Annotated in this window: 53 protein-coding genes, 5 tRNA genes and 2 pseudogenes (2 of these 60 running past the window's edge); 44 read left to right on the top strand and 16 right to left on the bottom strand. The window is 70.1% G+C overall.

Going from position 1 to position 56,049, the window contains the following annotated elements:
- The 7 genes from AB0D34_RS20595 to AB0D34_RS20565 form a co-directional block, all read left to right on the top strand.
- A protein-coding gene (locus tag AB0D34_RS20595; RefSeq protein WP_362663325.1) for a DUF4241 domain-containing protein crosses the window boundary here: on the top strand, positions 1-32 show its 3' portion. Its footprint begins 646 nt before the window's first position; 32 of the gene's 678 nt are visible here — the last part of the coding sequence; the start codon falls outside the window, past its left edge; its stop codon occupies positions 30-32.
- Positions 33-82: 50 nt separating this feature from the next.
- Positions 83-817: an HAD family hydrolase gene (locus AB0D34_RS20590; RefSeq protein WP_362663323.1), complete on the top strand. Its 735-nt coding sequence runs from the start codon at positions 83-85 to the stop codon at positions 815-817.
- A gap of 90 nt (positions 818-907) precedes the next feature.
- Positions 908-979: transfer RNA gene (locus AB0D34_RS20585), tRNA-Gln, on the top strand.
- Positions 980-1,019: 40 nt separating this feature from the next.
- A tRNA-Glu gene (locus tag AB0D34_RS20580) sits at positions 1,020-1,092 on the top strand.
- A gap of 62 nt (positions 1,093-1,154) precedes the next feature.
- Positions 1,155-1,227 (top strand) — tRNA-Glu (locus AB0D34_RS20575).
- Positions 1,228-1,248: 21 nt separating this feature from the next.
- Positions 1,249-1,320 (top strand) — tRNA-Gln (locus AB0D34_RS20570).
- 39 nt (positions 1,321-1,359) lie between these two features.
- Positions 1,360-1,432, top strand: a tRNA-Glu gene (locus tag AB0D34_RS20565).
- Between the two features lie 66 nt (positions 1,433-1,498).
- Here the strand turns inward: AB0D34_RS20565 and AB0D34_RS20560 are convergent.
- Positions 1,499-2,074, bottom strand: a pseudogene (locus tag AB0D34_RS20560) (MerR family transcriptional regulator).
- A 7-nt stretch (positions 2,075-2,081) separates the two neighbouring features.
- On the opposite strand from AB0D34_RS20560, the pseudogene AB0D34_RS20555 reads away from it, so the two are divergent.
- Positions 2,082-2,422: pseudogene (locus tag AB0D34_RS20555) on the top strand (DUF4188 domain-containing protein); the annotation flags it as partial.
- Between the two features lie 137 nt (positions 2,423-2,559).
- Here AB0D34_RS20555 and ndgR read toward each other — a convergent pair.
- Complete coding sequence (gene ndgR / locus AB0D34_RS20550; protein ID WP_007384919.1) at positions 2,560-3,276, bottom strand: IclR family transcriptional regulator NdgR; 717 nt, start codon at positions 3,274-3,276, stop codon at positions 2,560-2,562.
- Positions 3,277-3,470: 194 nt separating this feature from the next.
- On the opposite strand from ndgR, the gene leuC reads away from it, so the two are divergent.
- From leuC to AB0D34_RS20530, 4 genes are all read left to right on the top strand, one after another.
- A complete protein-coding gene (gene leuC / locus AB0D34_RS20545) occupies positions 3,471-4,895 on the top strand; it encodes a 3-isopropylmalate dehydratase large subunit (protein ID WP_362663321.1) in 1,425 nt (474 codons plus the stop codon).
- Between the two features lie 5 nt (positions 4,896-4,900).
- Positions 4,901-5,494 carry a 3-isopropylmalate dehydratase small subunit gene (gene leuD, locus AB0D34_RS20540; RefSeq protein WP_362663319.1) on the top strand — a complete coding sequence of 198 codons (594 nt, stop codon included), beginning with the start codon at positions 4,901-4,903 and terminating at the stop codon, positions 5,492-5,494.
- Positions 5,495-5,759: 265 nt separating this feature from the next.
- The gene (locus tag AB0D34_RS20535) at positions 5,760-5,990 is read left to right on the top strand and encodes a hypothetical protein (protein ID WP_362663318.1); all 231 of its coding nucleotides are present in this window, start codon (positions 5,760-5,762) and stop codon (positions 5,988-5,990) included.
- A 137-nt stretch (positions 5,991-6,127) separates the two neighbouring features.
- Positions 6,128-6,775 carry an HU family DNA-binding protein gene (locus AB0D34_RS20530; RefSeq protein WP_362663316.1) on the top strand — a complete coding sequence of 216 codons (648 nt, stop codon included), beginning with the start codon at positions 6,128-6,130 and terminating at the stop codon, positions 6,773-6,775.
- A gap of 70 nt (positions 6,776-6,845) precedes the next feature.
- Here AB0D34_RS20530 and AB0D34_RS20525 read toward each other — a convergent pair whose 3' ends face one another.
- Both AB0D34_RS20525 and cofC read right to left on the bottom strand, forming a co-directional pair.
- Positions 6,846-7,037 carry a hypothetical protein gene (locus AB0D34_RS20525; protein ID WP_362663314.1) on the bottom strand — a complete coding sequence of 64 codons (192 nt, stop codon included), beginning with the start codon at positions 7,035-7,037 and terminating at the stop codon, positions 6,846-6,848.
- Positions 7,038-7,083: 46 nt separating this feature from the next.
- The gene (cofC, locus tag AB0D34_RS20520) at positions 7,084-7,719 is read right to left on the bottom strand and encodes a 2-phospho-L-lactate guanylyltransferase (RefSeq protein ID WP_362663312.1); all 636 of its coding nucleotides are present in this window, start codon (positions 7,717-7,719) and stop codon (positions 7,084-7,086) included.
- A gap of 156 nt (positions 7,720-7,875) precedes the next feature.
- Between cofC and AB0D34_RS20515 the strand changes: the two genes are divergently transcribed.
- The 3 genes from AB0D34_RS20515 to AB0D34_RS20505 are packed head-to-tail and all read left to right on the top strand — an operon-like array spanning position 7,876 to position 10,860.
- Entirely contained in the window at positions 7,876-8,640 is a 765-nt protein-coding gene (locus AB0D34_RS20515) for a lysophospholipid acyltransferase family protein (protein ID WP_362663310.1), read from the top strand.
- Positions 8,637-9,647, top strand: coding sequence for an NAD(P)H-dependent glycerol-3-phosphate dehydrogenase (locus AB0D34_RS20510; RefSeq protein WP_362663308.1), 1,011 nt, complete (start codon positions 8,637-8,639; stop codon positions 9,645-9,647). The genes AB0D34_RS20515 and AB0D34_RS20510 overlap by 4 nt, the downstream gene beginning before the upstream one ends.
- Positions 9,648-9,705: 58 nt before the next feature.
- The gene (locus tag AB0D34_RS20505) at positions 9,706-10,860 is read left to right on the top strand and encodes a D-alanine--D-alanine ligase family protein (protein ID WP_362663306.1); all 1,155 of its coding nucleotides are present in this window, start codon (positions 9,706-9,708) and stop codon (positions 10,858-10,860) included.
- Between the two features lie 10 nt (positions 10,861-10,870).
- Here AB0D34_RS20505 and AB0D34_RS20500 read toward each other — a convergent pair whose 3' ends face one another.
- On the bottom strand, positions 10,871-11,362 hold the full coding sequence (locus tag AB0D34_RS20500) for a DUF3515 domain-containing protein (protein ID WP_362663304.1): 492 nt from the start codon (positions 11,360-11,362) through the stop codon (positions 10,871-10,873).
- A 20-nt stretch (positions 11,363-11,382) separates the two neighbouring features.
- Positions 11,383-11,616 (bottom strand): Lrp/AsnC ligand binding domain-containing protein, encoded by a 234-nt coding sequence (locus AB0D34_RS20495; RefSeq protein WP_003997603.1) that lies wholly within the window; start codon positions 11,614-11,616, stop codon positions 11,383-11,385.
- A 206-nt stretch (positions 11,617-11,822) separates the two neighbouring features.
- Here AB0D34_RS20495 and AB0D34_RS20490 point away from each other — a divergent pair, with 206 nt between their 5' ends.
- Both AB0D34_RS20490 and thiD read left to right on the top strand, forming a co-directional pair.
- Complete coding sequence (locus tag AB0D34_RS20490) at positions 11,823-12,791, top strand: thiamine-phosphate kinase (protein ID WP_362663302.1); 969 nt, start codon at positions 11,823-11,825, stop codon at positions 12,789-12,791.
- On the top strand, positions 12,788-13,591 hold the full coding sequence (gene thiD / locus AB0D34_RS20485; RefSeq protein ID WP_362663300.1) for a bifunctional hydroxymethylpyrimidine kinase/phosphomethylpyrimidine kinase: 804 nt from the start codon (positions 12,788-12,790) through the stop codon (positions 13,589-13,591). Before AB0D34_RS20490 ends, thiD begins: the two co-directional genes overlap by 4 nt.
- Before the next feature lie 118 nt (positions 13,592-13,709).
- On the opposite strand, the gene rpmB is transcribed toward thiD, so the two are convergent.
- Positions 13,710-13,895, bottom strand: a complete 186-nt coding sequence (gene rpmB, locus AB0D34_RS20480; protein WP_003993230.1) for a 50S ribosomal protein L28 — start codon at positions 13,893-13,895, stop codon at positions 13,710-13,712.
- Between the two features lie 256 nt (positions 13,896-14,151).
- Here rpmB and AB0D34_RS20475 point away from each other — a divergent pair, with 256 nt between their 5' ends.
- Positions 14,152-15,846 (top strand): DAK2 domain-containing protein, encoded by a 1,695-nt coding sequence (locus AB0D34_RS20475; protein WP_362663516.1) that lies wholly within the window; start codon positions 14,152-14,154, stop codon positions 15,844-15,846.
- Between the two features lie 27 nt (positions 15,847-15,873).
- Here AB0D34_RS20475 and AB0D34_RS20470 read toward each other — a convergent pair whose 3' ends face one another.
- On the bottom strand, positions 15,874-18,885 hold the full coding sequence (locus AB0D34_RS20470; protein WP_362663298.1) for a tetratricopeptide repeat protein: 3,012 nt from the start codon (positions 18,883-18,885) through the stop codon (positions 15,874-15,876).
- Positions 18,885-20,720, bottom strand: a complete 1,836-nt coding sequence (locus AB0D34_RS20465; RefSeq protein WP_362663296.1) for an HSP90 family protein — start codon at positions 20,718-20,720, stop codon at positions 18,885-18,887. Before AB0D34_RS20465 ends, AB0D34_RS20470 begins: the two co-directional genes overlap by 1 nt.
- A 169-nt stretch (positions 20,721-20,889) precedes the next feature.
- Here AB0D34_RS20465 and recG point away from each other — a divergent pair, with 169 nt between their 5' ends.
- The 8 genes from recG to mutM all read left to right on the top strand — a co-directional run bounded on the left by recG (position 20,890) and on the right by mutM (position 28,153).
- Positions 20,890-23,115 (top strand): ATP-dependent DNA helicase RecG, encoded by a 2,226-nt coding sequence (recG, locus tag AB0D34_RS20460; RefSeq protein WP_362663294.1) that lies wholly within the window; start codon positions 20,890-20,892, stop codon positions 23,113-23,115.
- Positions 23,116-23,165: 50 nt separating this feature from the next.
- A complete protein-coding gene (gene rsmD / locus AB0D34_RS20455) occupies positions 23,166-23,768 on the top strand; it encodes a 16S rRNA (guanine(966)-N(2))-methyltransferase RsmD (RefSeq protein WP_362663292.1) in 603 nt (200 codons plus the stop codon).
- 26 nt (positions 23,769-23,794) lie between these two features.
- A complete protein-coding gene (coaD, locus tag AB0D34_RS20450; RefSeq protein WP_057616492.1) occupies positions 23,795-24,274 on the top strand; it encodes a pantetheine-phosphate adenylyltransferase in 480 nt (159 codons plus the stop codon).
- A 57-nt stretch (positions 24,275-24,331) separates the two neighbouring features.
- Positions 24,332-25,390, top strand: coding sequence for an ATP synthase F0 subunit B (locus tag AB0D34_RS20445; RefSeq protein WP_362663290.1), 1,059 nt, complete (start codon positions 24,332-24,334; stop codon positions 25,388-25,390).
- A 132-nt stretch (positions 25,391-25,522) separates the two neighbouring features.
- On the top strand, positions 25,523-26,176 hold the full coding sequence (locus tag AB0D34_RS20440; RefSeq protein ID WP_362663288.1) for a YceD family protein: 654 nt from the start codon (positions 25,523-25,525) through the stop codon (positions 26,174-26,176).
- 2 nt (positions 26,177-26,178) lie between these two features.
- On the top strand, positions 26,179-26,352 hold the full coding sequence (gene rpmF / locus AB0D34_RS20435; RefSeq protein ID WP_006139588.1) for a 50S ribosomal protein L32: 174 nt from the start codon (positions 26,179-26,181) through the stop codon (positions 26,350-26,352).
- A gap of 19 nt (positions 26,353-26,371) precedes the next feature.
- Positions 26,372-27,181: a ribonuclease III gene (gene rnc / locus AB0D34_RS20430; RefSeq protein ID WP_362663514.1), complete on the top strand. Its 810-nt coding sequence runs from the start codon at positions 26,372-26,374 to the stop codon at positions 27,179-27,181.
- A 111-nt stretch (positions 27,182-27,292) separates the two neighbouring features.
- Positions 27,293-28,153, top strand: a complete 861-nt coding sequence (mutM, locus tag AB0D34_RS20425) for a bifunctional DNA-formamidopyrimidine glycosylase/DNA-(apurinic or apyrimidinic site) lyase (RefSeq protein ID WP_362663286.1) — start codon at positions 27,293-27,295, stop codon at positions 28,151-28,153.
- Here the strand turns inward: mutM and AB0D34_RS20420 are convergent.
- Together AB0D34_RS20420 and AB0D34_RS20415 are read right to left on the bottom strand one after the other, a co-directional pair.
- The gene (locus AB0D34_RS20420) at positions 28,126-28,527 is read right to left on the bottom strand and encodes a helix-turn-helix domain-containing protein (protein WP_362663284.1); all 402 of its coding nucleotides are present in this window, start codon (positions 28,525-28,527) and stop codon (positions 28,126-28,128) included. The two genes, mutM and AB0D34_RS20420, sit on opposite strands and share 28 nt — an antisense overlap.
- 81 nt (positions 28,528-28,608) lie before the next feature.
- Complete coding sequence (locus AB0D34_RS20415) at positions 28,609-29,691, bottom strand: CAP domain-containing protein (protein WP_362663282.1); 1,083 nt, start codon at positions 29,689-29,691, stop codon at positions 28,609-28,611.
- A gap of 174 nt (positions 29,692-29,865) precedes the next feature.
- On the opposite strand from AB0D34_RS20415, the gene AB0D34_RS20410 reads away from it, so the two are divergent.
- From AB0D34_RS20410 to AB0D34_RS20395, 4 genes are all read left to right on the top strand, one after another.
- Positions 29,866-30,147: an acylphosphatase gene (locus AB0D34_RS20410; RefSeq protein WP_362663280.1), complete on the top strand. Its 282-nt coding sequence runs from the start codon at positions 29,866-29,868 to the stop codon at positions 30,145-30,147.
- Positions 30,148-30,529: 382 nt separating this feature from the next.
- Positions 30,530-30,733, top strand: coding sequence for a hypothetical protein (locus tag AB0D34_RS20405; protein WP_016432419.1), 204 nt, complete (start codon positions 30,530-30,532; stop codon positions 30,731-30,733).
- A 223-nt stretch (positions 30,734-30,956) separates the two neighbouring features.
- Complete coding sequence (gene smc / locus AB0D34_RS20400) at positions 30,957-34,532, top strand: chromosome segregation protein SMC (RefSeq protein WP_362663278.1); 3,576 nt, start codon at positions 30,957-30,959, stop codon at positions 34,530-34,532.
- A gap of 157 nt (positions 34,533-34,689) precedes the next feature.
- Entirely contained in the window at positions 34,690-36,108 is a 1,419-nt protein-coding gene (locus AB0D34_RS20395; protein WP_362663276.1) for a sugar porter family MFS transporter, read from the top strand.
- Positions 36,109-36,228: 120 nt separating this feature from the next.
- Here the strand turns inward: AB0D34_RS20395 and AB0D34_RS20390 are convergent, their stop codons facing one another.
- From AB0D34_RS20390 to AB0D34_RS20380, 3 genes are read right to left on the bottom strand one after another with little or no spacing between them, the layout of a single operon-like run.
- Positions 36,229-36,606, bottom strand: a complete 378-nt coding sequence (locus AB0D34_RS20390; protein ID WP_362663274.1) for a hypothetical protein — start codon at positions 36,604-36,606, stop codon at positions 36,229-36,231.
- A gap of 53 nt (positions 36,607-36,659) precedes the next feature.
- Positions 36,660-37,631, bottom strand: a complete 972-nt coding sequence (locus AB0D34_RS20385; RefSeq protein WP_362663272.1) for an LLM class flavin-dependent oxidoreductase — start codon at positions 37,629-37,631, stop codon at positions 36,660-36,662.
- 54 nt (positions 37,632-37,685) lie between these two features.
- Positions 37,686-39,101, bottom strand: a complete 1,416-nt coding sequence (locus tag AB0D34_RS20380) for a cytosine permease (protein ID WP_362663270.1) — start codon at positions 39,099-39,101, stop codon at positions 37,686-37,688.
- A gap of 62 nt (positions 39,102-39,163) precedes the next feature.
- Here AB0D34_RS20380 and ftsY point away from each other — a divergent pair, with 62 nt between their 5' ends.
- Complete coding sequence (ftsY, locus tag AB0D34_RS20375; protein WP_362663268.1) at positions 39,164-40,357, top strand: signal recognition particle-docking protein FtsY; 1,194 nt, start codon at positions 39,164-39,166, stop codon at positions 40,355-40,357.
- A gap of 67 nt (positions 40,358-40,424) precedes the next feature.
- Here the strand turns inward: ftsY and AB0D34_RS20370 are convergent, their stop codons facing one another.
- Positions 40,425-41,081, bottom strand: coding sequence for a bifunctional DNA primase/polymerase (locus AB0D34_RS20370; RefSeq protein WP_362663266.1), 657 nt, complete (start codon positions 41,079-41,081; stop codon positions 40,425-40,427).
- A gap of 433 nt (positions 41,082-41,514) precedes the next feature.
- Here AB0D34_RS20370 and AB0D34_RS20365 point away from each other — a divergent pair, with 433 nt between their 5' ends.
- The 5 genes from AB0D34_RS20365 to ffh all read left to right on the top strand — a co-directional run bounded on the left by AB0D34_RS20365 (position 41,515) and on the right by ffh (position 49,106).
- Positions 41,515-43,017 (top strand): hypothetical protein, encoded by a 1,503-nt coding sequence (locus tag AB0D34_RS20365; protein WP_362663264.1) that lies wholly within the window; start codon positions 41,515-41,517, stop codon positions 43,015-43,017.
- A 313-nt stretch (positions 43,018-43,330) separates the two neighbouring features.
- On the top strand, positions 43,331-44,665 hold the full coding sequence (locus AB0D34_RS20360) for an ammonium transporter (RefSeq protein WP_362663262.1): 1,335 nt from the start codon (positions 43,331-43,333) through the stop codon (positions 44,663-44,665).
- Complete coding sequence (locus AB0D34_RS20355; protein ID WP_055725071.1) at positions 44,662-45,000, top strand: P-II family nitrogen regulator; 339 nt, start codon at positions 44,662-44,664, stop codon at positions 44,998-45,000. Before AB0D34_RS20360 ends, AB0D34_RS20355 begins: the two co-directional genes overlap by 4 nt.
- A 26-nt stretch (positions 45,001-45,026) precedes the next feature.
- Positions 45,027-47,474, top strand: a complete 2,448-nt coding sequence (locus AB0D34_RS20350) for a [protein-PII] uridylyltransferase (protein ID WP_362663260.1) — start codon at positions 45,027-45,029, stop codon at positions 47,472-47,474.
- An 84-nt stretch (positions 47,475-47,558) separates the two neighbouring features.
- Positions 47,559-49,106, top strand: coding sequence for a signal recognition particle protein (gene ffh / locus AB0D34_RS20345; RefSeq protein ID WP_362663258.1), 1,548 nt, complete (start codon positions 47,559-47,561; stop codon positions 49,104-49,106).
- A 26-nt stretch (positions 49,107-49,132) separates the two neighbouring features.
- Here ffh and AB0D34_RS20340 read toward each other — a convergent pair whose 3' ends face one another.
- Complete coding sequence (locus AB0D34_RS20340) at positions 49,133-49,990, bottom strand: SAM-dependent methyltransferase (protein ID WP_362663256.1); 858 nt, start codon at positions 49,988-49,990, stop codon at positions 49,133-49,135.
- Positions 49,991-50,189: 199 nt separating this feature from the next.
- Here AB0D34_RS20340 and proS point away from each other — a divergent pair, with 199 nt between their 5' ends.
- The 8 genes from proS to lepB form a co-directional block, all read left to right on the top strand.
- A complete protein-coding gene (gene proS / locus AB0D34_RS20335; RefSeq protein ID WP_362663254.1) occupies positions 50,190-51,605 on the top strand; it encodes a proline--tRNA ligase in 1,416 nt (471 codons plus the stop codon).
- 261 nt (positions 51,606-51,866) lie between these two features.
- Positions 51,867-52,466: a hypothetical protein gene (locus tag AB0D34_RS20330; protein ID WP_362663252.1), complete on the top strand. Its 600-nt coding sequence runs from the start codon at positions 51,867-51,869 to the stop codon at positions 52,464-52,466.
- A 296-nt stretch (positions 52,467-52,762) separates the two neighbouring features.
- Positions 52,763-53,191 carry a 30S ribosomal protein S16 gene (gene rpsP, locus AB0D34_RS20325; RefSeq protein WP_362663250.1) on the top strand — a complete coding sequence of 143 codons (429 nt, stop codon included), beginning with the start codon at positions 52,763-52,765 and terminating at the stop codon, positions 53,189-53,191.
- 2 nt (positions 53,192-53,193) lie between these two features.
- On the top strand, positions 53,194-53,433 hold the full coding sequence (locus tag AB0D34_RS20320) for an RNA-binding protein (RefSeq protein WP_003973401.1): 240 nt from the start codon (positions 53,194-53,196) through the stop codon (positions 53,431-53,433).
- Between the two features lie 81 nt (positions 53,434-53,514).
- A complete protein-coding gene (rimM, locus tag AB0D34_RS20315) occupies positions 53,515-54,060 on the top strand; it encodes a ribosome maturation factor RimM (RefSeq protein ID WP_362663248.1) in 546 nt (181 codons plus the stop codon).
- The gene (trmD, locus tag AB0D34_RS20310) at positions 54,057-54,890 is read left to right on the top strand and encodes a tRNA (guanosine(37)-N1)-methyltransferase TrmD (protein ID WP_362663246.1); all 834 of its coding nucleotides are present in this window, start codon (positions 54,057-54,059) and stop codon (positions 54,888-54,890) included. Before rimM ends, trmD begins: the two co-directional genes overlap by 4 nt.
- A gap of 133 nt (positions 54,891-55,023) precedes the next feature.
- Positions 55,024-55,374 (top strand): 50S ribosomal protein L19, encoded by a 351-nt coding sequence (gene rplS / locus AB0D34_RS20305; protein WP_356594058.1) that lies wholly within the window; start codon positions 55,024-55,026, stop codon positions 55,372-55,374.
- A 45-nt stretch (positions 55,375-55,419) separates the two neighbouring features.
- Positions 55,420-56,049, top strand: partial view of a signal peptidase I gene (gene lepB, locus AB0D34_RS20300; protein ID WP_362663244.1) — the 5' portion only. It continues 66 nt past the right edge of the window; 630 of the gene's 696 nt are visible here — the first part of the coding sequence; the start codon lies at positions 55,420-55,422; the stop codon falls past the right edge of the window.

The raw sequence follows: 56,049 nt of genomic DNA, 5'->3' as shown, positions 1-56,049 counted from the left end.
CGGACTTCTTCGTCGCGCCCGATCCGTCCTGAGAGGCGCCAAGCGCCGGACGCGGGCCCGGACGCCGGGTTACCGTCGGATCATGAGCATTCGGGCCGTGGTCTGGGACGTCGACGACACCCTCTTCGACTACACGAGGGCCGACCGCATCGGAATGCGTCTGCATCTGACGGCCGAGGGGCTGCTGGAGGCGTACGAGAGCGTCGAGCAGGCCATCGCGCGGTGGCGGGCGGTCACCGATGCCCAGTGGGCGCGGTTCTCTGCGGGCGAGGTCGACTTCCAGGGGCAGCGGCGGGACCGGGTACGGGTGTTCCTGGGCGAGGAGTTGACCGACGCGGAGGCCGACGCCTGGTTCCAGCGGTACATCGCGCACTACGAGACCGCCTGGGCGCTCTTCCCCGATGTACTGCCCGCCCTGGACGCCCTCTCCGCCAGCCACCGGCACGCGGTCCTGTCCAACTCCAGCATCCACGTCCAGGACCACAAGCTGCGCGTCCTCGGTGTGCACCACCGCTTCGAGGCCATCCTGTGCGCGGCCGAGCTGGGTGTCTCCAAGCCCGAGGCCGGCGCCTTCCTCGCGGCCTGCGAGGCTCTGGAGCTGGCCCCGCACCAGGTGGCGTACGTCGGGGACCACCCGGAGATCGACGGCCGGGGCGCCGCCGAGGCCGGGCTGCTGTCGGTCTGGATCGATCGCAAGGGCGGTGTGCACGCCGATACCGCCGCGCCCTCCGGGCCGCACCGCATCGCCTCGCTCGCCGAACTCCCCGCGGTCCTCGGCGCGGATACCCGTTTTGGAGCCCCGTCCACCTTCGGGTAATGTTCTTCCTGCGCCGCCGGGGAGCGGGCCGAAAGGTCCAAACCGGAGGAGCGAACTAGAACAAGATCCCCTCCGGGGCTTGCGTTCCAGTGGCCTATGGTGTAATTGGCAGCACGACTGATTCTGGTTCAGTTAGTCTTGGTTCGAGTCCAGGTAGGCCAGCTCGCAGAGCTCATCTGCAGGCGGAGATCAACTCCGCGAAGCCCCCGTTGTGTAGCGGCCTAGCACGCTGCCCTCTCAAGGCAGTAGCGCCGGTTCGAATCCGGTCGGGGGTACAGATCCTTCCCGGAGGGTCAGTCAGGGTCGCACCCGCTGACCCTCACGCAGGATCGCTAGGGCCCCCGTTGTGTAGCGGCCTAGCACGCCGCCCTCTCAAGGCGGTAGCGCCGGTTCGAATCCGGTCGGGGGTACGGAACTGGTCTAAACCACATTGGTCTATGGTGTAATTGGCAGCACGACTGATTCTGGTTCAGTTAGTCTTGGTTCGAGTCCAGGTAGACCAGCTCGGACCTGCGGCGGTACTAAACGCATGCAGGCTCCACGCCCCCGTTGTGTAGCGGCCTAGCACGCCGCCCTCTCAAGGCGGTAGCGCCGGTTCGAATCCGGTCGGGGGTACAAAACGAAGGCTCTTCGCTATGGCGGAGGGCCTTCGCTGCGTTCCGGGGCCAGCGGTGTCCCGGCTCATTCGAAACCGTATCTGCGGGTCGACTCCTCCTCCTGGGCCAGTCGGTGCAGTGCCCGGAGCAGCGGTTCCACGAACGAGCACCACGCCCAGCACCACGACCTCGGCCTTCTCGGCCTCCGACACATCTGACTCCATGAACGCCATGTCCAGCTCTGCCACTTGGCGCATCAACCGGCGTAGGGCACGAGCATGTCGGGACTCCAGTCGCAGCCGAGCCGGCGCAGCGCGGCCGGCGCCACCACCAGGGAGCGGAACGAGGGGGAGACGCCTGTCATGGCCTGTCCGCGTCCGGCTCCGGCATCTGCGGCAGCGCTCAGACCGTGGCGCCCAGCCGCATCGCACGGGGCAGCGAGTCGTCGTCGACGTGCCCCAGCACCTCCCTGACCGTGGCCACCGGCACCTTGCCGAGCTGGATCATCGCCCGCACCAGTCGCAGCCGGCGCAGATGCTCCTCGTCGTACTCGGCCGTCGTGGCGTCGATCTGCCGACCGGGCGGCAACAGCCCTTCGCGCAGGTAGTACTTGATCGTCGCGGTGGACACCCCGCTGCGTTCTGAGTTCGGCCAGCCGCATCTCGCCGGAGCGAGGGCTGCTGTCGCATGTGCTGCTGACGGCCTCGCCGCGGACGTACTACGTCGTCCAGTACTGGGAGTCGAAGGAGAAGCTCTACGCCTACGCGCACTCGCCGGAGACGTTCCACCACAGGGCGTGGGCGATCATCAACCGCAGGGAGAAGGCGGGGAAGGTGCGTCAGCACGTGGGGTTGTGGCACGAGGTGTATGTGGTGCCGGAGGGGTCGTACGAGTCGATCTACGCCGACATGCCGGCGTTCGGGTTGGCGCGGCGCATGGTCAGGTGCCGGTCGCTGCGCGCGGGCGGTACGCGAAGGAGAGGTTCGCTCATCGGGCCGGGAGCATGTGACCCACTGCCGGGGGCGGGTGCACGCCTGTGGTGGGTTGCTCGCGCGGTTCCCCGCGCCCCCAGGTGGGGCATCAGCCCGTCGGTCCAGGACCTGCCGCGGCGTTGAGGCCGGTCCCAGTTCCGACAGGGTGGGTTTCTCAGCCCGTACGCCGCAGCGCCTCGGAGAGGCGGGCCGCCGCGTCGATGACCGCCTGGGCGTGCATACGGCCCGGGTGGCGGGTCAGGCGCTCGATGGGGCCGGAGACCGAGACGGCGGCCACCACGCGGTTGGAGGGGCCGCGGACGGGTGCGGAGACGGACGCGACGCCCGGCTCGCGCTCGCCGATGGACTGGGCCCAGCCGCGGCGCCGTACGCCCGACAGGGCCGTCGCCGTGAAGCGGGCGCCCTGCAGGCCCCGGTGCAGGCGCTCCGGCTCCTCCCAGGCCATCAGGATCTGGGCCGAGGAGCCCGCCTTCATCGTGAGCGTCGAGCCGACCGGGACCGTGTCCCTGAGGCCGGACAGGCGCTCAGCCGCGGCGACGCAGATGCGCATGTCGCCCTGGCGGCGGTAGAGCTGCGCGCTCTCGCCGGTGATGTCACGCAGGTGCGTGAGCACCGGGCCGGCCGTCGCGAGGAGACGGTCCTCGCCGGCGGCCGCGGCCAGCTCGGCGAGGCGCGGGCCCAGAATGAAACGGCCCTGCATGTCGCGTGCCACCATGCGGTGGTGTTCCAGAGCCACGGCCAGCCGGTGGGCCGTGGGTCGTGCCAGTCCGGTGGCCGCGACCAGTCCTGCGAGGGTGGCGGGTCCGGACTCCAGAGCGCTCAGAACAAGGGCTGCCTTGTCCAGAACGCCGACGCCGCTACTGTTGTCCATGAAACGATACTCACGTCTCACTCTGTGAAACGCAAGTTCCTTTTTTCGTGAGACGCGCAACCCTTGTAGGCACAGTGGCCCGCGAATCAGAACGGGCATGGCGGCGAGTGCCCGGGAACAGGGGCCATGGGAGTCGCCTCCACAAGATCTTCTAGTTGAGGTCGGCGCACCTTTGGCCGACCGGAGGGAAAGCGATGGGTAGGACACTCGCGGAGAAGGTCTGGGACGACCACGTCGTCCGGCGCGCCGAGGGCGAGCCCGACCTCCTCTTCATCGATCTGCACCTGCTGCACGAGGTGACCAGCCCGCAGGCCTTCGACGGTCTGCGCAAGAGCGGTCGCCCGGTGCGCAGGCTCGACCTGACCATCGCCACCGAGGACCACAACACCCCCACCCTCGACATCGACAAGCCCATCGCGGACCCGGTCTCCCGCGTCCAGCTGGAGACGCTGCGCAAGAACGCCGCCGAGTTCGGGGTGCGCCTGCACTCGCTGGGCGACGTCGAGCAGGGTGTCGTCCACGTCGTGGGCCCGCAGCTGGGTCTGACCCAGCCCGGTATGACGGTCGTCTGCGGCGACTCCCACACCTCCACGCACGGCGCCTTCGGCGGTCTGGCGTTCGGCATCGGCACCTCCCAGGTGGAGCACGTGCTGGCCACCCAGACGCTGCCGCTGGTGCGCCCGAAGACCATGGCCATCACGGTCGACGGCGAGCTGCCCGAGGGCGTCACCGCCAAGGACCTGATCCTGGCGATCATCGCCCGGATCGGCACCGGCGGCGGCCAGGGCTACGTCCTGGAGTACCGCGGCTCCGCCATCGAGAAGCTCTCGATGGAGGCCCGGATGACCATCTGCAACATGTCGATCGAGGCCGGCGCCCGCGCGGGCATGATCGCCCCCGACGAGACCACCTTCGACTACCTCGAGGGCCGGGTGCACGCCCCCAAGGGCGAGGACTGGGACGCGGCCGTCGCGTACTGGAAGACGCTGAAGTCGGACGAGGACGCGGAGTTCGACGCCGAGGTCGTCATCAAGGCCGAGGAACTGTCGCCGTTCGTCACCTGGGGCACCAACCCCGGCCAGGGCGCGCCGCTTTCGGCGGACGTCCCCGATCCCGCTTCGTACGAAGACGCTTCGGAGCGCCTCGCCGCCGAAAAGGCCCTGGAATACATGGGGTTGGAGGCCGGCCAGCCGCTGCGCTCCATCAAGGTGGACACCGTCTTCGTAGGTTCGTGCACCAACGGCCGTATCGAGGACCTGCGCGCCGCCGCCGAGCTCGTCAAGGGCCGCAAAGTCGCCGACGGCGTACGGATGCTGGTCGTTCCCGGCTCCGCGCGCGTGGGCCTGCAGGCCGTCTCCGAGGGCCTGGACGTCGTCTTCAAGGAGGCCGGCGCCGAGTGGCGGCACGCGGGCTGCTCGATGTGTCTGGGCATGAACCCCGACCAGCTGGCCCCCGGTGAGCGCTCCGCGTCCACCTCCAACCGCAACTTCGAGGGCCGGCAGGGCAAGGGCGGTCGTACGCACCTGGTGTCGCCGCAGGTCGCGGCCGCGACCGCCGTGCTCGGCCACCTGGCTTCGCCCGCCGACCTGTCCGACGCCCCTGTCGCCGCTGGAGTCTGAGAGTCATGGAAGCATTCACCACGCACACCGGCCGGGCCGTCCCGCTGCGCCGCTCGAACGTCGACACCGACCAGATCATCCCTGCTCACTGGCTCAAGAAGGTGACCAGGGACGGGTTCGAGGACGGACTGTTCGAGGCCTGGCGCAAGGACGAGAAATTCATCCTCAACCAGCCCGAGCGCAAGGGCGCCACGGTGCTGGTCGCCGGCCCCGACTTCGGCACTGGCTCCTCCCGTGAGCACGCGGTGTGGGCGCTGCAGAACTACGGCTTCAAGACCGTGATCTCCTCCCGCTTCGCCGACATCTTCCGCGGTAACTCGCTCAAGAACGGCCTGCTCACGGTCGTTCTGGACCAGAAGATCGTGGACGCGCTCCAGGAGCTGAGCGAGAAGGACCCCGAGGCCGAGATCACGGTCGACCTTCAGGCCCGCGAAGTGCGCGCCGAGGGCATCACCGCGAGCTTCGAGCTGGACGAGAACTCCCGCTGGCGGCTGCTGAACGGCCTGGACGACATCTCCATCACCCTCCAGAACGAGGCCGACATCGCCGCGTACGAGGCCAAGCGGCCCTCGTACAAGCCGCGGACGCTCGAGGTCTGACCCGGAGCCGTCCAACAGGTCGAATTCCGGCCACCGCGACACCCCCGCCGTACCCCCGATCAGCCCGATCGGGGGTACGGCCGTGTCTGGGCCCGGCCCGCCTCGCACCGTGCGACACGCCCGCTCAACTTCCCACGTTACGGCGGGTGTTGTCGGGGTACGCGTCCCTTGTAGCCGTGGCTTCCGCATGTGCCCGGAAGGCCGTTTGAGGCGGCAGTTGCACCCCTAGCAGGCGACAACTCGCCCCAGATGGCACAATCTGTGCATGGAACACGACGGCCAACTCGAGCTCTACGCGGCAGTCGCGGACCAACTCAAGGAAGCGCACACAAGAGTGCGCGCACTGCAAGTCCCGGAGGGCGTACGGATGGCGCTGACCCGGAAGCTGCTGGTCATTACGGCCGCGGCCAAGCACGACGTCGTCGAAGCGACAAGGCGTCTGGAGCGGTTCACCGCTGACCTCGACGCGGGTCGAATCCCGGAAGAGGAACGCTGAACAAGTCCAGAGCAGCCGAGTTCGTTGCGGCACAAGGGTGATAAGCCCGTTTCGTGTTTGATTTGCGGTATATATCTGCCTAACGTGCGAAAAAGCTTGAACATTTTCGTTCGGGCGATGTCTCCGAAGGGGAAGACGTGAACAAGGCGCAGCTCGTAGAAGCGATTGCCGACAAGGTGGGCGGCCGCCAGCAGGCCGCCGACGCGGTCGACGCGGTCCTGGACGCCATCGTCCGCGCGACGGTGGCGGGCGACAGGGTCTCGGTCACCGGCTTCGGTTCGTTCGAGAAGGTCGACCGTCCGGCCCGTTACGCCCGCAACCCCCAGACGGGCGAGCGGGTTCGGGTCAAGAAGACCTCTGTTCCGCGCTTCCGTGCGGGCCAGGGCTTCAAGGACCTGGTGAGCGGCACGAAGAAGCTCCCGCGCGGCGGCGAGGTCGCCGTCAAGAAGGCGCCCAAGGGCAGCCTGACGGGCGGGGCTTCCGCGACGGTCAAGAAGGCTGCCGCGAAGAAGGCCACCACCAAGACCGCGGCCGCGAAGAAGACCACCGCGAAGAAGACGACGGCCAAGAAGACCACGGCCACCGCGAAGAAGACCACGGCGAAGAAGGCGCCCGCCAAGAAGACGACGGCGACCGCCAAGACCACCGCCGCGAAGAAGACCACCGCCAAGAAGGCGACGGCCAAGAAGGCCCCGGCGAAGAAGGCGACCGCCAAGAAGGCGCCCGCCAAGAAGTCGGCGGCTCGCACCACCACCGCCAAGAAGGCCACCGCCCGCAAGAGGTAAGGGCACAGGGGCACTCACGCGCTGGGCCGGACTCCGTGTCGGAGTCCGGCCCGCGGCGTGTCAATGGGGGTCAGAAGGTCTGCAGGGTGACGAGGGTGATCTTGTCGCCGTCCTGCTCGATGCGGACGCGCTGACCCGGGCGCAGCAGACGGAGACCGCCTGCGTCGAAGGCCGGGGCGTCGAAGGGGACGGGCGTGCCGTCGTCCAGGAGGACCTGGCCGCTGCGGGTTTCGGGGTCGTATGTGTACGCGGTGGCCTGCATGGCGGTCAGCGTAGTGTCTGCGGGTCCGTTGTGGCTGGTCGCGACCCTAGGGAAGGCCCAGCAACCCTGCCGACACCGTTGCCGTGTGCTGTCCCACCCCCAGGGTGAGCGCGGTGCGCAGGTCGTCACCCGTGTCCACGTCCTGGCGTACGGAATCCACATGCGTGAGGCGGAGTTCTTCGGCGCCCGACATCCGATGGCGGGCGCGGGAATCCGGGCCGAAGGCGGGGCGCAATTCCTCGCTCCCTGCCGCGGCCAACAGCGTGGTCCCGGTCCCCGCCGCATCCGCAAGGAAAGCACGAGGGAATTCCGCCGCCGCATCGAGGACCCGGGCCAATTCCAGGGGGCGTAGAGCCGGGAGATCGGCGTTCAGGGCTGCCAACGGGCTTTCGGGGTGCAAAGACCGTACGACGGACGCCGCGTGCGCCAGGGCCGCGTTCAGGCCGCCTCCGGGCTCGTCGGGGACGATGCGGGCGCCCAGGGCCGCCAGCTCGCGGCCGGCCAGGGCGTCGTCCGTGACGACCGCCACACCCTCGACCGCCGGGCAGGCCAGCGCGGCCGTCACGGTGTCCTGGGCGAAGGCGAGGGCCAGACCCGGGCGCACCCCGTCGTCCGCGGTGTCCGAGAGCCTGCTCTTGGCACGCGACAGGGGTTTCAGCGGGATGACCAACGTCCACTGCACGAGTGTTCCGTCCTTCTCTTGTCGCGGCCATTGTCACTCAGTCGTCATGCGGCCCATCTGGCGGTGTCGGCGGCGGGGCGTACGGTGTTCTCGACAGACCGTCGGCCTGGGGCGACACTTGTGCGGCCCCCATGGCCCAAAGAGGAAGGTGCTCGCGTGCCCCGCCGCAGAATCGGCTTCTGGTACCGCTTGGCAGCGGTGATCGCCAAACCGCCGCTCGTGGTTCTGATCAAGCGGGACTGGCGCGGATCGGAGCACATTCCGGCCGACGGCGGATTTATCACCGCGGTCAACCACAATTCGCACATTGATCCCTTCGCGTACGCGCACTTCCAGTACAACACCGGCCGCGTTCCGCGATTCCTCGCGAAGAGCACTCTTTTCAACAAGGGATTCATCGGCGCCATGATGCGCGGCACCGGCCAGATTCCCGTCTATCGCGAGACCACGGACGCGCTCAGCGCCTTCCGGGCCGCGATCGAGGCCGTGGAACGCGGCGAATGCGTCGCCTTCTACCCGGAGGGCACCATCACCCGGGATCCCGAGCAGTGGCCCATGATCGGCAAGACCGGTGCCGCGCGCGTGGCCCTGCAGACCAAGTGCCCGGTGATCCCGGTCGCGCAGTGGGGTGCCAACGAACTGCTGCCGCCGTACGCCAAGAAGCTCAACGTCCTTCCGCGCAAGACCTCGCACGTCCTCGCGGGCCCGCCCGTGGACCTGTCGCGCTTCTACGACAAGGAGATGACCCAGGACCTCCTGAAGGAGGCCACAGAGGTCATCATGGCCGCCGTCACCGAGCAGCTGGAGAAGATCCGCGGCGAGAAGGCACCCGCGACGGCGTACGACCCGCGCCGCGAGCGGATCGAACAGCGACGCCGGACCGAGGTCGAGACCGGCCACGAGGGGGAGAAGACCAAGTGAGCAAGTCCGTCAAGGCGGCCGTCTTCGGCACCGGTTCATGGGGTACCGCCTTCGGCATGGTGCTCGCCGACGCGGGGTGCGAGGTCACCCTGTGGGCGCGGCGGCCCGAACTCGCGGAAGCGGTCAACTCCACGCGTACGAACCCCGACTACCTCCCCGGCGTCGAGCTCCCGGAGAACCTGAGGGCGACGGCGGACGCCGCCGAGGCCGCGCGCGACGCCGAGTTGACCGTCCTCGCGATCCCCTCGCAGACCCTGCGCGCCAACCTCGCCGAGTGGACCCCGCTGCTCGCGCCCGACACCGTCCTCGTCTCCCTGATGAAGGGCGTCGAACTCGGCTCGGCCATGCGGATGAGCGAGGTGATCGAGGACGTCGCCAAGGTGGGACAGGACCGCATCGCGGTGGTCACCGGACCCAACCTGGCACGGGAGATCGCCGCCCGGATGCCGGCCGCCGCCGTGGTCGCCTGCACCGACGAGACGGTGGCGCGGCGGCTCCAGGCCTCCTGCCACACGCCGTACTTCCGCCCGTACACCAATACGGACGTGGTGGGTTGCGAACTGGGCGGAGCCGTGAAGAACGTCATCGGGCTCGCCGTCGGCATCGCGGACGGCATGGGCCTCGGCGACAACGCCAAGGGCTCGCTCATCACCCGCGGACTGGCGGAGACGACCCGCCTGGGCCTCGCGATGGGCGCGGACCCCCTCACCTTCTCCGGACTCGCCGGTCTCGGCGACCTGGTGGCGACCTGCTCCTCGCCGCTCTCGCGCAACCACACCTTCGGCACCAACCTCGGCAAGGGCATGACCCTGCAGGAGACCATCGCGGTCACCAAGCAGACCGCCGAGGGCGTCAAGTCCTGTGAGTCCGTGCTGGATCTGGCCCGCAGGCACGGCGTCGACATGCCGATCACCGAGACCGTCGTCGGCATCGTGCACGAGGGCAAGTCGCCGGTGGTCGCCGTCAAGGAGCTGATGTCGCGCAGCGCGAAGCCCGAGCGACGCTGAGCAACCCGCCCGAGGGGCGCTGTATCAGGGCACTACCACCGGGTACTCTCAACGCGATATGAGCACCGAGAACCTCCCCCAGAGCCCTGAGCAGCCGCCTCGCAAGCCGCGCGTGGCCGTCGTGTTCGGCGGGCGCAGCTCCGAACACGGGATCTCCGTGGTCACCGCCGGCGCCGTACTGCGGGCCATCGACCGGACCAAGTACGACGTCCTGCCGATCGGCATCACCCAGGACGGCCGCTGGGCGCTCACCGCCGACGAACCCGAGCGCATGGCGATCACCGAGCGCCGTACGCCGAACGTCGAGGAACTGGCCGAGTCGAGCGAGGGCGGCGTGGTGCTCCCCGTCGACCCCGCGAACCGCGAAGTGGTCTACAGCGAGCCTGGATCGGTGCCCAAGGCGCTCGGTGAGGTCGACGTCGTCTTCCCCGTCCTGCACGGCCCCTACGGCGAGGACGGCACCCTCCAGGGCCTTCTGGAGCTCTCCGGTGTCCCGTACGTCGGCTCGGGTGTGCTCGCCTCGGCCGTCGGCCAGGACAAGGAGTACATGAAGCGGGTGTTCACCTCCTTCGGGCTCAAGGTCGGCCCGTACGTGGTGATCCGGCCGCGTGAGTGGGAGCGGGACGAGTCCGCCGCCCGCAAGAAGATCGTCGACTTCGCCGGCGAGCACGGCTGGCCGCTCTTCGTGAAGCCCGCGCGCGCGGGTTCGTCGATCGGCATCACCAAGGTCGACGACCTCGCAGGCCTCGACGAGGCGATCGCCGAGGCGCAGAGCCACGACCCGAAGATCCTGGTCGAGGCCGCGCTGCGGGGCCGCGAGATCGAGTGCGGGGTCCTGGAGTTCGAGGACGGCCCGCGCGCGAGCGTCCCCTCCGAGATCCCGCCGCCGGACACGCACGCGTACTACGACTTCGAGGCCAAGTACATCGACTCGACACCGGGGATCGTGCCGGCGCCGTTGAGTTCGGAGGAGACCGCCGAGGTGCAGCGTCTCGCGGTGGACGCCTTCGAGGCGGCGTCCTGCGAGGGCCTGGTCCGCGCGGACTTCTTCCTCACGGAAGAGGGCTTTGTGATCAACGAGATCAACACCATGCCCGGCATGACCCCGATCTCGATGTATCCCCAGATGTGGCAGGCGAGCGGGGTCAGCTATCCGGAGCTGGTCGCCCGGTTGATCGAGGCGGCGCTGCGCAGGTCGACGGGCCTTCGCTAGCGGGTCCCGGCTAGTCGGCGATCCCCTCGGGGATCGCCTTCTTTATGGCGGACGCCAGATCCACCAGCGGCGCCATACCGTCACCGGTGCGCTCCTCGGGGATGGACACCTCGACGTACGCCTTCCTGAGCGTCGTCGTGAACCGGAACGAGCCGTCGTCCTGCTTCTCCAGCAGCCAGCCCACTCCGTTCACCTCGACGCCGTCGGCCTCCGGGTCGTCCATCTTCGAGGGCCGCTCGACACCGCACCGCAGTATGATCGCCGGGTCACCCCAGCCCGCGGTCAGCGCGGACGCGGGCTCGGGATCTCGACGGTCCTGGTCGTCGACCTCGGACGGCAGTACCCGGTCCAGTTCTCGGCACAGCTTCGTGCCGCCCGCCCCCGGCGAGGGAACCGCCGCCGACGCGCTGTCGTCTGCGGAGGAGCAGCCCGCGACCGTGATCAGCAGGGCGAGTGCGGGCGGCCCGACGACGATGCGGCGCCGGTGGCGGAAGAAGTTCACCGGCCAAGGTTAGACGGGGGCTACAGATGGACCACCGGGCAGGTCAGGGTGCGGGTGATGCCGTCCACCTGCTGGACCTTCGCGACCACCATCCGGCCCAGGTCGTCTACGGTGTCGGCTTGTGCGCGGACGATCACGTCATACGGTCCTGTCACGTCCTCGGCCTGGATGACTCCAGGGATCTTGCTGATCGTCTCGGCGACGGTCGACGCCTTGCCGACCTCCGTCTGGATCAGGATGTACGCCTGTACCACGGAACCTCCAGGGCGGCCACGAGGATCATGTGGGGAAAAGGAACGCCACGGTATCGCGTCGCCGCTCGCCGCGGGGAGACCCAAGGGGGCGCGGACGCCCGCGCCGGGGTGCGGGCACGGAAGAAGTTGACGGTCCCCTCGACCGTATCGAGGACACTGATGACGCGCGACCGGGCACGGCACGGTACAGAAGGGGCGTAAGGGCAATGAAGGGCACTGTTGGTGAGCTCGGGGAGTTCGGGCTCATCAGGGAGCTCACCTCCCGTCTCACCACCACCCCGGCGGTCCGGGTGGGCCCCGGCGACGACGCCGCGGTGGTCGCCGCGCCCGACCGCAGGGTCGTGGCGAGCACCGACATCCTTCTGGAGGGCCGGCACTTCCGCCGTGACTGGTCCACGGCCTACGACGTGGGCCGCAAGGCCGCCGCGCAGAACCTCGCGGACATCGCCGCCATGGGCGCCGTACCGACCGCCCTGCTGCTCGGCCTGGTCGTACCCGCCGAACTCCCCGTGACCTGGCCCTCGGAGCTCATGGACGGCCTGCGCGACGAGTGCCAGGTCGCGGGCGCCTCGGTGGTCGGCGGGGACGTCGTACGCGGGGACACGATCATGGTCTCCATCACCGCGCTCGGCGATCTACGGGGCCAGGAGCCGGTGACCCGGGCCGGCGCGCAGCCCGGCGACCTCGTCGCGGTGACCGGCTGGCTGGGCTGGTCCGCGGCCGGCTACGCGGTGCTCTCCCGCGGCTTCCGCTCACCCCGGGCGTTCGTGGAGGCCCACCGGCGCCCCGAACCGCCGTACCACGCGGGCCCGGCCGCAGCCGCGCTCGGCGCGACCGCCATGTGCGATGTGAGCGACGGTCTGATCGCCGACCTCGGGCACATCGCCGAGGCCAGCAAGGTGCGGATCGACATCCGCTCCGGCGCGATCGACATCCCCTCCCAGATGAACGACATCGGGCAGGCCGTCGGTGTCGACCCCCTGCAGTGGGTGCTGACCGGGGGTGAGGACCACGCGATCGTGGCGACGTTCGCGCCGGAGGTGAAGCTCCCGGCCCGCTGGAAGGTGATCGGCGAAGTCCTCAACCCGTCGGCGCTGCCCCGGGTCACCGTCGACGGGGAGCCCTGGACCAGCAAGGGCGGCTGGGACCACTTCGGTGAGGACATCGAGTCGTGAAGCCCCTGGTGCTCACGGTGGCGGGGTCCGATTCGGGCGGAGGTGCCGGAATCCAGGCCGACTTGAAGACCATGCTCGCGCTCGGCGTGCACGGCATGAGTGTTGTCACGGCGGTCACCGCGCAGAACTCCCTCGGCGTGCAGGGGGCTTGGGAGCTGCCGGTGGAGGCGGTGCGGGCCCAGTACCGCAGTGTCGTGGACGACATCGGCGTCCAGGCCGTGAAGACCGGGATGCTCGCCTCGCCCGAACTCGTCGAGGCGGTGGCCGAGTTGATCGGTGCCACGGACGCACCCGCCGTGATCGACCCGGTCGGTGTCTCCAAGCACGGGGACTCCTTGCTGGCCTCGGAGGCGCTGGACTCCGTACGCCGGCGGCTGCTTCCGGCGGCCACCGTCGCGACGCCGAACCTCGACGAGGTGGCTCAACTCACCGGCGTACGGGTCGAGTCGGAGGAGCAGCTGCGCGAGGCCGCCGCGGCCGTCCTGTCGTACGGCCCGAAGTGGGTGCTCATCAAGGGCGGCCATCTCACCGGCGACGCCGTGGACCTGCTCACCGACGGCTCCGAGGAGCACTGGCTGCGCGCGCCCCGCTACGACAACCGGCACACCCACGGCACGGGCTGCACCCTCGCGTCCGCGATCGCGTCGCAGCTCGCGAAGGGACAGAGCGTGCCGGAAGCGGTGACGGCCGCCAAGGAGTACGTCACCGGTGCGATCGCCGCCGGGTTCGCGCTCGGCGGCGGGATCGGGCCCGTGGACCACGGCTGGGCTCTCGGGCGACCGGGTGGCCCGGCAGCTTGATGTCGGTCGCCGACTTCTCGGTCGCCGAGACCTTGGTCGGGTACGGCGAAAAGCCGGCCCACCTTGCGGTGGACCGGCTCTGCAGCGAACCAGCAGTGGCGCGCGCTTCAGCTGTGCGTCAGCGCGAGACCTTGCCGGCCTTGATGCACGAGGTGCAGGCGTTCACGCGCTTCGGCGTCCCGCCGACCACGGTACGGACGCGCTGGATGTTCGGGTTCCAGCGACGGGACGTACGGCGGTGCGAGTGCGAGATGTTGTTGCCGAAGCCCGGCCCCTTGCCGCAGACGTCGCAGTTGGCAGCCACGGGTCACTCCAAAGACTTCAGATGCACTTACGGTTGGATCCCGGCGGGCCGGGATCGAGATCGTAGGATCAGAGATCTGAGTGGCGCTGCCAGGGGAATGGCCCGATCTGCATCGGGCAACCGGAGCAGCATACAACGACTGCGCCAGTAGAACGAAACTACCATGGCTGATCAGCCCCCCGCTCCCGGCCCTCTTCCGGTGGACACCCGCCCGGGGTCTACGCTGCGTCCAGTCCAGCAGCCCGAGGAGGCGCAGGTGGCGCAGGTGCCGCAGACATTCTTCGATGCTGTCGCGGTGCGCACCTGGAGCGGCCTCGCGCTGCGGGCACTGGGGCGGGCGCGCGAGGAGATCGACGCGATCAACGTCTACCCCGTCGCCGACGGGGACACCGGCACGAACCTGTACCTGACGGCGGAGTCGGCGGCCGCGGCCGTGGACGCCGTGTTCGAGGCCCATGACGCCCACGGCTCGGGGAAACCGACGCTCGCCGACGCCACGCGCGCGATGGCGCACGGCGCCCTCATAGGCGCCCGCGGCAACTCGGGCACCATCCTCGCCCAGCTGCTGCGCGGCATGGCCCAGGTGCTCGCCGCCGACGGTGAGACGGTTCACACGGACGGCGAGGGACTCCGGCTCGCCCTGCGGCACGCGGCGGACTCCGCCCGCCAGGCCGTCGCCCACCCCGTCGAGGGCACGGTCCTCACGGTCGCCACGGCCGCCGCCGACGCGGCCGGGGGAGCGGAGGGCGACTGCGGGACGGTCGCCCGGGCCGCCTACGGCGGCGCCCTCGCCGCCCTCGCCGCGACGCCCGGCCAGCTGGCCGTCCTGGAACGGGCGGGGGTGGTCGACGCCGGCGGACGGGGCCTGGTGGCGGTGCTGGGGGCACTGGTGGAGACGTTCACGGGGGAGACGGTCGCCGCGGTCTCCGGTGCGTACGCGCGCGTGGAGGGCGGTTCACCCTCGGCGGTGGACGACAGTGCCCCCCTCGCCGACTCGGAGGAGTGCGCCGACGTCCTGGCGGCGGGGGGCCCCGCCTTCGAGGTGATCTACCTCCTGGAGGCCGACGACGCGGCCGTGGCGCGGTTGCGGGAGCGGCTCGACGGGCTCGGGGACTCGCTCGTGGTGGTAGGCGGCGACGGGCTGTGGAACGTGCATGTGCACGTCGACGACGCGGGCGCCGCCGTGGAGGCGGGCGTCGAGGCCGGACGGCCGTACCGGATCCGGATCACCCACTTCGGCATCGGCGACGTGCACACCACCGGCGCCGAACGGCCGCCCCGCGAGCGCGCCCAGCGGGCCGTCGTCGCCGTCGTGCCCGGTGAGGGCCTGGCCGGGCTGTACACCGAGGCCGGGGCGACCACCGTGCTCGCCCGTCCCGGGGAGCCGCCCGCGAGCGGGGAGCTCGTGGAGGCCGTACGACGCGCCCACGCGCGCGAGGTCGTGCTGCTGCCCAACGACGCCGACCTGCGCCACACCGCGGCCGCAGCGGCCGAGCAGGCCCGCGCCGAGGGCATCCGGGTCGCGCTGATCCCGACCCGCTCCGCGGTCCAGGGCATCGCCGCGCTCGCCGTGCACGAGCCGGAGCGCCGGTTCGACGAGGACGTCGTCCAGATGACCTCGGCGGCCGGCGCGACCCGTTACGCCGAGGTCGCCGTGGCGGAACGCCAGTCCTGGACCATGGCCGGCATCTGCCAGGCCGGGGACGTCCTCGGCCTCATCGACGGGGACGTGGCCGTGATCGGCTCGGACGTCACCGCCACCGCCGAGGGTGTCCTCGACCGCATGCTCTCGGCCGGCGGCGAACTCGTCACCCTCGTCCTCGGCGACGAGGCCCCCGAGGCCGTCGCCGAGCACCTGGAGGCGCGGGTGCGGGAGTCCTACCTCGCCGTGGACACGGTGGTGTACCGGGGCGGACGGCAGGGGGCCCTCCTGCTCATCGGGGTCGAGTAGGGCCCGGGGCGGGGGACCGGCGGGGAATCAGCCCTCCTGCTCCTCCATGAGCCCGAGTATCTGCTCGGCCTCGGCACGACGGGCCTGTGCCGTTTCGTCGTCGACGTCGCGACGGGTCTGTGGCGTCCTGTCGTCGACGTCGCGACGGGCCTGTGCCGTCCCACCGTCGACGTCGCGACGGAACCGTGTCGTCCCGTCGCCGGCACCGTAGGCGTCGAGCACCGCACGCGCGTGTGCCGCCGCCTCCGCCGGACGGCTCAGGTCGGCCGCCAGCCACCCCGCCGCGAGCTCGGCGCCGGTCCGGGCGTCGAGGGCGCCGTCGCCGAGCGAGGCGAACACCGCGATCGCCTCGGCGACCTCGGCCAGCGCCTCCTCCAGCACGGCCCGGATCGAGTCGTCCTCCGCGTCCTCGGGCACGGAACGGGCCAGCAGATCGCCGAACTGCCGGTGGGTGTGCCCGAGTTCGGAGACGAGCCGCTGCCGTGCCTCCTCGTCCGCCTGTACGTCCCCCAGCGCGGCCTCGCACTCCCGGACCGCGTCCGCCATCAACTCCCGTGCCGCGCCCGCCCCGTCGTCCTCAAAGCGCAGCGCGAGCCACGCGCGGGCGCGCAGGGAGCGGATGAGGCCGTGGACATTGCCGAGTTCGCGCCACAGGCCGCCCGCGCGTGCGTACGCCCGGTCCGCCTCGGCGGGCAGGCCGGCCGCCCCGAGGGACTCGGCGGCGAGGTGGGCGAGGGTCGCGTGGTCGTGCTGCTCGGGCCAGTGCCGGGCGATCTCGGCGGCCTGCAGACGCCGTTCGGCCGCCTCCCGGTGCTCGCCCAGCTCGCTCAGACAGTCGCCGAGCCACCACAGCGCCTGTACGACCGCCCCGTCGCTGTGCGTCTCGGCGCTCAGGTCGGGCAGCGCCGACTCCAGCACCTCCGCGGCCTCGGCCCACCGGCCAAGGCGCAGCAGGAACCCGCCCAACTGCTGCCTTGCCAGGGCGCCCAGCGTCGGGCCGTCCCCGGCCTCGTCGGCCCAGTGCGCGGCCTCCAGGGCATGCTCGGCGGCCTCCTCGGCGAGTCCTGTGCCGCCGACGACCTCGGCGAGCTGGAGGTGCAGCTGGGCCCGCCCGGCCGCCTCCAGGTGCGGTCCGCCGTGCTCCAGGGCCGCCCGCAGCGCCCGCTCGGTCCCGGCCGGGTCGCCCAGATGGTGCCTGAGTCCGGCGAGCCGGGCCTCGTACTCCACCGCGAACCACGGCAGCCCTGCCGCCACGAACCCCTCCGCGCCCCGCATGAACAGCTCCGCGGCCCCCGCCAGGTCCCCGGTCCGCGCGGCCAGCTCCGCCAGCATCGTCTGGGCCTCGGCGACCCGCGCGGCGAGCCGTACGTCGTCCCCGGTCCGCCCCTCCACGAGCGCGAGCACCTCCCGCACGGCCGACTCGGCAGCGGACAGGCACGCCTCGTCCCCGCTCTCGTGCACCCGCCGCATCAGGATCCGCGCCCGGGACATCAGCACCGACGCCGTCTGCGGCACCCCCGTGCCGTCCACGGCGTAGAGCGCGAGGATCTCGTCGTACGGCCCGGCGACCGCCGCCAGTGCCTCGTCCACTTCCCCTGTCAGCGCGCGTACGTACGCCGCACGTGTACGTGCCGCCAGCGCCTCTCCGGGGTCGCCTGCCTCCGTGTACAACTCCGCGGCCTGCTCGAACAGTTCGATGCCCGCGGGGCCCAGGTCCATCGCCGCGTGGTCGGCGATCTCCGCCCGGTCGCGCGGGTCCAGCCGCACGCCCTGCGCGGCCCGTCCGACCGCCGCCCACGCCTCCACGGCGTTCGGCTGCAGGGTGTCGGACAGACGCCGGGCCTCGGCGATCAGCGCCGGCAGATCGGGCTCCTGAGCGCTCGCGGGGACCGTCACCGGGGGAGTGGCGATCGTCCGGGTCGCCCGCACCCCCAGCGGCAGCCGTTCCACCAGCGGCCGCTGCGCCATACGCGCGCGTGCCCGTTCGCTGACATGGGCCGTGCCGTTGCGCTCGTCGAAGCGGGCGGCCAGCGTGAGCGCCGCCTCGCGCGCGTGGACGGCGAGTTCGCCCGCGGTCCAGGACCGGCCCGCGGGCCCCGGCACCGCCCGCTCGCCCAGGCCCACCTCGGTCAGCCGGTCCATGAGCAGAGCGACCACGGACATGAAGTCCAGCTTGCTGCGCGGATGACCGTCGTCCGTGAAGTACGCGGGACGCTCCGCGAGCAGCTCCAGGCCGCGGGCCTCGTTGCCACTGAGCGCGCAGAACTCGACATGGTCCGCGTAGGCGCCGCGCATGCTCTCCATGGACCGCACGAGTCTGAAGCCCCGCAGATGGTTGGCGCGCGCCTCGTCGAGCCGCCCCAGCCGCAGCAAGGGCGTCAGAGAAGACGCCAGGGCCGCGTGCGGCTCATGGGCACAGGTGAACTCGCCCGCCAGAACCGGCGTCCACAGCTCGAGCGCCTCCTCGTCCCGGCCGTTCTGCGACTGCCACCAGCCCTGTTCGTGCAGCTCGCACGCATGGCAGTCGGCCATGGCGTCCCGGTCGGCGGCCAGCCACGCGGTGTACGCCCGCTCAGCCCGCGCCAGGTCCCCGACGTGTGCGGCGACGCTGTACTCGGCACTGCGCACGGCCCGTTCCGAGTGCCCTGCCAGCCGGTAGCGGTGCTCCATCTCGCCGAGCCATTTCTCCATGGCGGCGAGCGGGACGTGCGGCTGGTCGAGCATGCCGGTCGTCATCCACTTGAAGACCCAGTGCAGCGAGTGCGTCTCGTACTCGTCGAAGTCCTCGGGGTGCTCGTCCCAGATGCGCAGCAGCCGCGCGAAGGGGACGAACATCTTGGCCTTCTCGGAGCTGTAGTTGTAGACCTTCAGCTGGTGTCCGAGAGCCTCGATCACCGCGAGCGGGATGTTCAGCTTCTCCGCCTCGGCGAGCAGTTGCTCCGCGCGCGCGTTGCGGGCGGGCCCCTCCGGTTCCTCGGAGTTCTCCGCCATCGCCCGGCGCAGCGCGTCGAAGGCCGCGCTCCCGTCGGCTGCGCTCATCAGGGGGCCTCCTCGCCGTTCGTGGCCCACTCCAGGAGGCCTATGAAGGCCCGGTTCAGCAGCGCGGAGTCCGCGGGCCTGAGCGGGCGCTGGGCCATCAGCAGCGCCTGCCCGTACAGGGACTCGGTGGCGGTGCCGATCAGTTCCGGATCGCCGAGCGAACCGATCCGCCGTATCAGCGGGTTGAGATGGTTCAGCACGAGACGCACGCGTGGGGCGCTCCCGCGCAGCGAGCCGAGGATGCCAGCCCACAGGTCGTCCGCCTGCCCCTCGGCCTCGGCCCGCGCCTGCTCGTGCCGGGCGTCCCGGTCGTCCAGGTGCAGCGCGGGCACCGACAGCGGCCGGAAGGAACGCAGGACGACGTCACAGCCCAGCGGATCGAGCCTGGCCCGCGCGGCCGCCAGGAAGCCGGACAGGGCGAGTTCCTCGGCCGGATCGACCAGGTCCATGTGGGCCGTCACGGTGTCCGCGTCCAGCTCGGCGACCACCGTCCCAGGACGCACCGAGGGCAGCGCCTCGACCAGGTCGCTGTCGTACGTGTAACCGCCGTTGACCACCCCGACGCCCTGCGCGGAGGCGATGGGCGCGACCTGCCGGTACTCCTCGACGGTCCGCGTGAAGTGCACCACCGCGTGCCGCTGGGCGAACTCCTCCAGGGACAGCCGTCCGTCGGTCGTCTCGAAGGGCAGCCACGGCAGCATCGTGCGCAGCATGTCCTTGTCGTGCCGGGCGAGCGACTTCACGCCCAGGTGGTGCACGGACAGGAAGGCCGCGAGCCGCTCCGGATCACCGGCGGCCAGAACCGTCAGCCAGGCCCGGATCCGCTCCCCGAGCGCCTCCCGTACGGCGGCCAGCGTCTCGTCCTCGTACAGGGACTCGCGCGAGGCCGTGGGCCGCAGGCTGTCCGTGTCGAGTACACAGCGCACGAAGAACGCCCAGTCCGGCAGCAGCTGTTCGGCCCGCTCGGTCAGCAGCATGCCCTTGAGGTGCACGCGATGGGTCGCCCGCTGGGCGGGACTGACCGCCGAGGGAAGGACGTACGCCACGCCCCGGATGCCGGCCAGCGGCACGTTCAGTTCGATCGAGTCCAGCGGAGTGAAGCCGAACAGCTCGTGACAGTGCCGGGCCAGGGCCACCCTGCGGGTGGCGGGGGAGGGGTACGGCCGGTCCCAGGGCGCGGGCAGATCGGTGACCGCCTCGTCGCCGACCCGGACGTCGTACGGCAGCAGGGCGCCGAAGTCCCGCGCCAGCTGGAGGACCCGCTCCGGCGCGAGCCACTCGCCGGCACCCGCCCGCGCGACCAGGTGCACGGTGGTCCCCGGCTCCGGACGGGCGTCGTGGGGCAGCGTCCGCACCCGGTACGAACCGTCGTCGCTCGCCGTCCACTCCACGGGCGGCGCGTCCGGCGTACGGGCGCTGCGGCTGACGACCCGGATCCGCTCGGCCACCACGAAGCACGCGAGCAGACCGATGCCGAACTGCCCGAGGAAGTCGGAGCGCACCTCCTGAAGTCCCTCGGCACGCTTGGAGCTGCGTCCGATGGTGGCCAGCAGGTTGTGCACATCAGCCTCGGTGAGCCCGACCCCGGAGTCCTCGACCCTGAGGGCACCCTGCTCGGCGTACAACCGCACTCTGGCCGGGGCGTCGGGCTGCTCGGCCCGCCGGGCCGTGATCGCGTCCACCGCGTTCTGAAGGAGCTCGCGCAGATAGACCTTGGGGCTGGAGTAGAGGTGATGGGACAGCAGGTCCACCAGACCGCGCAGGTCGACCTGGAATGTATGAGGCTGCTGAGGTACCTGGGGTGTCTGAGATGACTGTGAGGTCTGGGAATCCATCGTCGCAGCGCCGGTGGGGGGAACGTTCGCGCGGCGCGGGGTCGGGCGGTCCCGGGTGGGGCGGTGACCGCGGGCGGATGGCCGGAGCGCGCCATCGTATGCCCCCAACCAGCCGTCTGACCAGGGGTTTCCCGGTATGTATACGGCAATGTCAGTGGCGTGGTGTGCAATGGATCTCGTGCCCGCACTGGAAGAACCGTTGAAGAAGGTGCTCGGCCCCGCCACCGCGAAGGTGATGGCCGAGCACCTCGGCCTGCACTCCGTCGGCGACCTCCTGCACCACTACCCGCGCAGATACGAGGAGCGGGGGCAGCTGACCCACCTCGCCGACCTGCCCATGGACGAGCACGTCACCGTGGTCGCCCAGGTCGCCGACGCCCGTCTGCACACCTTCGCCTCCGCCAAGGCGCCGCGCGGCAAGGGGCAGCGCCTGGAGGTCACCATCACGGACGGCAGCGGCCGCCTCCAACTGGTCTTCTTCGGCAACGGCGTCCACAAACCCCACAAGGAACTCCTGCCGGGCACCCGCGCGCTGTTCGCCGGCAAGGTCTCCCTCTTCAACCGCCGCCTCCAACTCGCGCACCCGGCCTACGAGTTGCTGCGCGGCGCCGACGACGAGGCAGCGGAGACGGTGGAGAGCTGGGCAGGTGCCCTGATCCCCATCTACCCCGCCACCGCCAAACTGGAGTCCTGGAAGATCGGCAAGGCCATCCAGACGGTCCTGCCGAGCGCCCAGGAGGCGGTCGACCCTCTCCCGGAGTCCCTCCGTGAGGGCCGGGGCCTCGTCACCCTCCCCGAGGCCCTCCTCAAGATCCACCGCCCGCACACCAAGGCCGACATCGCCGACGCCCACGCCCGGCTCAAGTGGGACGAGGCCTTCGTCCTCCAGGTGGCCCTGGCCCGCCGCCGTCACGCGGACGCCCAACTCCCCGCGGTCCCACGCAAACCCGCCCCCGACGGCCTCCTCACGGCCTTCGACGACCGCCTGCCCTTCACCCTCACGGAGGGCCAGCGGAAGGTCTCGCAGGAGATCTTCGACGACCTGGCGACGGACCACCCGATGCACCGGCTGCTCCAGGGCGAGGTGGGCAGCGGCAAGACGATGGTGGCCTTGCGCGCCATGCTCGCCGTCGTCGACGCGGGTGGCCAGGCCGCCATGCTCGCCCCCACCGAAGTGCTCGCCCAGCAGCACCACCGCTCGATCGTGGAGATGATGGGCGAGCTGGCCGAGGGCGGGATGCTCGGCGGATCCGAGCACGCCACCAAGGTCGTCCTGCTCACCGGTTCGATGGGGACGGCCGCGCGACGGCAGGCGATGCTGGACCTGGTCACCGGCGAGGCCGGGATCGTGATCGGCACCCACGCGCTGATCGAGGACAAGGTGCAGTTCCACGACCTGGGCCTGGTCGTGGTCGACGAACAGCACCGCTTCGGGGTCGAGCAGCGCGATGCCCTGCGCGGCAAGGGCAAGCAACCGCCCCACCTCCTGGTCATGACGGCCACCCCCATCCCTCGCACGGTCGCCATGACGGTCTTCGGCGACCTGGAGACCTCCGTCCTCGACCAGCTCCCGGCCGGCCGCTCCCCGATCGCCAGCCATGTGGTGCCCGCCGCCGACAAGCCCCACTTCCTCAGCCGCGCCTGGGAGCGGGTCCGCGAGGAGGTGGAGAACGGCCATCAGGCCTACGTCGTCTGCCCCCGCATCGGCGACGACATCGACGAACCCGCCGACCCCAAGAAGTCCGCCAAGAAGAAGTCCGCCGAGGACGAGGCCGAGAAGCGCCCGCCGCTCGCCGTCCTGGACATCGCCGACCAGCTCACCAAGGGCCCCCTGAGCGGCCTCCGCGTCGAGGTCCTGCACGGCAGGATGCACCCCGACGACAAGGACGCGGTCATGCGCCGCTTCGCCGCCGGCGACACCCACGTCCTGGTCGCCACCACGGTCATCGAGGTCGGCGTCAACGTCCCGAACGCCACCGCGATGGTCATCATGGACGCCGACCGCTTCGGCGTCTCCCAGCTCCACCAGCTGCGCGGCCGGGTCGGCCGGGGCTCGGCGGCGGGCCTGTGCCTCCTGGTCACGGAGATGCCGGAGGCCAGCGCGGCCCGCCAGCGCCTCAACGCGGTCGCGTCGACGCTGGACGGCTTCGAGCTGTCCCGCATCGACCTGGAACAGCGCCGAGAAGGAGACGTCCTCGGCCAGGCCCAGTCCGGCGCCCGGACCAGCCTGAGGGTCCTCGCGGTCATCGAGGACGAGGAGATCATCGCGGAGGCGAGGGAGGAGGCGACGGCGGTGGTGGAAGCCGACCCGGAGCTGACGGGTCTTCCCGGCCTGCGCACGGCTCTGGACGCGCTTTTGGACGAGGAGAGGGAGCAGTACCTGGAAAAGGGCTGAGAAACTGAACTCCTAGCTATCCCGAAACCATCCCTGAACAAGGACCGAAGATGACCCGCGTGATCGCCGGCAAGGCCGGCGGACGCCGACTCGCCGTCCCCCCGGGAAACGGCACCCGCCCCACCTCCGACCGCGCCAGAGAAGGCCTGCTCTCCACCTGGGAGTCCCTCCTGGGCGGCTCCCTGGAGGGGGAGAGGGTCCTCGACCTGTACGCGGGCTCAGGCGCGGTGGGCCTGGAAGCCCTGTCCCGCGGCGCCGACCACACCCTCCTGGTCGAGGCCGACGCCCGCGCGGCCCGCACGATCCGGGAGAACGTCAAGAACCTCGGTCTGCCCGGCGCCGAGGTGCGGGCGGGCAAAGCCGAACAGATCATTCAACAACCGGCGCCGACACAGCCGTACGACATCGTCTTCCTCGACCCGCCCTACCGAGTCACAGATCACGATCTTCGGGAGATTCTCCTCACACTCCGCGCCGAACACTGGCTCGCACCGGATGCCCTGGTCACCGTGGAGCGCAGCACCAGAGGCGGAGAATTCCGCTGGCCGCCCGGTTTCGAGCCGGTCAAGGCCCGTCGCTACGGCGAGGGAACGTTTTGGTACGGTCGCGCCGCCATGGGCGACAACGCCTCTACGTGCGAAGACGCACGATGACCGGACCGGAGAGCGAGGGATCTCAAGTGCGCCGCGCCGTCTGTCCCGGGTCGTTCGACCCGATCACCAACGGACACCTCGACATCATCTCCCGCGCCTCCAGACTGTACGACGAGGTCTACGTCGCGGTGATGATCAACAAGTCCAAGAAGGGCCTCTTCGAGATCGACGAGCGGATCGACCTGATCCGCGAGGTCACCGCCGAGTACGGCAACGTGATCGTGGAGGCCTTCCACGGCCTCCTCGTCGACTACTGCAAGGAACGCGACATCCCGGCCATCGTCAAGGGCCTGCGCGCGGTCAGCGACTTCGACTACGAGCTGCAGATGGCCCAGATGAACAACGGCCTGAGCGGTGTCGAGACCCTCTTCGTCCCGACCAACCCCACCTACAGCTTCCTGTCCTCCTCGCTCGTCAAGGAGGTCGCGACCTGGGGCGGAGACGTCTCCCACCTGGTCCCGCCGCTGGTCCTGGAGGCACTCAACAAGCGCCTGCGCAAGGACTGATGGGGCTACAGTCGTCCCGTCCGTCTCCAACACAGCTGTAGAGAGTGGCGAGCACAGGTGGACGTGCAGAAGAAGCTCGACGAGATCGTGTCCACGGTCTCCGGCGCTCGGTCGATGCCCATGTCGGCCTCGGTGATGGTCAACCGCGCCGAACTGCTCGCGATGCTGGAAGAGGTGCGCCAGGCCCTTCCCGGCTCCCTCGCGCAGGCCCAGGAGCTGATCGGGGGCCGCGAGCAGATGGTCGAACAGGCCCGCCAGGAGGCCGAGCGGATCATCTCCACGGCGCACGCCGAGCGGGGCTCCCTGATCTCCGACACCGAGGTCGCCCGCCGCTCCCAGGCCGAGGCCGACCGCATCCTGAACGAGGCCCGCCAGGAGGCCGAGGAGGTCCGTGCCGAGGCCGACGACTACGTCGACTCCAAGCTCGCCAACTTCGAGGTCGTCCTCACCAAGACCCTCGGCTCGGTCGGCCGCGGCCGCGAGAAGCTCCTCGGCACCGGCCCGGGCCTCGACGAGAACGGCTACGAGGACGAGGACGCCCCCGAGCGCAGCCACGACCCCGAGACCCTGCGCAAGGACGCCGACTCCTACGTCGACGCCAAACTCGGCGCCTTCGAGGCGGTCCTCGCCAAGACCCTGGAGGCCGTCGGCCGCGGCCGCCAGAAGCTGCACGGCCGTATCGCCACGGACGACCTCGGCGCCCTCGCCGACGACACCTCCACCGTCCAGCACTCCAGCGACGCCGACTACCTGGCCGACCTCACCGCCCTCGCGGAGCAGGACGCCCGTGCCCACGCCCGGCCCCAGGCCGAGCAGCCGGACTACGCCCAGCAGCCGACGTACGGCTACCAGCAGCAGACCGACGCCTACGCCGGTTACCAGCAGCAGCCCGATCCGTACGCCCAGCAGGACCCGTACGGCTACCAGCAGGCCGATCCCTACGCCTACCAGGGCTACGACCAGCAGCAGGCCGCGTACGACCCGAACCAGGCCCAGCAGCCCCAACAGCCCCAGCAGGCCCAGCAGAGTTACGCCCTCGACGAGACCAGCCTCTTCGACACCGGCATGATCACGCCGGAGCAGTTGAGGGCGTACGAGCAGGGTCGCGGCCAGTAACGAACCACCGGATTGGGCCCTGAGGGAAAGGTCCAGTATCCTGGCTCTTCGGTCGCGTGTACGTCCGCGATCAACGCTGCCCGGGAACACCGAAGGGCAGCGTCCCTCTGAGCTCGAAGATCGAAAGCAGGAATGGTTCTGAACGCCCGCCTCGACCACCGCAACCCTCTCGTGTTCGACACACACGAGCTGGGACGGCGTCCTGGTGCGCTGCAGCGCCTGACCCGTGAGATCGACGCTCCCAAGGATCTCGGGATCCAGGGAGTGATCGGAGTGCCGGAAGGCGCCCCGGTCGAGCTCGACCTCCGTCTTGAGTCGGTCATGGAAGGGGTGCTTGTCACAGGCACCGCCCGTGCACAGGCCAAGGGGGAGTGCGTAAGGTGTCTGGAGCCGCTTGAGCTGGAGCTCGAAGCGGACTTCCAGGAGATGTTCTCGTACCCCGACGCCGACGACCGTGGCCGCGTAAAAGCGGAACCGGCCGACGACGCCGAGGACGATGAGGACATGCTCTTCATCGAGGACGGCTTGTTCGACCTCGAACCCGTGCTGCGCGATGCGGTGGTGCTCGCACTGCCGATGCAGCCGGTGTGCCAGGACGACTGTCCCGGCCTGTGCTCCGAGTGCGGAGCCCGGCTGGCGGACGACCCGGACCACCACCATGACGCCGTCGACATCCGTTGGGCGGCACTGCAGGGACTCGCCGGTTCACTCGAAGACGGCGAGAAGGACGAGATGAGTGGCGAAGCGCCTCGATCGGCGCCCGCCAACGAGAAGCAGGAGAAGTAGCCGTGGCTGTTCCGAAGCGGAAGATGTCGCGCAGCAACACGCGCCACCGCCGGTCGCAGTGGAAGGCTGCGGTCCCCACCCTGGTTGCGTGCGAGCGCTGCCACGAGCCCAAGCTGCAGCACATCGCGTGCCCCGCTTGTGGCACCTACAACAAGCGCCAGGTCCTCGAGGTCTGAGCGGCTGGTGAGAGGCACTGTGTCCACGCCGAAGAAGAACTCGGGCGACAACCAGGCCTCGTCCCACACGCTGTTGGAAGGGCGGCTCGGGTACAAGCTCGAGTCCGCCCTTCTGGTGCGTGCGCTGACCCACCGTTCCTACGCATACGAGAACGGCGGTCTGCCGACCAACGAGCGGCTGGAGTTCCTCGGGGACTCCGTGCTCGGCCTCGTGGTCACGGACACGCTGTACACCACCCACCCCGACCTGCCCGAAGGCCAACTGGCCAAGTTGCGGGCCGCGGTGGTCAACTCGCGTGCGCTGGCGGAGGTCGGTCGCGGTCTCGAACTGGGCTCCTTCATCCGGCTCGGCCGGGGTGAAGAGGGCACGGGAGGCCGGGACAAGGCATCCATCCTCGCCGACACCCTTGAAGCGGTGATCGGTGCGGTCTATCTCGACCAGGGCCTCGACGCGGCCTCCGAACTGGTGCACCGCCTGTTCGACCCGCTGATCGAGAAGTCCTCGAACCTCGGTGCCGGCCTGGACTGGAAGACCAGTCTCCAGGAGCTCACCGCGACCGAAGGACTCGGTGTGCCCGAGTACCTGGTCACGGAGACCGGCCCCGACCACGAGAAGACCTTCACTGCTGCCGCCCGCGTCGGAGGCGTCTCGTACGGCACCGGCACCGGCCGCAGCAAGAAGGAGGCGGAGCAGCAGGCCGCGGAGTCCGCCTGGAGGTCCATCCGGGCCGCCGCGGACGAGCGCGCCAAGGCGGCGGCCGAAAAGGCCGTCGAGGCCGTCCCACCCGCTGAGGACGACGACGAAGGCCCGTCGTCCGTCTCCGCCTGAGGCCCGACGCCCGCACACAGGGCGTCCGGAAGAACAGCGCAGCCGAGCGCCTGCCCCTGAACACCGGGGCGGGCGCTCCGCTCATACACCGGTCCGTGACGGGGGAGCCCCATGCCCGAGTTGCCCGAGGTCGAGGTCGTACGGCGGGGCCTCGCACGGTGGGTCGCCCACCGTACGGTCGCCGAGGCCGAGGTGCTGCACCCGCGTGCCGTACGCCGTCACCTCGCCGGCGCCGACGACTTCGCGCACCGGCTCAAGGGACACCGCGTCGGCACCCCGAGCCGCCGCGGCAAGTACCTGTGGCTGCCCCTGGAGGACACCGACCAGTCGGTCCTGGCGCACCTCGGCATGAGCGGCCAGCTGCTGGTGCAGCCGCACTCGGCACCCGACGAGAAGCACCTCAGGATCCGGGTGAGGTTCGCCGACGAGGTGGACACCGAACTGCGCTTCGTCGACCAACGCACCTTCGGCGGGCTGTCGTTGCACGACAACACCCCCGACGGTCTGCCCGACGTCATCGCGCACATCGCCCGCGATCCCCTCGACCCGCTCTTCGACGACGACGCCTTCCACCAGGCCCTGCGCCGCAAGCGCTCGACCATCAAACGGGCCCTGCTCGACCAGTCGTTGATCAGCGGAGTCGGCAACATCTATGCGGACGAGGCCCTTTGGCGCTCCCGCATCCACTACGAGCGCCCCACGGCCGGCTTCACCCGTCCGCGCACGGCCGAACTCCTCGGCCACGTAAGGGATGTGATGAACGCGGCCCTGGAGGTCGGCGGCACCAGCTTCGACAGCCTGTACGTCAACGTCAACGGCGAGTCCGGGTACTTCGACCGGTCCCTCGACGCGTACGGCCGGGAGGGACTGCCCTGCAAGCGGTGCGGTACGCCGATGCGCCGACGGCCCTGGATGAACCGGTCCAGCTACTTCTGCCCGAGGTGTCAGCGGGCGCCGCGCGTCACGTCGTAGCGCATGCGGGCGGCCATGACGTCGTCCATGCGGCCCTCGAGGAAGTGGATGAGGCCCAGCAGCCGCTCGGCGAGCTCATGGCCCAGCGGGGTCAGTTCGTAGTCGACCCGGGGTGGGTTGGTGGGCTGGGCCTCACGGTGCACCAAGCCGTCGCGCTCCAGAGACTGGAGCGTCTGGGAGAGCATCTTCTCGCTCACGCCGTCGACCCGGCGGCGCAGCTCGTTGAAGCGCAGCGAGCCCTCGTACAGGGCGCCGAGCGTGAGTGCGCCCCAGCGGCCCGTCACGTGTTCCAGGGTGCCGCGCGAGGGGCAGGCCTTGGCGAACACGTCGTACGGGAGGTCCTGCGCCTCCAGGGGTTGCTGCGTGGTGTCCATATGTCGAGCGTACTGGAAAACAGCACTAACCGACAGGTTGCACTAACCGAAAGTTAGCACAACCCCGTCTCGGTGTTTCCTCTAGTACCCGAAGTCCTGGGTCCACCAGGGACCGCCCGAACCGAAGACCACACCCACGCCCAGCGTCTTGAAGTCGCAGTTCAGGATGTTGGCCTTGTGGCCGGGGCTGTTCATCCAGGCCTCCATGACCGCCGCCGGGTCGGCCTGGCCCCGGGCGATGTTCTCGCCGCCGAGGTTGGTGATCCTGGCCTTTCCGGCGCGGTCCCACGGGGTGGCGCCGCTCGGGTCGGTGTGGTCGAAGAAGCCCTGGTCGGCCATGGTCTTGCTGAAGGCCGTGGCCAGATCGGCCAGCGCGCTGTTGGCGGCGACCGGGCTGCAGCCGACCTTGGCCCGCTCGACGTTGACCAGCTCCAGGACCTGGGCCGCGGCCGCGGCCTCCGTGGAGACCTCCACCGGCGCGGCGGTCTCCTTCTTCGCCGGCTCCCGCTCCTTCTGGGAAGGAGCCGGCTTCGGCTTCTTGCTCGGGGTGGCCGCCGGCTTCTTCGGCTTCTCGGTCGGCTTCTCGCTCGGCGTGGCCGTCGATGTCGAGGGAGACGGCGACGGCGAAGAGGCGCGGTCGGCGTCCCGGCTCGTCGACGAGCCGTCCTCGCGGTTCTCGGCGCTGCCGGAGGTGCCGCCCTGCTCGGCCGGGGAGTTGGTCGGCGAGCCCGCCGCCTGGATGTCGCCGCCGGTGCTGCTGCCACCGCCGAGCTTGTAGTTGTCCAGGCCGGGCACCACACCGGTGGCCACCGCGACCGTGCCGATCGCGACGGCCGCGGAGACCCCGAGCAGACCGGTCTTGACCGGCGTGACCAGGCTCTTCTTACGGCGCCGGTGCGAGCCGCCGCGCCGGGGACCGTCGGCGGGCGGGTAGCCCTCGCCCCGGTACAGCGCGTACTCCTCCTCCGACGCGAACAGGTAGGCGTCACTGCGCGCGTAGGGGTCGGGCTCTTCGTGGCTCAGGTAGGTCGCGGTGCCCCTCGAAGCAAAGTTGTACGAGTCCTGTGGGTCGTAGCCGCTCCCGCGGGAGCCGTATGTCTCTGTGACCCCCGTGGCGCGGCCCGTGGCGGCGCGGCCGGCGGCGGAGCGTCGGTGGCGTCCCATGTGCTTGCCTTCCTCGTCCTCGTGTGTGAGGTCGACGCGTCCCCCCGGTCAACCAAAATCACAAAACTCACACGATCGAGTGAGTTTCGTATGAGATTCATTGGCAGCGGACAGTACCGCATGGCGCCAGGGGAGGGAGTGTCCAGAGAGACTTTGGCCGGTTAGGTTGCACCCATGAACGAGGATGTGCGACTGGTCGCCTGGGTGCGAGGACGCGTCCAAGGTGTGGGTTTCCGCTGGTTCACGCGGGCCAAGGCCCTGGAGATCGGCGGCCTGAGTGGTTTTGCTCTCAATTTGGGCGACGGACGCGTCCAAGTGGTCGCCGAGGGACCGCGGAAGGGATGTCAGGGACTCCTCGACTGGCTCCAGGGTGACGACACGCCCGGTCGCGTGGACGGCGTCACCGAGATCTGGGACACACCTCGCGGGGGTTACGACGGCTTCGCCATCCGATGAGCCGTTTCTGTAAAACGGCCCAGGCGGAAGCGGAGGGACATGCCACTGGCACCTGCCTGAAGCAGAAAGACGCTGGTGGTTGCCAAGAAGCGTCGGTCGTGGCAGGCTCCGCACCTAAGATTGATCGTCACGCCCCGGGGGTCCCGCGGGAGCCGTAGCGCCGCCCTTCCGAAGCCGCGCCGGCCCGGTCGCCCACCAATACGGGGCGTGATCGTGTTGACCGTCAAACTTTTTGGTGAGACGCTGAAAGCACCCCGCGCACCTTCGCTGTTTGGCATGGATGAACGGCAGCACGAACTCAACAGTGTCAAGCACCGCGGGTGCGAATCCCTCACGACCCACACCGCTTCGGTCGGTCACTCAGTGTGGAGGACCATCCATCATGGCAAAGGCGCTTCTCGGTTACGTCGGCGGCTCCGACCCTCGACTCCTCGCCGAGATGCGACGGCTCCAGCAGCGCGTCCAGGACCTGGAATCCGAGCTCGTACGGATCCAGGCGGAGAACGACGCGCTCGCGGCTGCCGCTTCTCACGACAGGATCATGGAGAGCATCGACGCACACCAGGCGGAGCCTGCGCTCACCTGATCACTGCATCGCTCCACGACAGCTCAAGCAGTGGTCGGGCGGCCCGTATCAACCGCTAAGTTGTCAGAGTCTGCAAGGGGCGCTTCGGCGTCCCTTCTTTCTTTCCCCCGTGCATCCTTTCACCCTCTTTAACGTTTGGTGTGCCCTGCACGTTCAACGGTGAAACCGCGGGAAACAGCGCGTTCATGGAGTGAGACAGGCCCGGAAGGTAGAGTCCGGCGGCGTGCACCTCAAGGCCCTGACCCTCCGCGGGTTCAAGTCGTTCGCCTCGGCGACCACACTCCGGTTCGAACCGGGGATCACGTGTGTCGTGGGGCCGAACGGCTCGGGCAAGTCCAACGTCGTCGACGCCCTCAGCTGGGTGATGGGCGAGCAGGGCGCCAAGTCGCTGCGCGGCGGCAAGATGGAGGACGTCATCTTCGCCGGCACCACCGGCCGCCCCCCGCTGGGCCGCGCCGAGGTGTCCCTGACCATCGACAACTCCGACGGCGCCCTGCCCATCGAGTACGCCGAGGTCACCATCACGCGGATCATGTTCCGCAACGGCGGCAGCGAATACCAGATCAACGGCGACACCTGCCGCCTCCTCGACATCCAGGACCTCCTGTCCGACTCCGGCATCGGCCGCGAGATGCACGTCATCGTCGGCCAGGGCCAGCTCGACTCGGTCCTGCACGCCGATCCGACCGGCCGCCGCGCCTTCATCGAGGAGGCGGCCGGCGTCCTCAAGCACCGCAAGCGCAAGGAGAAGGCGCTGCGCAAGCTGGACGCGATGCAGGCCAACCTCGCGCGCGTGCAGGACCTGACGGACGAGCTGCGCCGCCAGTTGAAGCCGCTGGGCAGACAGGCGGCGGTGGCTCGGCGGGCCGCCGTGATCCAGGCGGATCTGCGGGACGCCCGTCTGCGCCTGCTCGCCGACGATCTCGTACGACTGCGGCAGGCGCTGCAGACCGAGGTCGCGGACGAGGCCGCGCTGAAGGAACGCAAGGAGGCCGCCGAGCAGGAGCTGAAGAAGGCCCTGCAGCGCGAGGCGCTCCTGGAGGACGAGGTACGGCAGCTCACGCCCCGGCTCCAGCGGGCCCAGCAGACCTGGTACGAACTCTCCCAGCTCGCGGAACGGGTCCGCGGCACGATCTCCCTGGCCGACGCCCGCGTGAAGAGCGCGACCTCGGCGCCGCCCGAGGAGCGCCGGGGCCGCGACCCCGAGGACATGGAGCGCGAGGCCGCCCGCATCAGGGAACAGGAGGCCGAGCTGGAAGCGGCCCTGGAGGCGGCCGAGCACGCACTGGAGGACACGGTCGCGCACCGCGCCGAGCTGGAGCGCGCGCTCACCCAGGAGGAACGACGCCTCAAGGACGTGGCCCGGGCCATCGCCGACCGCCGCGAAGGCCTTGCCCGTCTGAGCGGTCAGGTCAACGCCGCCCGGTCCCGCGCCGCCTCCGCCCAGGCCGAGATCGACCGCCTCGCCGCCACGAGGGACGAGGCCCAGGAGCGGGCGTTCGCCGCTCAGGAGGAGTACGAGGCGCTGAAGGCCGAGGTCGACGGCCTGGACGCGGGCGACGCGGAGCTGGCGGAACAGCATGACGCGGCGAAGCGCAGGCTTGCCGAGGCGGAGGCAGCACTAACGGTGGCCCGAGAGGCGGTCACGGCGGCGGAACGCAAACGCGCCGCGACGCAGGCCCGGCATGACGCGCTGGCAATGGGACTGCGGAGGAAGGACGGGACGGGAGCGCTGCTCGGCGCGAAGGATCGTCTCACCGGACTGCTGGGTCCGGCGGCGGAGTTGCTGACGGTGAGACCGGGGCACGAGGTGGCACTGGCGGCGGCGTTCGGCGCGGCGGCGGACGCCCTGGCGGTGACCTCGCCTTCGGCGGCGGCCGACGCGATCAGGCTGCTGCGGAAGCAGGACGCGGGCCGAGCGTCACTCCTCTTGGCAGGGGCCCCAGAAGACGTGCCCTTTGGGGGCGCGGCCAGCCACGACGCACCTGCGGACGCCGCACGGCACCACGCGGCAGATCTCGTCCGCGGCCCGTCCGACCTCATGCCGGCCGTCCGCCGCCTGCTCCATGGCATCGTCGTCGTCAACACCCTCGAAGACGCCGAAGACCTCGTCTACGCCAACCCCCACCTCACCGCCGTCACCGCCGAGGGCGACCTACTCGGCGCCCACTTCGCCCACGGCGGCTCCGCGGGCGCCCCCAGCCTCCTCGAAGTGCAGGCATCCGTCGACCAGGCCGCCGCCGAACTCGAAGAGCTGGCCGTGCAGTGCGAGGAACTCAGCGAGGCCCAGCACGCGGCGGTGGTACACCGCAAGGAGTGCACGGCCCGAGTGGAGGAGCTCGGAGAGCGCCGCCGTGCCGCGGACCGGGAGAAGTCAGCCGTCGCCCAGCAGCTCGGCCGCCTCGCCGGCCAGGCCCGCGGAGCCGCCGGTGAGGCGGAGCGCTCCACCGCGGCCGCCGCGCGAGCGCAGGACGCACTGGAGAAGGCCCTCGAAGAGGTCGAGGAACTCGCCGAACGCCTCGCCGTCGCCGAGGAGATGCCGGTCGAGGAGGAGCCCGACACGTCGGTACGGGACCGTCTCGCCGCCGACGGCGCCAACGCCCGCCAGACCGAGATGGAGGCCCGCCTCCAGGTCCGTACGCACGAAGAGCGGGTCAAGGGACTGGCCGGACGGGCCGACTCCCTGGACCGTGCGGCCCGCGCGGAGCGCGAGGCACGCGCGCGTGCCGAGCAGCGCAAGGCGCGGCTGCGGCACGAGGCTGCCGTCGCCGAGGCCGTCGCCTCCGGCACCCGGCAGCTGCTCGCGCACGTCGAGGTGTCCCTCGCGCGCGCGGACGAGGAGCGGACCGCCGCTGACGCCGCCAAGGCGCTCAGGGAGCGGGAGTTGACCGCCGCCCGGAACACCGGCCGCGATCTCAAGGCGGAGCTCGACAAGCTGACCGACTCCGTCCACCGGGGCGAGGTGCTCGGTGCCGAGAAGCGGATGCGGATCGAGCAGCTGGAGACCAAGGCGCTGGAGGAGCTGGGTGTGGAGCCGGCCGGGCTCGTCGACGAGTACGGCCCGCACCAGCTGGTCCCGCCCTCTCCGCCGGCCGAGGGCGAGGAGCTGCCCGAGGACCCGGAGCATCCGCGCAACCTGCCGAAGCAGTTCCACCGGGCCGAGCAGGAGAAGCGGCTCAAGGCGGCCGAGCGGGCCTACCAGCAGCTCGGCAAGGTCAACCCGCTCGCGCTGGAGGAGTTCGCGGCGCTGGAGGAGCGGCACAAGTTCCTCAGCGAGCAGCTGGAGGACCTGAAGAAGACCCGCGCCGACCTCCTTCAGGTGGTGAAGGAGGTCGACGAGCGAGTCGAGCAGGTCTTCACCGAGGCCTACCGGGACACGGCCAGGGAGTTCGAGGGTGTCTTCAGCCGGCTCTTCCCGGGCGGCGAGGGGCGGCTGATCCTGACCGACCCCGAGAACATGCTCACCACCGGCGTGGACGTCGAGGCGCGTCCCCCGGGCAAGAAGGTCAAGCGGCTCAGCCTGCTCTCCGGTGGCGAACGGTCCCTCACCGCCGTAGCTTTGCTGGTGTCGATCTTCAAGGCGCGGCCCAGTCCGTTCTACGTCATGGACGAGGTCGAGGCCGCTCTCGACGACACCAACCTGCAGCGGCTGATCCGCATCATGCAGGAGCTGCAGGAGGCCTCGCAGCTCATCGTGATCACGCACCAGAAGCGGACCATGGAGGTCGCCGACGCGTTGTACGGCGTCTCCATGCAGGGCGACGGTGTCTCGAAGGTGATTTCGCAGCGGCTTCGCTAGCCGGTCGCCAACTCTTCAAGGATTGAACACATATCCGGTCGCGGGTGCCTCTTTTCTCACACGAGATCGCCTTTGACTTCGAAACTTGAAGGCATAGTCTCGTGCATGTTGCACTTATCTTCAGCCGGCAGCGTTGCCGGTGGCCCGAGGAGTAAACGTGACCAGCACAGCACAGGCATCCGAACCAGGAGCCCGGACGGCTCACCCCGATCATCTCGGGCACGTCATCTTCATCGCCGCGGCGGCCGCGATGGGCGGTTTCCTCTTCGGCTACGACAGTTCCGTGATCAACGGCGCGGTCGAGGCCATCCGGGGCCGCTACGACATCGGTTCAGCGGCTCTGGCCCAGGTCATCGCCATCGCCCTGATCGGCTGCGCGATCGGCGCGGCGACCGCCGGGCGTATCGCCGACCGCATCGGCCGCATCCGCTGTATGCAGATCTCGGCCGTCCTGTTCACCATCAGCGCCGTCGGCTCGGCGTTGCCCTTCGCGCTGTACGACCTGGCGTTCTGGCGGATCGTCGGCGGTTTCGCCATCGGTATGGCCTCGGTCATCGGCCCCGCCTACATCGCCGAGGTCGCCCCGCCGGCGTACCGCGGCCGTCTCGGGTCCTTCCAGCAGGCCGCGATCGTCATCGGTATCGCCATCTCGCAGCTGGTCAACTGGGGCCTGCTGAACGCGGCCGGCGGTGACCAGCGCGGCAAGCTGATGGGTCTCGAGGCCTGGCAGGTCATGCTCGGCGTCATGGTGATCCCGGCCGTCCTCTACGGCCTGCTCTCCTTCGCCATCCCCGAGTCCCCGCGGTTCCTGATCTCCGTCGGCAAGCACGACCGGGCCCGGGAGATCCTCGCCGAGGTCGAGGGCGACAAGATCGACCTCGACGCGCGCGTGGCCGAGATCGAGAACGCCATGAAGAGCGAGCACAAGTCGACCTTCAAGGATCTGCTCGGCGGCTCCTTCTTCTTCAAGCCGATCGTCTGGATCGGCATCGGCCTCTCGGTGTTCCAGCAGTTCGTCGGCATCAACGTCGCGTTCTACTACTCCTCGACGCTGTGGCAGTCGGTCGGCGTCGACCCGACGGACTCGTTCTTCTACTCCTTCACGACGTCGATCATCAACATCGTCGGCACCGTGATCGCGATGATCTTCGTGGACCGGATCGGCCGCCGCCCGCTCGCCCTCATCGGCTCGGTCGGCATGGTGATCGGTCTGGCGCTGGAGGCCTGGGCGTTCTCCTTCGACCTGGTCGACGGCAAGCTGCCGGCCGCGCAGGGCTGGACCGCGCTGATCGCCGCCCATGTGTTCGTGCTCTTCTTCGCCCTGTCCTGGGGTGTGGTCGTCTGGGTCTTCCTCGGCGAGATGTTCCCGAACCGGATCCGTGCCGCCGCGCTCGGTGTGGCCGCCTCCGCGCAGTGGATCGCCAACTGGGCCATCACCGCGAGCTTCCCGTCGCTGGCCGACTGGAACCTCTCCTTCACCTACGTGATCTACACGGCCTTCGCCGCGCTCTCCATCCCGTTCGTCCTCAAGTACGTCAAGGAGACGAAGGGCAAGGCACTGGAGGAGATGGGCTGACGGCCCACCCCGCGAGCCCGGGGGGAAGGGCCCATACCCCGCTGCCCCTCTCCCCGTACCATCCGCTGCCCCCGGTCCGGCAACCGCCTGGACCGGGGGCAGCGGTGTTGTGTGTGGGGGTCACCAGATGAGGACGCCGCCGCCGGCCAACAGGGCCCGCAGAGCCGCCTCCTCGATGATCCGCAGCCGTTCCCCGATCTGCTGCCGGTGCTCCTCGATCGTCCGGGGGTGCTCCGTGCTGTAGGCGAGGGGGTCGAGATGCGCGCGCAGCAGGGCGATCTCCCGCAGGAACTCGTGTACCTGCCCTGCCTCGACCTCCAGATCCCCGTCGGCCAGCGCGGGGAAGAATCGGGCACCGAGCGAGCGCACGGGCTCCGATCCCCACACCGTCGTACGCCACGACTCGAACCCGGCTGCGTCCTGGCACCCCTCGGGCACGTCGAGCACCCGTCTCGTGCCGTCCGGTGCCCGGACGAATACATCCACCGCCAGACTCATGGGCCCCAGTGGATCACGGTTGTCACCGACCGGGCCACCGATTTCGCCACAGGTCAACCGCCCAGTGCCGGAAGCACCTGTTCCGCGAACAACCGCAGACTCCGCCACCCCTCCTCCACCGGCATCCCGCCCGCCAGCGGATGCAGGACGAGGTTGTCCAGCCCCTGCTCCACGCACTCCTTTGGCGTCAGGATCCGGTACACGCCCTCCGCGCGGAGTTCGCCCACCGACGTGGCCGCCGACCGCACCGCCGACCGGATGTCGCCGGACTGCCAGGAGGCGTACGTCCGGGCCTCGTGCAGGAAGTGTTCGCCACAGGTCGCCCACGCGAGCTCCGGGTTCTCCGCGATGTGCAGCAGCGGCGTCTCCGCGGTCGGCATCATGGTCCAGCCCTCGGTCCCGTACTCGACCAGCCGCTCCTTGTAGTACGCCTCCAGCTCCGGCAGATGCGCGCTGGGGAAGAACGGCAGGCCCAGGCGGGCGGCTCGGCGGGCCGCGGCCTTGGAGGAGCCGCCGACCAGGAGGAGGGGGTGCGGGTCGGTGAAGGGGCGCGGGGTGACCCGTACCGTACGACCGTGGTACTCGAACTCCTCTCCGGTCCAGGCCTTCAAGAGGGTCTCCAGGAGCTCGTCCTGGATCCGGCCCCGGCGCCGCCACTCCACGTCGAACAGGGCGTACTCCTCCGGGCGGTAGCCGATCCCGGCGACCGTCACCAGGCGGCCGCCGCTCAGCAGGTCCAGTACGGCGATCTCCTCGGCCAGGCGGAGCGGTTCGTGCAGGGGGCCGATGACCGCGGAGACGGTGACCGCGATCCTCTTCGTCGCCCCGAACACCGCGCCCGCGAAGGTGAACGGTGACGGCAGCCAGTTGTTGTCGACGCCGTGGTGCTCCTCGGTCTGCACGGTGGTGATCCCGTGCTCGTCGGCGTACGCGGCCATGTCGAGGGCGGCCCGGTAGCGGGCGCTGAGGGAGGCGGGCGTGGCGCCGGGCTCGACGAGGTTGAATCGGACGACCGTGACGGGCATGGGAGGTCCCCCTTCACACGGTGACGGTGGAGGGGGACGGTAGCTGACGGTACGTCAGATGGCCATGGCCGGGGGGCCGCCGGATACGGGTACGGGGACCGCCGGTTTCGGCAGCACCGTGTACAGCAGGCCCGAGATCACGATCGTCGCCGCCCAGCCGAGGCCGTACTCACCGACCGGGTTGTTCGAGGCGAGCGGGCCGGTGAACCAGTCGGACGTGGTGAAGAGCAGCCCCGTGCCCAGGCCCGCCGCCCATGCCGTGACCGCGGCCGGGGCGAAGCCGCCCCGGTACCAGTAGGCGCTGGTGCGGCCCGTGTCGAGGAGCGCCTCGGCGTCGTACTCCCTGCGGCGGAGCATGTCCGCGCCGAAGACACCGGCCCAGGCCGAGAAGGTCACCGCGAGGAGGGAGAGGAAGGCGACGAACGTGTTCAGGAAGCTTGTCGCGGCCAGCATCAGGACCCCGCCGAGGACCAGCGAGATCACCGCGTTGACGCAGACGGCCCAGTGCCGCGGCAACCGGAAGCCGAGCGTCTGCGCGGTGAATCCCGCGGAGTACATGGACATCGAGTTGATCAGCAGCGTGCCGACCAGGGCGATCAGGAGATAGGGGACGGCGAGCCAGAGCGGGAGCACCTCGCCGAGGAAGGAGACCGGGTCCGGGGCAGAGGCCAGGTCCGGAATCGCGTACGCCATGACCATGCCCATGAGAAGTATCGGCAGTACGACGAGCCCCGCGCCGCCAACCGTGTTGCGTACGATCGCCGCCGAGGACGCCGACCTCGGCAGATAGCGCGTGAAGTCGGGGGAGGTGGGCACCCAGCTGATCCCGCCGGCGGCGACCAGCCCGATGCCCGTGATCATCGCCGACGCCGGTCCCGCGCCCCGGCCGAAGACCTCCGCCCAGTCCGTCTCGACGATCAGACGGGCGAGCACCAGCAGCGAGAAGACCCCGAAGAGCCAGGCCGCCCACCTGGTGCACTTCTGTACGGCGTCGATGCCCGTCCCCGAGATCGCGAAGGTCGCGACCACGAAGAGCAGCAGGGTCACGACGGTCAGGGCGGTGCCGCCCCGCACCCCGAAGAGGATGTCCAGGACGGTGAGCAGCGCGTACGCGCCGGTCACCGCGTTGATCGTCTCCCAGCCCCAACGGGCGACCCAGATCAGCGCCCCGGGCAGCAGATTGCCGCGCTGGCCGAACACCGCACGGGACAGCGCCATGCCGGGTGCGCCGCCGCGCTTGCCGGCGATTCCGATCAGCCCGACCAGGCCGTACGACACGATCGGCGCCGTGACGCCGACCGCCAGGGTCTGCCAGAAGCTGAGCCCGTACGCCACGCCCAGGCCCGCTCCCATGGTCAGGAGCAGTACGCTGATGTTGGCGGCGACCCAGGTGGGGAACAGGTCGCAGGTCCGGGCGGTGCGCTCCTGCTCGGGGACCGGTTCCAGGCCGTGGGTTTCGAGGGCGCTCATGGCTAATCACCCTATATCGGGTGAAATGACATGGGTGGAGGGCCTGTGATACTGGACGCGTTATGGAAACCGTCATCCTTGCTGTAGTCATCGCCGTGGTCGTGCTCGGTGTGCTCGGCGGGCTCGTCGTCGGCAGCCGACGCAAGAAGTCGCTGCCTCCGCCCCCTCCCGCCGCGCCCGACATCACCGCCCCTCCGGCCGAGCCGCACGTCGGCGACGAGGCCGAGACGCCGCGCGACGAACCGCGCCGGACCATAGAGGAGGTCGACCTCCCGGGCAGCTCGGCGCCGCCCGTCGTGGAAGAGCTCCCCCCGACCGAGATCGAAGTCCCGGAGCCCACCGCCGGACGCCTGGTCCGTCTGCGTGCCCGGCTCTCCCGCTCGCAGAACGCGCTCGGCAAGGGGCTGCTCACGCTGCTCTCGCGCGAGCACCTCGACGACGACACCTGGGAGGAGATCGAGGACATCCTCCTCACCGCCGACGTCGGCGTGGCCCCCACCCAGGAGCTGGTCGACGGGCTGCGGGAGCGGGTGAAGGTGCTCGGCACCCGCACCCCCGACGAACTGCGCGGACTGCTGCGCGAGGAACTGCTGAAGCTGGTCGGCACCGAGGTCGACCGCACGGTGCGGACCGAGCCGGAGGAGCGCAAGCCCGGCATCGTGATGGTCGTCGGCGTCAACGGCACCGGCAAGACCACCACCACCGGCAAGCTCGCGCGCGTGCTCGTCGCCGACGGCCGTACGGTCGTCCTCGGTGCCGCCGACACCTTCCGCGCCGCCGCCGCCGACCAGCTGCAGACCTGGGGCGAGCGGGTCGGCGCCCACACCGTGCGCGGGCCGGAGGGCGGGGACCCCGCCTCCGTCGCCTTCGACGCGGTGAAGGAGGGCAAGGAGATGGGGGTCGACGTGGTCCTCATCGACACCGCGGGCCGACTCCACACCAAGACCGGCCTCATGGACGAGCTCGGCAAGGTCAAGCGGGTCGTGGAGAAGCAGGCGCCGCTCGACGAGATCCTGCTGGTCCTCGACGCCACCACGGGACAGAACGGTCTGGTGCAGGCCCGTGTCTTCGCCGAGGTCGTCGACATCACCGGCATCGTCCTGACCAAGCTCGACGGCACGGCCAAGGGCGGCATCGTGGTCGCGGTCCAGCGGGAGCTGGGGGTGCCGGTCAAGCTGATCGGCCTCGGCGAGGGCGCGGACGACCTGGCACCGTTCGAGCCGGAAGCGTTCGTGGACGCGCTGATCGGCGAGTGACAGGCTCTGCAAGCGAAGAAGGGCCCACCCCATGGTGCAGATGGGGTGGGCCCTTCGCTGTGTACGGCTATGCGCGCGACCGGTGCGCCACGTAGGCCAGGGTGCCGAGCAGCAGGCGGGCCGCCGGTGGCTTCGTGGCCGTGTCCAGGGACGGCGGTCGCAGCCACTGGACCGGCCCCAGGCCGCCCCGGTCCGACGGGGGAGCGGTGATGTGGGTGCCGGGGCCCAGGCCGCGCAGGTCGAGGCCGGCCGCGTCGTCCCAGCCCATGCGGTAGAGGAGTTCGGTCAGGTCGGCCGCGGCGCCGGGGGCGACGAAGAACTGGGCGCGGCCCTCGGGGGTCGCCGTCACGGGACCGAGGGGCAGGCCCATGCGCTCCAGCCGGACCAGGGCGCGGCGCCCGGCCGCTTCGGCCACCTCGACGACGTCGAAGGCCCGGCCGACCGCCAGCATCACCGCGGCGCCGGGGAACTCCGCCCAGGCCTTGGTCACGTCGTCGAGGGTGGCGCCGGCCGGCACCTGGGGCGCGAAGTCCAGCGGGTGGGCGCCGGGCATACGGCAGTCCGCGCGGCCGCAGGAGCAGGCGCCGGCCGCGGCGCGCGCGCCCGGGACGACGTCCCAGCCCCAGAGTCCGGTGAACTCGGCGACGGCGGTGCACTCCGAGGAGCGGCCGCGCCTGCGCGTGCCGGAACGAATCTCCCGAATGCCGCCGATCGTGAAGCCCATGCCCCCTCCAACGGGTCCAGCGCGCCGGTGGTTACGAGACGGACGCGTCCAGTCACTCTCCGTTTCCTCTTCCGGGTGATGGTGGCGCTCCGATGTGCCCCGGGTGGTGCGCTGGGTCATGTGCGCCCCTGAGTGCACCGTTCCGCCCATCCCCGCTCGGTCTATGTCAAGTGAATCGTGTGGAGGCGACCGTGAGTTCATTCGAAGGGGTGGCGAATGGTGGCGTTTCCGGGATCGCCATGGCTGGACGCGTGATCGTAGGATTACTTTGAGTGCACGAGTCCTGGGGCACATGCACTCGTGGGTATGCCGGAGGCAAGTCGGTTCCTCGTTCGAACGCTGACAACTGCCGGACGAACGGCCGTATTTACCGGCATTCTGATAAGGCTTGGCGCACTCGGTGACAAGTGGACTCAGGGATGGGGGCGTTCCAGTGGGCGGCAACAGCGGGAGCGGGACGGGCGCCGGCGGCGCCGCGCAAGGCTCTTCTCAGGCCGACAAGCGCCCCAACGAGCTGCTCACCTCCTGGTTCGTGCGCAGCGGCTGGTCGAAGGGCGAGCTCGCCCGCCAGGTCAACCGCAGGGCCCGCCAGCTGGGCGCCAACCACATCTCCACCGACACCTCGCGGGTGCGTCGCTGGCTGGACGGCGAGAACCCCCGTGAACCCATCCCCAGGATCCTGTCCGAGCTGTTCTCCGAGCGGTTCGGATGTGTCGTCTCCGTCGAGGACCTCGGACTGCGCGCCGCCCGCCAGTCACCGTCCGCGACCGGGGTCGACCTGCCCTGGACGGGCCCGCAGACCGTGGCCCTGCTCAGCGAGTTCTCGCGCAGCGACCTCATGCTGGCGCGGCGCGGCTTCCTCGGGACCTCGCTGGCCCTGTCCGCGGGCCCGTCCCTCATCGAGCCCATGCAGCGCTGGCTGGTCCCCGGACCCGGCACCCCGCACCGGGAGCCCGACCCGGCCTCCGCCCGCCGGGCCGGCCGTCTCTCAAGGCCCGAGCTCGACCTCCTGGAGTCCACGACGGTGATGTTCCGCCAGTGGGACGCCCAGTGCGGCGGCGGCCTGCGCCGCAAGGCGGTCGTCGGCCAGCTGCACGAGGTGACGGACCTCCTCCAGGAGCCCCAGCCCGAGACCACCACCCGCAAGCTGTTCAAGGTCGCCGCCGAGCTGGCCGAGCTCGCGGGCTGGATGTCGTACGACGTGGGGCTCCAGCCCACCGCGCAGAAGTACTTCGTCCTCGCCCTGCACGCGGCCAAGGAGGCCGGCGACAAGCCGCTCGGCTCCTATGTCCTGTCCAGCATGAGCCGCCAGATGATCCACCTCGGGCGGCCCGAGGACGCCCTGGAGCTGATCCACCTCGCGCAGTACGGCAGCCGGGACTGCGCGAGCCCGCGCACCCAGTCGATGCTGTATGCGATGGAGGCCCGCGCCTACGCCAACATGGGCCAGCCCGGCAAGTGCAAGCGGGCGGTCCGGATGGCCGAGGACACCTTCGCCGAGGCCGACGAGTGGGACGACCCGGACCCCGACTGGATCCGCTTCTTCTCCGAGGCCGAGCTGTACGGCGAGAACTCCCACTCCTACCGCGACCTGGCCTACGTCGCCGGTCGCAGCCCCACCTACGCCTCGCTGGCCGAGCCCCTCATGCAGCGGGCCGTGGAGCTCTTCTCCAAGGACGGCGAACACCAGCGGTCGTACGCACTCAATCTCGTCGGCATGGCCACCGTGCACCTGCTGCGACGCGAGCCCGAGCAGAGCACCGTACTGGTGGAACAGGCGATGCACATCGCCAAGAAGGTCCGCTCCGAGCGGGTGAACACTCGTATTCGAAAGACGGTCGACACGGCTGTACGCGATTTCGGTGATCTCGCCGAGGTAGTGGATCTCACCGACAAGCTCGCCGTGGAGCTGCCAGAGACCGCGGAAGCCGTCTGAATCCCCAGAACCCCGGCCGCGGCCGACCCTCCCGAACTGCCCGACTCGGCTCCCCCATGCCAGGTCATCGGAAGGCCGACCGCGGTCGGTTTCTTTCCTTCTACGAAGGTTGCGCCACGATAACGATCGGCGTGGCCCAAATCTGCCAGTTCATCGACGCGTAACACGCAAGGCGCCTTCGTCACCCTGGCGAAACAATGAGGGGCTTCCACCGAAACGGCGCTGCGCCAATCTCATGGCGCATAACCGGCCCACCCCTCATTCCGCTCTGGCTTCGCCCGCACGGGGCCGTACCTACGACGAGGAGACGCCGATGGCACCAACCGCCATCACGCTCGCCGCAGACAAGCTGTCTGTGGCCAACACAGGCTTCATGCTGATCTGTTCTGCCCTGGTGCTGATCATGACCCCGGGTCTTGCCTTCTTCTACGGAGGCATGGTCCGCGTCAAGAGCACCCTCAACATGCTGATGATGAGCTTCATCAGCATGGGTATCGTCACCATCCTGTGGGTCGTCTACGGCTTCTCCATGGCGTTCGGTACGGACCACGGCTCGCTCATCGGCTGGGAATCCGACTACTTCGGCTGGACCGGCATCGACAAGGGCGACATCTGGTCCGGGTACACGATCCCGGTCCTCGCCTTCGCCGTCTTCCAGATGATGTTCGCCATCATCACGCCCGCCCTGATAAGCGGTGCGATCGCCGACCGCGTGAAGTTCTCCGCCTGGGCGCTCTTCGTGGCGCTGTGGGCGACGGTCGTGTACTTCCCGGTCGCCCACTGGGTCTGGGGCACCGGCGGCTGGGCCTTCGAGCTCGGTGTGATCGACTTCGCCGGTGGTACGGCGGTCCACATCAACGCGGGTGCCGCGGCGCTCGGCGTCATCCTGGTCATCGGCAAGCGCGTCGGCTTCAAGAAGGACCCGATGCGCCCGCACAGCCTGCCCCTGGTGATGCTCGGTGCCGGTCTGCTGTGGTTCGGCTGGTTCGGCTTCAACGCCGGCTCGTGGCTGGGCAACGACGACGGCGTCGGCTCCCTGATGTTCGTCAACACGCAGATCGCCACCGCGGCCGCCATGCTCGCCTGGCTGATCTACGAGAAGATCCGCCACGGCGCGTTCACCACCCTCGGTGCCGCCTCCGGCGCGGTTGCCGGTCTGGTCGCCATCACACCGTCCGGTGGTGCGATCACCCCGATCGGCGCGATCTGCATCGGCGCCATCGCCGGTGTCGCCTGCGCCGCGGCCGTCGGCCTGAAGTACCGGTTCAACTACGACGACTCCCTGGACGTCGTCGGTGTCCACATGGTCGGCGGTGTCATCGGCTCCCTGCTGATCGGCTTCTTCGCCAGCGGCAAGGGCCAGTCGGAGGTCAAGGGCCTCTTCTACGGCGGCAACGCGGACCAGCTCTGGAAGCAGTGCGCCGGTGTCTTCGCGGTCCTCGCCTACTCCCTGATCGCCTCCGCGATCCTCGCCTTCCTGCTCGACAAGACGATCGGCATGCGGGTCAGTGAGGACGAGGAGGTCTCGGGCATCGACCAGGCCGAGCACGCCGAGACCGCATACGACTTCAGCGGTGCGGGTGGCGGTGCCGCCCGGACCTCGGTCACGGCCCCGGCCGCCGACGCCGGTAAGAAGGTGGACGCATGAAGCTCATCACCGCCGTCGTCAAGCCGCACCGGCTCGACGAGATCAAGGAAGCCCTCCAGGCCTTCGGGGTCCACGGCCTGACGGTCACCGAGGCGAGCGGCTACGGTCGTCAGCGGGGCCACACCGAGGTCTACCGCGGTGCCGAGTACACCGTCGACCTGGTCCCGAAGATCCGCATCGAGGTCCTCGCTGAGGACGACGACGCCGAGCAGCTGATCGACGTCATCGTGAAGGCGGCCCGAACCGGCAAGATCGGTGACGGCAAGGTCTGGTCCCTGCCGGTCGACACGGCCGTACGGGTCCGGACGGGCGAGCGCGGCCCGGACGCGCTCTGACGGAAGAACAGAACAGGAGCTGCTGGGTGACGAGCACGGACGTGCACAAGGACGTAGAGGACTCGGGACCCAGCGGCTATGCGGCGGCCCGGCTGCGCCTCCTCCAAGAGGGGGCGTGGTCCGGGCCGCCGCGCCGTTCGGCTCTCGCCGAACTGACGGACGACTGGCTCTCGGGGCTGTTCACCGCGGGCGCCGAGCAGCTGCGCGGGGTCTCCCTGATCGCCGTCGGCGGCTACGGCCGTGGCGAACTGTCGCCCCGCAGCGACCTGGACCTGGTCCTGCTGCACGACGGCAGCGACTCGGGCGCGGTCGCCGCCCTGGCCGACCGCATCTGGTACCCGGTGTGGGACCTGGGCCTCGCCCTCGACCACTCGGTGCGGACGCCCGCGGAGGCCCGCAAGACAGCCGGGGAGGATTTGAAAGTCCAACTCGGTCTCCTGGACGCCCGCCACATCGCCGGTGATCTGGGACTGACGGCCGGATTGCGTACGGCCGTCCTCGCCGACTGGCGCAACCAGGCCCCCAAGCGCCTGCCCGAACTCCAGGAGCTGTGCGCCGAGCGCGCCGAGCGCCAGGGCGAGCTGCAGTACCTGCTTGAGCCCGACCTGAAGGAGGCCCGCGGCGGACTCCGGGACGCCACCGCCCTGCGCGCCGTGGCCGCCTCCTGGCTGGCCGACGCCCCGCGCGAGGGCCTCGACGACGCCCGGCGCCGGCTGCTCGACGTCCGGGACGCCCTGCACCTGACGACCGGCCGCGCGACCGACCGGCTCGCGCTCCAGGAGCAGGACCAGGTCGCCGCCGAACTCGGCCTGCTCGACGCCGACACACTCCTGCGGCAGGTCTACGAGGCCGCGCGGGTCATCTCGTACGCCAGTGACGTCACCTGGCGCGAGGTGGGGCGCGTACTCAGGTCGCGTGCCGTGCGGCCCCGCCTGCGCGCGATGCTCGGCGGCGGCAAGCCGGTGGCCGAGAGGTCACCCCTGGCGGAGGGTGTCGTCGAGCAGGACGGCGAGGTGGTGCTCGCCCGCGCCGCACGCCCCGACCGGGACCCCGTGCTCCCACTGCGTGCCGCGGCCGCCGCCGCACAGGCCGGACTCCCGCTCTCCCTGCACGCCGTGCGCCGCATGGCGGCCGGAGTGCGCCCCCTGCCCACACCCTGGCCCGCCGAGGCCCGCGAACAGCTCGTGACCCTGCTCGGCTCGGGCCAGCCCACCATCGAGGTCTGGGAGGCGCTGGAGGCCGAAGGGCTGATCACCCGGATGCTGCCCGACTGGGAGCGGGTGCGCTGCCGCCCGCAGCGCAACGCCGTGCACATCTGGACCGTCGACCGGCACCTCATCGAGACGGCCGTGCGCGCCTCCGAGTTCACCCGGCGCGTCCACCGCCCCGACCTGCTGCTCGTCGCCGCGCTGCTGCACGACATCGGCAAGGGCTGGCCCGGCGACCACTCGGTGGCCGGCGAGATCATCGCGAAGGACGTCGCCGCGCGCATCGGCTTCGACCGCGACGACGTCGCCGTACTCGCGGCTCTCGTACGTCACCACCTGCTGCTCGTGGACACCGCCACCCGGCGTGACCTGGAGGACCCGGCCACCGTGCGTTCGGTCGCCGACGCGGTCGGGTCGCAGGGCACTCTGGAGCTGCTGCACGCGCTGACCGAGGCGGACGCGCTGGCCACCGGGCCTGCCGCCTGGTCGTCCTGGCGGGGCTCGCTCGTCGCCGACCTGGTGAAGCGGGTGGGTGCCGTGCTCGCAGGGAACGACCTCGACGAGCCCGAGGAGGCCGCGCCCACCGCCGAGCAGGAGCGGCTCGCCATCGAGGCGGTCGCCACCGGCGGCCCGGTGCTGTCCCTGCGCGCGCAGACCGAGGCGCCCGTGGACGACCAGCCCTCGGGCGACCCGGAGCCGCTCGGTGTGGAGCTCGTGATCGCCGTACCGGACCAGCCGGGCGTGCTTCCCGCGGTCGCCGGAGTGCTGGCGGTGCACCGGCTGACCGTCCGCACCGCGGAGCTCAGCGCCCAGGACCTGCCCGACGGCGTCGAGGGTTCCGTGCTCCTGCTGAACTGGCGGGTCGCCGCCCAGTACGGCTCGCTGCCGCAGGCGGCCAGGCTGCGCGCTGATCTCGTACGGGCCCTGGACGGGTCGCTGGACATCGCCGGGCGCCTTGCCGAGCGGGACGCCGCGTATCCGAGGCGCCGGGGCGTCGTCGCACCCGCCGCGCGCGTGACGGTCGCCTCGGCGGCTTCCCGGCACGCCACGGTGATCGAGGTCCGCGCCCAGGACGCCCCGGGACTGCTGTTCCGCATCGGGCGGGCGCTGGAGGACGCCGGGGTACGGATGCGCAGCGCGCACGTGTCGACGCTGGGCGCCAACGCCGTGGACGCCTTCTACGTGACCGACGGCAAGGGAGCGCCGCTCTCGGCCGGAGAGGCGGCTTCCGTGGCGCGGAAGCTGGAGGAGACCTTGCGGGGCTGACCGGGGGATCCCGGCCACGTGTGTCGCCGGGATACCCTGGAGGGCGATTCCCAGCTGCCACCGACCCCGAGGACCGCGAGCGCCGTGTTCGATACTCTTTCCGATCGCCTCTCAGCGACTTTCAAGAACCTGCGCGGCAAGGGACGGCTCTCCGAGGCGGACATCGACGCCACCGCGCGCGAGATCCGGATCGCGCTCCTGGAAGCGGACGTGGCCCTGCCCGTCGTCCGGACGTTCATCAAGAACGTCAAGGAGCGTGCCCTCGGTGCCGAGGTCTCCCGGGCGCTGAACCCCGCCCAGCAGGTCCTGAAGATCGTGAACGAGGAGCTCGTCACGATCCTCGGCGGTGAGACCCGGCGTCTGCGGTTCGCCAAGAACCCGCCGACCGTGATCATGCTGGCGGGTCTCCAGGGTGCCGGTAAGACCACCCTCGCGGGCAAGCTCGGCCACTGGCTCAAGGGGCAGGGCCACTCGCCGCTGCTGGTCGCCGCCGACCTCCAGCGGCCGAACGCCGTGAACCAGCTCAGTGTCGTCGCCGAGCGCGCCGGTGTCGCCGTCTACGCCCCGGAGCCGGGCAACGGCGTCGGTGACCCGGTCAAGGTCGCCAAGGACTCCATCGAGCACGCCAAGGCGAAGGTCCACGACATCGTGATCGTGGACACCGCGGGCCGCCTCGGTATCGACCAGGAGCTGATGCAGCAGGCCGCGGACATCCGCGACGCCGTCAGCCCCGACGAGATCCTCTTCGTCGTCGACGCGATGATCGGTCAGGACGCGGTCAACACCGCCGAGGCCTTCCGCGACGGCGTCGGCTTCGACGGCGTGGTGCTCTCCAAGCTCGACGGTGACGCCCGCGGTGGCGCGGCCCTGTCGATCCGGCAGATCACCGGCAAGCCGATCATGTTCGCGTCGAACGGCGAGAAGCTCGACGACTTCGACGCCTTCCACCCTGACCGGATGGCCTCCCGCATCCTCGACATGGGTGACCTGCTCACCCTGATCGAGCAGGCGGAGAAGACGTTCAGCCAGGAAGAGGCCGAGAAGATGGCCTCCAAGCTGGCGTCCAAGAAGGGCCAGGACTTCACCCTGGACGACTTCCTGGCCCAGATGGAGCAGGTCCGGAAGATGGGCAGCATCTCCAAGCTGCTCGGCATGCTCCCGGGCATGGGCCAGATCAAGGACCAGATCAACAACCTGGACGAGCGGGACGTCGACCGTACGGCCGCGATCATCAAGTCGATGACCCCGGCCGAGCGCGCCGACGCCACGATCATCAACGGCTCGCGCCGCGCCCGTATCGCCAAGGGTTCCGGTGTCGAGGTCAGCGCGGTCAAGAACCTCGTCGAGCGGTTCTTCGAGGCCCGCAAGATGATGTCCCGCATGGCCCAGGGCGGCGGGATGCCGGGCATGCCGGGGATGCCGGGCATGGGCGGCGGCCCCGGCCGTGCCAAGAAGCAGCCCAAGAAGGCCAAGGGCAAGCAGCGCTCCGGCAACCCGATGAAGCGCAAGCAGCAGGAGCAGGAGGAGGCCGCGCGCAGGGCGGCCCAGGGCGGCGGCGCCTTCGGAGTGCCCGGCCAGCAGGCCCCGCAGGACTTCGAGCTGCCGGACGAGTTCAAGAAGTTCATGGGCTGACACACGGCTGTGGGGGACTTGGAGGCCTAGGGCACCCTCGCGATCAGGTACCGGAAGACGTTCGGCATCCACACCGTGCCGTCCCGGCGCTGATACGGATGCAGGGCCTCCGCCACCTCCTTGTCCACCTGGGCCTGGTCGGTCGCCTCGATGGCCGTGTCGAAGAGCCCGGTCGACAGCAACCCCTTGAGTGCGCTGTCGACATCGGCGTACCCGAAGGGGCACGCCACCCGCCCCGAGCCGTCCGGCCTGAGACCGGCCCGGTGGGCGACCTCCTCCAGGTCGTCGCGCAGGGCCGGGCGCCAACTGCCCGTGTTGCGCAGCGGTTCCGCCAGCTTGGTGGCCACCCGCAGCACGGACGACGTGGCGCACCGCTCCGGTGGACCCCAGCCGGCGAGGACCACGGGCGCCCCTCGCTCGGCGAGCGGTGTCGCCGAGGCGAGAAGTTCTCCGAGCCCCTCCGAGTCGCCCGCGAGACACCCGATCGGCTCGAAGGCGGTCACCACGGTGTACGGGGGAGCGTCGGTGGCGACGGCGTCTTCGGGCGCCCCCTCGACGAGCCGGGTGTGCGCACGCGTGCGCGTGCCCCACGCCTCCGGCAGCAGCCGCTCGCGCGCGAGGGCCAGCCGTTCGGGGGAGCAGGACTCGACACCGGAGACCGAGGCGCCTCGGGAGGCGGCGATGAGCAGGGCGAGCCCGCTGCCGCAGCCGAGGCCCAACAGCCGCGTCGCGGGGCCCACTTCCAGTCGCTCGTAGACGGCCTCGTACAGCGGAACCAGCATCCGCTCCTGGATCTCGGACCAGTCACGCGCGCGTGCACCGAGGTCCGCACGGGAGGTCCCTCCCGTCGAAGGCAGGTGCTGCCGCACGAGCGTAGGTGTCATGGATAAGCGCCCCAATCCGCCGAGAGTTGACTCTGTGCCCGATTCCGTAGCCCCCGTGACATGCGCTCGCACTCCCCCCGTATGCCAGGTAACTCCGCACTCGACCGCTCGTCCAGAGGCAGAAGGGCCCCGCTTGTGGGTTGGCCGGGCCCGGGAAAAGAATTCACATCCCGGCAATGTGCGCCCGTAACATCGGGCCATGGCAAAGGCACCTGTTCTCACACCCCGAGCGGACGACTTTCCGCGCTGGTACCAGGATCTGATCACCAAGGCCGAACTGGCCGACAACGGTCCGGTGCGCGGCACCATGGTCATCCGACCGTACGGGTACGGGCTGTGGGAGCGGATGCAGGCCGAGATGGACGCCCGCATCAAGGAGACGGGCACCCAGAACGCGTACTTCCCGTTGCTGATCCCGCAGTCGTACCTCACCCGTGAGGCCGACCACGTCGAGGGTTTCGCGCCCGAGCTCGCGGTGGTCACCCATGGCGGCGGCAAGGAGCTGGAGGAGCCCGCGGTCGTCCGCCCCACCTCCGAGATGATCATCAACGACTACTTCTCGAAGTGGGTGCAGAGCTACCGCGACCTTCCCCTGCTGATCAACCAGTGGGCGAACGTGGTGCGTTGGGAACTGCGGCCCCGGCTCTTCCTGCGGACGTCGGAGTTCCTGTGGCAGGAGGGCCACACCGCGCACGCGACCGAGGAGGACGCGCGCGTGTTCGCCTCGCACATCCACCGGCAGGTCTACGAGGACTTCATGACGGACGTCCTCGCCATGGACGTCGTCCCCGGCCGCAAGACCGTCAAGGAGCGCTTCGCCGGCGCCATCAACACCCTCACGCTGGAAGGCATGATGGGCGACGGCAAGGCCCTCCAGATGGCCACCAGCCACGAGCTGGGCCAGAACTTCGCCAAGGCCTTCAACACCTCGTACCTGTCGAAGGACGGCACCCAGGAACTCGTCTGGCAGACCTCCTGGGGCTCGACCACCCGCATGATCGGCGCCCTGGTGATGATGCACGGCGACGACCACGGCCTGAGGGTCCCGCCGCGGCTGGCGCAGACCCAGGTGGTGGTTCTGGCCATCAAGGGCGACGAGCAGGTTCTGGCCAAGGTCCGCGACATCGGCGCCCGGCTGAAGGCGGCGGGTCTGCGCGTCCACGTCGACGACCGCACCGACACCCCCTTCGGTCGCCGCGCGGTCGACTGGGAGCTCAAGGGCGTGCCGGTCCGCGTCGAGGTCGGACCCCGTGACCTGGAGAACGGCACCGCGATGGTGGCGCGGCGGATCCCGGGCGGCAAGGAAGCCGTATCGCTGGATTCTCTGGCCGCGCTGCTCCCCGTGATCCTCGAAGAGGACCAGGCGCTGCTGCTGGCCCAGTCCCGCGAGCGCCGCGAGTCCCGTACGACCGACGTGTCCACCTTCGACGAAGCCGTCGAGGCCGCGGTCGCCGGCGGCTGGGCGCGGATCCCGTGGGCCGTCCTCGGCGAAGAAGGCGAGGCCAGGCTGGCCGAGCACGCGGTGACCGTACGGTGTCTGGTCGCCGAGGACGGGGCGGTGCCGGACGCCGACGACGCACCCGGTAACGTCGCGGTCGTCGCGCGCGCTTACTGAGGCAGGGCCCTTCCGGCGGGAGAGCGACCGAAACGCCTCTTGCGCATCTGCCGATCCCAGCAGCACCGGCGCGTGGACGCGATCTACGCGCCGGGGCGTACTTCACACTACGCACCGGCTTGGTATGAGCTGTGAGGCTTCTCCGCAGATCAGCGCACCCGCCCTCGTCTCCACGCATCAGCGGCAACTGACGGGTACGTGCAAATTATTTGGGATGCCCCGGAATAGGAACACAGGGGCACTCTGGCTCGTTGTCATTACGTGAGCACGACACAGACACCACCTGTTCTCGCCGCAGAGCTGGCAGAGGCGTGGGCCGACATTCAGCGGTACCACCCCGAGCTGCCTGACCTTGCCGCGCCAGAGTCCCTGATCGGGGAGTCGTCGTCCGCGTGCGGTCACGAGCTCTCCTTCGAGCGACTGCTTCATGAGGCAGTCCACGGCATCGCCGCCGCGCGAGGCATCCGCGACACCTCCCGCGCCGGCCGCTACCACAACCGCAGATTCCTCGCGATCGCCGAGGAGATGGGCCTGGACCACCCCGAGGAACCGCACCCCAGCAGTGGCTTCTCGCTGGTCTCGCTCACCCCCGAGGCGAAGCGTCGCTACCGCCCGACCATCGAGCGGCTCCAGCGCGCCCTCAAGGCCCACACGGCGGCGACCTCCGCCGACACCGCCCGCTCCTTCCGGGGTCCGGCGGCCCGGCACGGCTCCTCCGGGGGCGGGGTCCGGGTCAAGGCGGTCTGCGACTGCGGCCGCAATGTGAGGGTCGTCCCCTCCGTCCTGGCCCAGGCGCCGATCGTCTGCGGGGGCTGCGGCAAGCCGTTCCGGATCCCGGAGGTCGTCGGCGCGGCGAGCTGACCGCCCTACCGGCAACTCGTGGCTGTCGGTCGGGCACAGGGGTGGGTGCGGGACGCCGCGCCCACCCCGACGGCACCTGGATCACCGGGTGCCCCTCAGGCGTGCCCCGGCGCCTCTCGACATGGTCCCGGTCCGAAGTGACCGGCGGGGTGTGGCACAATGGCTAGCTGTACTCGACAGCCGCACAGGAACCCTCTCGCCTCCGGCTGACGCGTCCATCGGGCACTCGGGTACCGCAACCCCACGCGGCAATCTCGCCGTGCCCAACCACGTCAAAACCAGGAGAACCCACTCCCGTGGCAGTCAAGATCAAGCTGAAGCGTCTGGGCAAGATCCGTTCGCCTCACTACCGCATCGTCGTCGCCGACTCCCGTACCCGTCGTGACGGCCGTGCGATCGAGGAGATCGGCCTGTACCACCCGGTGCAGAACCCCTCGCGCATCGAGGTCGACACCGAGCGTGCGCAGTACTGGCTGGGTGTCGGCGCGCAGCCGACCGAGCCGGTTCTCGCCATCCTCAAGCTGACCGGCGACTGGCAGAAGTTCAAGGGCCTGCCCGCCCCGGCTCCGCTGCTCCAGCCGGCCGAGAAGGCCGCACGTCCCTCGTTCGAGGCCCTTGGTGGCGACAACGAGGGCAAGGGTGAGGCCATCACCCAGAAGAAGAAGGCCGAGAAGAAGGACGAGGCTGCGACCGCGTCTTCTTCGGCTGAGCCGACCGAGGCCTGAGCATGCTCGAGGAGGCTCTCGAGCACCTCGTGAAGGGCATCGTCGACAACCCTGACGATGTGCAGGTCGCCTCGCGCAACCTGCGCCGCGGGCGTGTGCTGGAGGTCCGGGTCCACCCCGACGACCTCGGCAAGGTGATCGGCCGCAACGGCCGCACCGCACGCGCCCTGCGCACCGTCGTGGGCGCCATCGGCGGCCGCGGTGTCCGTGTCGACCTCGTCGACGTGGACCACGTCCGCTGACGCAACGCAGCACCGGCTCGGGCCGGGGAGGGCCACAGGGCCGTCCCCGGCCCGTAGTCGTATGACAGGAGAGCAAGCACAGTGCAGCTGGTAGTCGCACGGATCGGCCGCGCCCACGGCATCAAGGGCGAGGTCACCGTCGAGGTACGTACAGACGAGCCGGAACTCAGGCTCGCCCCCGGTGCCGTACTCGCCACCGATCCCGCCGCCACGGGACCCCTCACCATCGAGACCGGCCGGGTCCACAGCGGCCGCCTCCTCCTGCGCTTCGAGGGCGTCAAGGACCGCACCGGCGCCGAGGCCCTGCGTAACACTCTCCTGATCGCCGAGGTCGATCCGGAGGAGCTGCCGGAGGAGGAGGACGAGTACTACGACCACCAGCTCATCGACCTGGACGTGGTCACGGCGGACGGCGTCGAGGTCGGACGGATCACCGAGATCTCGCACCTGCCCTCCCAGGACCTCTTCATCGTGGAGCGGCCCGACGGCAGCGAGGTCATGATCCCGTTCGTCGAGGAGATCGTCAGCGAGATCGATCTGGAGGAGCAGAAGGCGGTCATCACGCCGCCGCCCGGGCTGATCGACGACCAGGCCGAGATCGCGTCCTCCAGGGAAGACGGCGCATGAGGCTCGACGTCGTCACGATCTTCCCCGAGTACCTCGACCCCCTGAACGTCTCCCTCGTCGGCAAGGCACGCGCGCGTGGGCAGCTCCAGGTCCATGTGCACGACCTGCGCGCGTGGACGTACGACCGCCACAACACCGTCGACGACACCCCGTACGGCGGCGGCCCGGGCATGGTCATGAAGACCGACCCCTGGGGGGAGGCGCTGGACTCCACGCTGGCGGACGGATACGAGACGGGCTCCCACGCGCCCGCCCTCATCGTCCCCACCCCGAGCGGCCGCCCCTTCACCCAGGAACTCGCCGTCGAACTCTCCGAGCGCCCCTGGCTGATCTTCACGCCCGCGCGCTACGAGGGCATCGACCGCCGGGTCATCGACGAGTACGCCACCAGGATTCCCGTGTACGAGGTGTCCATCGGCGACTACGTCCTCGCCGGCGGCGAGGCGGCCGTACTGGTAGTTACGGAGGCCGTCGCGCGGCTGCTGCCGGGTGTCCTCGGCAACGCCGAGTCGCACCGGGACGACTCCTTCGCACCCGGTGCCATGGCCAACCTCCTGGAGGGGCCCGTCTACACCAAGCCGCCCGAGTGGCGCGGCCGCGGCATCCCGGACGTGCTGCTCAGCGGGCACCACGGCAAGATCGCCCGCTGGCGCCGCGACGAGGCGCTCAGGCGTACGGCGGCCAACCGGCCCGACCTCATCGAGCGCTGCGACCCGGCGGCCTTCGACAAGAAGGACCGCGAGATGCTCTCCATCCTGGGCTGGGCGCCGGACCCCGCGGGGGAGCCGTACGGCCGATTTTGGCGCAGGCCAGAAGGCATGGAAGAATAGGTCGCTGTTGTGCGTCGTCCGGCGTGCGCCCCTGCCACAGGGGGACACGACGCCCGCCCCGACACGGACAGCCTCCTCACGAACCACTAGCTACCGCCGATGACCTGTGGCATGGGCGAAGAAAGCAGACGAAATGTCTCACCTGCTCGACTCCGTCGACTCCGCGTCGCTGCGCAGCGACATCCCGGCCTTCCGCCCGGGTGACACCGTCAACGTCCATGTCCGCGTCATCGAGGGCAACCGCTCCCGTGTGCAGCAGTTCAAGGGCGTAGTCATCCGTCGCCAGGGCTCTGGTGTCCGCGAGACCTTCACGGTCCGCAAGGTCTCGTTCTCCGTCGGCGTCGAGCGCACCTTCCCGGTGCACACCCCGATCGTCGAGAAGATCGAGCTCGTCACGCGTGGTGACGTCCGTCGCGCCAAGCTGTACTACCTGCGTGAGCTGCGCGGCAAGGCCGCGAAGATCAAGGAGAAGCGCGACAACTGAGCGCCTCTCGGACGTCACATCGGGGCCGGATAACATCTGGCTCCGATGGACACCGAAGCACAGCCGACGAAGCGCGACCGCTCCTCCCGCCCTGAACCAGGGGCCGCGGAGGGACGGTCGCGTTTCGCGTTGGTGTCGAGAATCACCGAGTGGCTTCCCGGCGGCCGGGTCTCCCTGACGCTGCTGCTCTGCCTGGTGTTTCTCCTGTTGATCAGCACGTTCGTGGTCAAACCTTTCCAGATTCCCAGCGGATCCATGGAAAACGGATTGAGGATCGGGGACCGCGTTCTCGTAAATAGGTTGGCGTACCGTTTCGGTGCCGAGCCGCGGCGGGGAGATGTGGTCGTCTTCGACGGAACCGGGTATTTCGGGGACGGGGACTACATCAAACGCGTTGTGGGTGTGGGGGGAGACCACGTGGTCTGCTGTGACACGAAGGGGAGGATCGAGGTGAACGGCCGGTCGGTCGACGAGTCGGGCTTCCTGCACCCGGGCGACAGTCCGTCCTCGGTGCCCTTCGACGTGGAGGTGCCCGAGGGCACCCTGTTCGTCCTGGGCGACCACCGCAGCGTCTCCAGCGACTCCCGGGACCACCTCGGCTCACCGGGCGGCGGCATGATCCCGGTCGACGACGTCCTCGGACGGGCCGACTGGATCGTCTGGCCCTTCGGCCAC

It is taken from the genome of Streptomyces sp. NPDC048420 (assembly GCF_040651535.1).
Taxonomy (GTDB): Bacteria; Actinomycetota; Actinomycetes; order Streptomycetales; family Streptomycetaceae; genus Streptomyces.
The sequence above is the reverse complement of the archived record's forward strand: the minus strand, read 5'-3'. Positions and strand labels throughout refer to the sequence as shown.

What these genes read in the sequence shown, in the direction of transcription:
- AB0D34_RS20590 (WP_362663323.1), top strand. Translation starts at nt 83, where the DNA reads ATGAGCATTCGGGCCGTGGTCTGGGACGTCGACGACACCCTCTTCGAC.
- ndgR (WP_007384919.1), bottom strand. Translation starts at nt 3,276, where the DNA reads ATGGACAACAGTAGCGGCGTCGGCGTTCTGGACAAGGCAGCCCTTGTT.
- leuC (WP_362663321.1), top strand. Translation starts at nt 3,471, where the DNA reads ATGGGTAGGACACTCGCGGAGAAGGTCTGGGACGACCACGTCGTCCGG.
- leuD (WP_362663319.1), top strand. Translation starts at nt 4,901, where the DNA reads ATGGAAGCATTCACCACGCACACCGGCCGGGCCGTCCCGCTGCGCCGC.
- AB0D34_RS20535 (WP_362663318.1), top strand. Translation starts at nt 5,760, where the DNA reads ATGGAACACGACGGCCAACTCGAGCTCTACGCGGCAGTCGCGGACCAA.
- AB0D34_RS20525 (WP_362663314.1), bottom strand. Translation starts at nt 7,037, where the DNA reads ATGCAGGCCACCGCGTACACATACGACCCCGAAACCCGCAGCGGCCAG.
- AB0D34_RS20505 (WP_362663306.1), top strand. Translation starts at nt 9,706, where the DNA reads ATGAGCACCGAGAACCTCCCCCAGAGCCCTGAGCAGCCGCCTCGCAAG.
- AB0D34_RS20490 (WP_362663302.1), top strand. Translation starts at nt 11,823, where the DNA reads ATGAAGGGCACTGTTGGTGAGCTCGGGGAGTTCGGGCTCATCAGGGAG.
- AB0D34_RS20470 (WP_362663298.1), bottom strand. Translation starts at nt 18,885, where the DNA reads ATGAGCGCAGCCGACGGGAGCGCGGCCTTCGACGCGCTGCGCCGGGCG.
- AB0D34_RS20465 (WP_362663296.1), bottom strand. Translation starts at nt 20,720, where the DNA reads ATGGATTCCCAGACCTCACAGTCATCTCAGACACCCCAGGTACCTCAG.
- recG (WP_362663294.1), top strand. Translation starts at nt 20,890, where the DNA reads ATGGATCTCGTGCCCGCACTGGAAGAACCGTTGAAGAAGGTGCTCGGC.
- rsmD (WP_362663292.1), top strand. Translation starts at nt 23,166, where the DNA reads ATGACCCGCGTGATCGCCGGCAAGGCCGGCGGACGCCGACTCGCCGTC.
- AB0D34_RS20440 (WP_362663288.1), top strand. Translation starts at nt 25,523, where the DNA reads ATGGTTCTGAACGCCCGCCTCGACCACCGCAACCCTCTCGTGTTCGAC.
- mutM (WP_362663286.1), top strand. Translation starts at nt 27,293, where the DNA reads ATGCCCGAGTTGCCCGAGGTCGAGGTCGTACGGCGGGGCCTCGCACGG.
- AB0D34_RS20420 (WP_362663284.1), bottom strand. Translation starts at nt 28,527, where the DNA reads ATGGACACCACGCAGCAACCCCTGGAGGCGCAGGACCTCCCGTACGAC.
- AB0D34_RS20415 (WP_362663282.1), bottom strand. Translation starts at nt 29,691, where the DNA reads ATGGGACGCCACCGACGCTCCGCCGCCGGCCGCGCCGCCACGGGCCGC.
- AB0D34_RS20410 (WP_362663280.1), top strand. Translation starts at nt 29,866, where the DNA reads ATGAACGAGGATGTGCGACTGGTCGCCTGGGTGCGAGGACGCGTCCAA.
- AB0D34_RS20405 (WP_016432419.1), top strand. Translation starts at nt 30,530, where the DNA reads ATGGCAAAGGCGCTTCTCGGTTACGTCGGCGGCTCCGACCCTCGACTC.
- AB0D34_RS20390 (WP_362663274.1), bottom strand. Translation starts at nt 36,606, where the DNA reads ATGAGTCTGGCGGTGGATGTATTCGTCCGGGCACCGGACGGCACGAGA.
- AB0D34_RS20385 (WP_362663272.1), bottom strand. Translation starts at nt 37,631, where the DNA reads ATGCCCGTCACGGTCGTCCGATTCAACCTCGTCGAGCCCGGCGCCACG.
- AB0D34_RS20380 (WP_362663270.1), bottom strand. Translation starts at nt 39,101, where the DNA reads ATGAGCGCCCTCGAAACCCACGGCCTGGAACCGGTCCCCGAGCAGGAG.
- ftsY (WP_362663268.1), top strand. Translation starts at nt 39,164, where the DNA reads ATGGAAACCGTCATCCTTGCTGTAGTCATCGCCGTGGTCGTGCTCGGT.
- AB0D34_RS20370 (WP_362663266.1), bottom strand. Translation starts at nt 41,081, where the DNA reads ATGGGCTTCACGATCGGCGGCATTCGGGAGATTCGTTCCGGCACGCGC.
- AB0D34_RS20360 (WP_362663262.1), top strand. Translation starts at nt 43,331, where the DNA reads ATGGCACCAACCGCCATCACGCTCGCCGCAGACAAGCTGTCTGTGGCC.
- AB0D34_RS20355 (WP_055725071.1), top strand. Translation starts at nt 44,662, where the DNA reads ATGAAGCTCATCACCGCCGTCGTCAAGCCGCACCGGCTCGACGAGATC.
- AB0D34_RS20340 (WP_362663256.1), bottom strand. Translation starts at nt 49,990, where the DNA reads ATGACACCTACGCTCGTGCGGCAGCACCTGCCTTCGACGGGAGGGACC.
- proS (WP_362663254.1), top strand. Translation starts at nt 50,190, where the DNA reads ATGGCAAAGGCACCTGTTCTCACACCCCGAGCGGACGACTTTCCGCGC.
- AB0D34_RS20320 (WP_003973401.1), top strand. Translation starts at nt 53,194, where the DNA reads ATGCTCGAGGAGGCTCTCGAGCACCTCGTGAAGGGCATCGTCGACAAC.
- trmD (WP_362663246.1), top strand. Translation starts at nt 54,057, where the DNA reads ATGAGGCTCGACGTCGTCACGATCTTCCCCGAGTACCTCGACCCCCTG.
- rplS (WP_356594058.1), top strand. Translation starts at nt 55,024, where the DNA reads ATGTCTCACCTGCTCGACTCCGTCGACTCCGCGTCGCTGCGCAGCGAC.